46 protein-coding genes and 1 pseudogene (1 of these 47 only partly in view) are annotated in these 57,671 nt (G+C 66.3%); 34 read left to right on the top strand and 13 right to left on the bottom strand.

What is annotated here, in order from left to right; all coding sequences use genetic code 11:
- Window positions 1–449 precede the first annotated feature (449 nt).
- Together BM397_RS12255 and BM397_RS12250 are read right to left on the bottom strand one after the other, a co-directional pair.
- Window positions 450–1,568: a porin gene (locus tag BM397_RS12255; RefSeq protein WP_176806623.1), complete on the bottom strand. Its 1,119-nt coding sequence runs from the start codon at window positions 1,566–1,568 to the stop codon at window positions 450–452.
- A 996-nt stretch (window positions 1,569–2,564) separates the two neighbouring features.
- The gene (locus BM397_RS12250) at window positions 2,565–2,879 is read right to left on the bottom strand and encodes a hypothetical protein (RefSeq protein ID WP_092424350.1); all 315 of its coding nucleotides are present in this window, start codon (window positions 2,877–2,879) and stop codon (window positions 2,565–2,567) included.
- 830 nt (window positions 2,880–3,709) lie between these two features.
- On the opposite strand from BM397_RS12250, the pseudogene BM397_RS29965 reads away from it, so the two are divergent.
- The 9 genes and pseudogenes from BM397_RS29965 to BM397_RS12210 all read left to right on the top strand — a co-directional run.
- Window positions 3,710–3,896: pseudogene (locus BM397_RS29965) on the top strand (hypothetical protein); the annotation flags it as partial.
- Window positions 3,897–3,928: 32 nt separating this feature from the next.
- Window positions 3,929–4,135, top strand: a complete 207-nt coding sequence (locus tag BM397_RS29960; protein ID WP_342707614.1) for a hypothetical protein — start codon at window positions 3,929–3,931, stop codon at window positions 4,133–4,135.
- A 217-nt stretch (window positions 4,136–4,352) separates the two neighbouring features.
- On the top strand, window positions 4,353–5,537 hold the full coding sequence (locus tag BM397_RS12240) for a sugar phosphate nucleotidyltransferase (RefSeq protein ID WP_176806620.1): 1,185 nt from the start codon (window positions 4,353–4,355) through the stop codon (window positions 5,535–5,537).
- A gap of 1 nt (window position 5,538) precedes the next feature.
- The gene (gene glgX / locus BM397_RS12235) at window positions 5,539–7,608 is read left to right on the top strand and encodes a glycogen debranching protein GlgX (protein ID WP_092424344.1); all 2,070 of its coding nucleotides are present in this window, start codon (window positions 5,539–5,541) and stop codon (window positions 7,606–7,608) included.
- Window positions 7,605–9,320, top strand: coding sequence for a malto-oligosyltrehalose trehalohydrolase (gene treZ, locus BM397_RS12230; RefSeq protein WP_092424342.1), 1,716 nt, complete (start codon window positions 7,605–7,607; stop codon window positions 9,318–9,320). The genes glgX and treZ overlap by 4 nt, the downstream gene beginning before the upstream one ends.
- Window positions 9,317–11,551, top strand: a complete 2,235-nt coding sequence (treY, locus tag BM397_RS12225) for a malto-oligosyltrehalose synthase (RefSeq protein WP_092424340.1) — start codon at window positions 9,317–9,319, stop codon at window positions 11,549–11,551. Before treZ ends, treY begins: the two co-directional genes overlap by 4 nt.
- Before the next feature lie 356 nt (window positions 11,552–11,907).
- On the top strand, window positions 11,908–12,897 hold the full coding sequence (locus BM397_RS12220) for an ABC transporter substrate-binding protein (RefSeq protein WP_092424338.1): 990 nt from the start codon (window positions 11,908–11,910) through the stop codon (window positions 12,895–12,897).
- 115 nt (window positions 12,898–13,012) lie between these two features.
- The gene (locus tag BM397_RS12215) at window positions 13,013–14,053 is read left to right on the top strand and encodes an ABC transporter permease (protein WP_092424336.1); all 1,041 of its coding nucleotides are present in this window, start codon (window positions 13,013–13,015) and stop codon (window positions 14,051–14,053) included.
- Between the two features lie 10 nt (window positions 14,054–14,063).
- The gene (locus BM397_RS12210; RefSeq protein WP_092424334.1) at window positions 14,064–15,113 is read left to right on the top strand and encodes a quaternary amine ABC transporter ATP-binding protein; all 1,050 of its coding nucleotides are present in this window, start codon (window positions 14,064–14,066) and stop codon (window positions 15,111–15,113) included.
- Between the two features lie 164 nt (window positions 15,114–15,277).
- On the opposite strand, the gene BM397_RS12205 is transcribed toward BM397_RS12210, so the two are convergent.
- Window positions 15,278–16,696 carry an NAD-dependent succinate-semialdehyde dehydrogenase gene (locus BM397_RS12205; protein ID WP_425425933.1) on the bottom strand — a complete coding sequence of 473 codons (1,419 nt, stop codon included), beginning with the start codon at window positions 16,694–16,696 and terminating at the stop codon, window positions 15,278–15,280.
- Between the two features lie 355 nt (window positions 16,697–17,051).
- On the opposite strand from BM397_RS12205, the gene coxB reads away from it, so the two are divergent.
- Genes coxB through BM397_RS12180 form a run of 5 tightly spaced genes read left to right on the top strand, consistent with a single transcriptional unit; the run spans window position 17,052 to window position 22,641 of the window.
- On the top strand, window positions 17,052–18,011 hold the full coding sequence (gene coxB, locus BM397_RS12200; RefSeq protein ID WP_092424332.1) for a cytochrome c oxidase subunit II: 960 nt from the start codon (window positions 17,052–17,054) through the stop codon (window positions 18,009–18,011).
- Window positions 18,012–18,018: 7 nt separating this feature from the next.
- On the top strand, window positions 18,019–20,574 hold the full coding sequence (gene ctaD / locus BM397_RS12195; RefSeq protein ID WP_092424330.1) for a cytochrome c oxidase subunit I: 2,556 nt from the start codon (window positions 18,019–18,021) through the stop codon (window positions 20,572–20,574).
- A complete protein-coding gene (locus BM397_RS12190; protein WP_092424328.1) occupies window positions 20,574–20,981 on the top strand; it encodes a hypothetical protein in 408 nt (135 codons plus the stop codon). Before ctaD ends, BM397_RS12190 begins: the two co-directional genes overlap by 1 nt.
- On the top strand, window positions 20,975–21,553 hold the full coding sequence (locus BM397_RS12185; protein WP_092424326.1) for a cytochrome c oxidase assembly protein: 579 nt from the start codon (window positions 20,975–20,977) through the stop codon (window positions 21,551–21,553). Before BM397_RS12190 ends, BM397_RS12185 begins: the two co-directional genes overlap by 7 nt.
- On the top strand, window positions 21,550–22,641 hold the full coding sequence (locus BM397_RS12180) for a c-type cytochrome (protein ID WP_245696062.1): 1,092 nt from the start codon (window positions 21,550–21,552) through the stop codon (window positions 22,639–22,641). The genes BM397_RS12185 and BM397_RS12180 overlap by 4 nt, the downstream gene beginning before the upstream one ends.
- Window positions 22,642–22,766: 125 nt before the next feature.
- Here the strand turns inward: BM397_RS12180 and BM397_RS12175 are convergent, their stop codons facing one another.
- Window positions 22,767–24,047, bottom strand: coding sequence for an NtaA/DmoA family FMN-dependent monooxygenase (locus BM397_RS12175; RefSeq protein WP_092424324.1), 1,281 nt, complete (start codon window positions 24,045–24,047; stop codon window positions 22,767–22,769).
- A 104-nt stretch (window positions 24,048–24,151) separates the two neighbouring features.
- Between BM397_RS12175 and BM397_RS12170 the strand changes: the two genes are divergently transcribed.
- Genes BM397_RS12170 through BM397_RS12155 form a run of 4 tightly spaced genes read left to right on the top strand, consistent with a single transcriptional unit; the run spans window position 24,152 to window position 27,999 of the window.
- The gene (locus BM397_RS12170) at window positions 24,152–24,970 is read left to right on the top strand and encodes an ABC transporter ATP-binding protein (protein WP_245696061.1); all 819 of its coding nucleotides are present in this window, start codon (window positions 24,152–24,154) and stop codon (window positions 24,968–24,970) included.
- A complete protein-coding gene (locus tag BM397_RS12165; protein ID WP_092424322.1) occupies window positions 24,967–25,971 on the top strand; it encodes a FecCD family ABC transporter permease in 1,005 nt (334 codons plus the stop codon). The genes BM397_RS12170 and BM397_RS12165 overlap by 4 nt, the downstream gene beginning before the upstream one ends.
- A complete protein-coding gene (locus BM397_RS12160; RefSeq protein WP_092424320.1) occupies window positions 25,968–27,011 on the top strand; it encodes an iron ABC transporter permease in 1,044 nt (347 codons plus the stop codon). The genes BM397_RS12165 and BM397_RS12160 overlap by 4 nt, the downstream gene beginning before the upstream one ends.
- A gap of 19 nt (window positions 27,012–27,030) precedes the next feature.
- Complete coding sequence (locus BM397_RS12155; RefSeq protein WP_092424319.1) at window positions 27,031–27,999, top strand: ABC transporter substrate-binding protein; 969 nt, start codon at window positions 27,031–27,033, stop codon at window positions 27,997–27,999.
- 76 nt (window positions 28,000–28,075) lie between these two features.
- Here BM397_RS12155 and BM397_RS12150 read toward each other — a convergent pair whose 3' ends face one another.
- Window positions 28,076–30,118, bottom strand: coding sequence for a TonB-dependent receptor (locus BM397_RS12150; RefSeq protein ID WP_176806618.1), 2,043 nt, complete (start codon window positions 30,116–30,118; stop codon window positions 28,076–28,078).
- A gap of 285 nt (window positions 30,119–30,403) precedes the next feature.
- On the opposite strand from BM397_RS12150, the gene BM397_RS12145 reads away from it, so the two are divergent.
- From BM397_RS12145 to BM397_RS12120, 6 genes are all read left to right on the top strand, one after another.
- Window positions 30,404–31,198, top strand: coding sequence for an IclR family transcriptional regulator (locus BM397_RS12145; protein WP_092424315.1), 795 nt, complete (start codon window positions 30,404–30,406; stop codon window positions 31,196–31,198).
- Between the two features lie 495 nt (window positions 31,199–31,693).
- Window positions 31,694–31,912: a hypothetical protein gene (locus tag BM397_RS12140; RefSeq protein WP_092424313.1), complete on the top strand. Its 219-nt coding sequence runs from the start codon at window positions 31,694–31,696 to the stop codon at window positions 31,910–31,912.
- 171 nt (window positions 31,913–32,083) lie between these two features.
- Complete coding sequence (locus BM397_RS12135; RefSeq protein ID WP_143015371.1) at window positions 32,084–32,485, top strand: hypothetical protein; 402 nt, start codon at window positions 32,084–32,086, stop codon at window positions 32,483–32,485.
- A gap of 183 nt (window positions 32,486–32,668) precedes the next feature.
- Window positions 32,669–33,910, top strand: a complete 1,242-nt coding sequence (gene pepT, locus BM397_RS12130) for a peptidase T (protein ID WP_092424731.1) — start codon at window positions 32,669–32,671, stop codon at window positions 33,908–33,910.
- A gap of 245 nt (window positions 33,911–34,155) precedes the next feature.
- On the top strand, window positions 34,156–34,644 hold the full coding sequence (locus BM397_RS12125) for a peptidase associated/transthyretin-like domain-containing protein (RefSeq protein ID WP_092424309.1): 489 nt from the start codon (window positions 34,156–34,158) through the stop codon (window positions 34,642–34,644).
- Between the two features lie 94 nt (window positions 34,645–34,738).
- Entirely contained in the window at window positions 34,739–35,260 is a 522-nt protein-coding gene (locus tag BM397_RS12120) for a ferric reductase-like transmembrane domain-containing protein (protein WP_245696060.1), read from the top strand.
- 380 nt (window positions 35,261–35,640) lie between these two features.
- Here BM397_RS12120 and BM397_RS12115 read toward each other — a convergent pair whose 3' ends face one another.
- The 4 genes from BM397_RS12115 to BM397_RS12100 form a co-directional block, all read right to left on the bottom strand.
- The gene (locus tag BM397_RS12115; protein WP_092424307.1) at window positions 35,641–37,149 is read right to left on the bottom strand and encodes a tripartite tricarboxylate transporter permease; all 1,509 of its coding nucleotides are present in this window, start codon (window positions 37,147–37,149) and stop codon (window positions 35,641–35,643) included.
- A gap of 1 nt (window position 37,150) precedes the next feature.
- On the bottom strand, window positions 37,151–37,660 hold the full coding sequence (locus tag BM397_RS12110; RefSeq protein ID WP_092424305.1) for a tripartite tricarboxylate transporter TctB family protein: 510 nt from the start codon (window positions 37,658–37,660) through the stop codon (window positions 37,151–37,153).
- Window positions 37,661–37,780: 120 nt separating this feature from the next.
- Window positions 37,781–38,767 carry a tripartite tricarboxylate transporter substrate binding protein gene (locus BM397_RS12105; RefSeq protein WP_092424304.1) on the bottom strand — a complete coding sequence of 329 codons (987 nt, stop codon included), beginning with the start codon at window positions 38,765–38,767 and terminating at the stop codon, window positions 37,781–37,783.
- Between the two features lie 62 nt (window positions 38,768–38,829).
- Complete coding sequence (locus BM397_RS12100) at window positions 38,830–40,551, bottom strand: thiamine pyrophosphate-binding protein (protein ID WP_176806616.1); 1,722 nt, start codon at window positions 40,549–40,551, stop codon at window positions 38,830–38,832.
- Between the two features lie 139 nt (window positions 40,552–40,690).
- Between BM397_RS12100 and BM397_RS12095 the strand changes: the two genes are divergently transcribed.
- The gene (locus BM397_RS12095) at window positions 40,691–41,383 is read left to right on the top strand and encodes a GntR family transcriptional regulator (protein ID WP_245696059.1); all 693 of its coding nucleotides are present in this window, start codon (window positions 40,691–40,693) and stop codon (window positions 41,381–41,383) included.
- Between the two features lie 18 nt (window positions 41,384–41,401).
- Here BM397_RS12095 and BM397_RS12090 read toward each other — a convergent pair whose 3' ends face one another.
- A complete protein-coding gene (locus BM397_RS12090; RefSeq protein ID WP_176806614.1) occupies window positions 41,402–42,274 on the bottom strand; it encodes a VOC family protein in 873 nt (290 codons plus the stop codon).
- 606 nt (window positions 42,275–42,880) lie between these two features.
- On the bottom strand, window positions 42,881–43,630 hold the full coding sequence (locus tag BM397_RS12085; protein ID WP_092424298.1) for an SDR family NAD(P)-dependent oxidoreductase: 750 nt from the start codon (window positions 43,628–43,630) through the stop codon (window positions 42,881–42,883).
- A gap of 286 nt (window positions 43,631–43,916) precedes the next feature.
- Between BM397_RS12085 and BM397_RS12080 the strand changes: the two genes are divergently transcribed.
- From BM397_RS12080 to BM397_RS12035, 9 genes are all read left to right on the top strand, one after another.
- A complete protein-coding gene (locus tag BM397_RS12080) occupies window positions 43,917–44,816 on the top strand; it encodes a helix-turn-helix domain-containing protein (protein ID WP_092424296.1) in 900 nt (299 codons plus the stop codon).
- Window positions 44,817–45,391: 575 nt separating this feature from the next.
- The gene (locus tag BM397_RS12075) at window positions 45,392–46,540 is read left to right on the top strand and encodes an ROK family transcriptional regulator (RefSeq protein WP_143015369.1); all 1,149 of its coding nucleotides are present in this window, start codon (window positions 45,392–45,394) and stop codon (window positions 46,538–46,540) included.
- 23 nt (window positions 46,541–46,563) lie between these two features.
- On the top strand, window positions 46,564–47,358 hold the full coding sequence (locus tag BM397_RS12070) for an ABC transporter permease (protein WP_092424292.1): 795 nt from the start codon (window positions 46,564–46,566) through the stop codon (window positions 47,356–47,358).
- 2 nt (window positions 47,359–47,360) lie between these two features.
- A complete protein-coding gene (locus BM397_RS12065) occupies window positions 47,361–48,146 on the top strand; it encodes an ABC transporter ATP-binding protein (RefSeq protein WP_092424290.1) in 786 nt (261 codons plus the stop codon).
- A gap of 41 nt (window positions 48,147–48,187) precedes the next feature.
- Window positions 48,188–49,144, top strand: a complete 957-nt coding sequence (locus tag BM397_RS12060; protein ID WP_092424288.1) for an aliphatic sulfonate ABC transporter substrate-binding protein — start codon at window positions 48,188–48,190, stop codon at window positions 49,142–49,144.
- Between the two features lie 71 nt (window positions 49,145–49,215).
- Complete coding sequence (locus BM397_RS12055) at window positions 49,216–50,766, top strand: sulfatase family protein (protein ID WP_092424286.1); 1,551 nt, start codon at window positions 49,216–49,218, stop codon at window positions 50,764–50,766.
- A 1-nt stretch (window position 50,767) separates the two neighbouring features.
- Window positions 50,768–51,715 (top strand): formylglycine-generating enzyme family protein, encoded by a 948-nt coding sequence (locus tag BM397_RS12050; RefSeq protein ID WP_092424284.1) that lies wholly within the window; start codon window positions 50,768–50,770, stop codon window positions 51,713–51,715.
- Window positions 51,716–52,079: 364 nt separating this feature from the next.
- Complete coding sequence (locus tag BM397_RS12045) at window positions 52,080–53,924, top strand: SulP family inorganic anion transporter (RefSeq protein ID WP_092424282.1); 1,845 nt, start codon at window positions 52,080–52,082, stop codon at window positions 53,922–53,924.
- A 950-nt stretch (window positions 53,925–54,874) separates the two neighbouring features.
- On the top strand, window positions 54,875–55,855 hold the full coding sequence (locus BM397_RS12035; RefSeq protein WP_092424278.1) for a LysR family transcriptional regulator: 981 nt from the start codon (window positions 54,875–54,877) through the stop codon (window positions 55,853–55,855).
- Here BM397_RS12035 and BM397_RS12030 read toward each other — a convergent pair.
- Window positions 55,852–57,108, bottom strand: coding sequence for a TRAP transporter large permease (locus tag BM397_RS12030; protein WP_092424276.1), 1,257 nt, complete (start codon window positions 57,106–57,108; stop codon window positions 55,852–55,854). The genes BM397_RS12035 and BM397_RS12030 overlap by 4 nt on opposite strands.
- 24 nt (window positions 57,109–57,132) lie before the next feature.
- Window positions 57,133–57,671 carry the 3' portion of a TRAP transporter small permease gene (locus BM397_RS12025; RefSeq protein ID WP_092424274.1) on the bottom strand. 13 nt of this gene lie beyond the right edge of the window, so the window shows 539 of its 552 coding nt (coding positions 14–552); its start codon lies off the right edge, out of view; its stop codon occupies window positions 57,133–57,135.

The raw sequence follows: 57,671 nt of genomic DNA, 5'->3' as shown, positions 1-57,671 counted from the left end.
CCGGCCTTCGATCGTCCGACGGTCGCAGTCGAACAGCCCTGGATCAACCAGTCGGGCGAGGGGCCGAACGCGGTCCGGGTCCTCGGCTGCACTTTGGCGCGCCTGCGTTTCACTCTCGCCCACCATGACCTGATCAACATGGCCGCGCACCGAAACACCCCGATGCCAACGGCAAACGGCACCGAGTGGTCGTTGCTGCCATCGCGCAGGAGAGTTGGGGTTTTGATCCGGGCCCTGCGCGCAGGCTCAAGCTCCCTGCCCGGGGTGCGCCACGAGAGCGGCACCCGAGCCATCCCACGTCTGCGAGACGCGCCGTGCAGCAGGTACTGGCAAATTTCGCGCGCCAAAGGCCGCCCCTAAAGCACCCCGAGAGGCGGATCGGATCGCCCCACCTTTTCCTCCGGCGAGACGTGCGGGAGGCCCGATGAAACGCAGACCCGCAGGCGGCCCTAGAACTTCCAACGCACGCCGAGCAGGGTGGAGGCGGCGTCCTTGTAGCTCGCGCCATCCTCGTCAAAGCTGTACTCGGAATAGGCGAGATAGGCTTCGAGCCCGATATCGTCGAAATGCTGCACCGCCTGCAGGCCCCAGGAGTCCGAGTTCGAGCCGTCGCTGTTGAAGTCCGAGCCCGAATAGTAGTCGGCCGAAAAGGCGGTGTCGCCCACGGCAAGCAGATCACCGATCCAGCCCAGCTTCACATAGCCATAGGACCCGCCCCCGTCCTCGGCTCCGCCGGTGATCGTTCCGTTGAATCCGGTCGGCGTATGCAGGATCGAGAAGGACGCAACATATTGCTCGTCGGTCTGGCTGCCGTCGTCCTTCCAGGCGTAGCCGGCACCGGCCGCCATCTCGAAATCGCCGAGCCTGTTCCCGAAGTAGGCCCCGAGGTCATAATACTCGGCGTCGTCACCCTTCGTGAGGATCTCCTCGCCGTAGGAGATGGCGAAGCTGAACCCGCTGTAACTTGGCGAGTCATAGCGTATGCGGTTGCGACGGCTGCCGTTGAAATCGTTGTAGACGTCGCTCCAGCTGATATCCGAGAGGCTGCCGTCCCCGTTGCGCAACGCGTAGCTGCCGACAAGGTCGGGCCGGTAGACATAGCCGGCGATCGTGGTCTTGCTGAGATCCGCTCCGGCCGCTCCGTCCGAGGCCATGGACCCCTGGCCCAGCGATACAGCGCCGAACTCGCCCGAGAGGACGATCTCGAACTTGCGCAGGTCCGTGCGCTCCCAGTCCCACTCCTGGCTGCCATTCTGGTCGAGCTCACCGGTGGAAGGCACGGCCAGGGCGGTTTCGACCGTGAAGCGCAGGTTGAGCCCGTTCGAGAGTTCCTGGTCGAGGTTGAAGCCGAGCCGGGTGTTCGCATTATTGTTGTCGGCCAGTTCGTCGAATGTCTTCGAGCCATCCTCGAAGTGCAGGTAGGCCGGGCTGAACTGGCCGTAGAACTGCACCGCGCCGCCTGCACCATTGCTGTAGGTGAAGAGATCCTGAGCGGAGGCGGTCCCGGCGCAGAATATCGGGGCAAAGGCGACGGCGCGGGCAGTCATGGAGAGATAGGAGAGAGCCATGGAGCAGAGCCTCGGGAGATAGGCTGGCATAGAGCGAGCGTGTTTTGCGGGAGGGCAAAGAGAGACACGCGATACCGCACGGCCGTCGAGCCGGAGAAAGGCTGCTTGCCGCAGGGTAACAGAAAGCGGATCCGCGAACCATTGCCGGTCGGGGAATCCGGCGATTGCGCGAAAACACACCGAACGGCCTTGCGCTGCTGCGTGAACAGCGTCGATTTCCGGTACCCGCTCCCGCCCGAGACATTCTTGCCGAGCCATGCCCTCTCTGAGAACGCCTCATCTTCCGTTGCGCGCTCGACCCCGGTGAAAACGAAGTTCTGATGCAGCCCATGGAATTCCTCGTCGTTCCAGACTTGTGCCATTTGGGAACAGAATGCCGGTCTTACTTGGCACATCGCCATCGCATAAGATCAGCGGCGCGGTCAGGTCGAGGCAGCTGTTCCAGCCAGGGGCGAGGCTGGATTCACCCCCTCGCAATGGTGGCAGCCGGAGGCGTTTCCCTCCGGCGCGTGGCAGCGCTTTTCCGAGTTGGCATCGGTCAGCGGCATGCGGATCAGCGGCTTTGGATCAACTGGGGGTCGTCCGGTGTAGCCCCGGAACGGTGCCAAGTACTGCCGGATGCGGGCCGCGGGTGTTGACGCCTGCGGCACGAGCCGCGCGAGGTCATCATGCACACGATACGATCGCAAAGGCCGGATGGGCTACGTATCGCCGGTGCCTCCGCCGGTGTCGCGCCCTATAAGCTCCTGTCCTGATGTTCGATCGGGCGGCCTGCCAATGCCGGCAGAAGGGGCTTGCGCCGTTTGCCCCAGTGCCTCGTTCGCGCAGGAGGTCGAGCCTCTTCTCTGGAGAGCGGCTGCCGAGTTCAGCGGTGCCTACGCCGAGCGCCTTTGTCTCTCCGAATTTCAAGGCAGCCATCTGCTGCGTTGAGCCCGGAATGGTCACCAAAGGCAGCGCATCAGAACAGGCCGACAATTGGTTGATCCGTGGACGCAGTCAGCCGGTACGACCGGATAGTTCTTCGACGACGATCAGGTGGCGCTGCAGGAAGGCGCGCCAATGGGCCTGCAGACGCTCGGCGTCGGTGTCGTGCAGCGGAAGGCTGTGCTCTCCGCCTTCATAGCTTTGCATCACGAAGCACTGCCTGCGCGCGTCGCTCAGCAATGAGGCGCCGAGCCAGTGCACGATGCCGCCGGTTCTGACGAAGTGATGCGTCGCATCGTCAATCCTGTCGGTATGCATATGCAGAGGCGCGCCGATGGGCTCGAGGGCGTCGGCCTCTTCGGGGGACTGGGACGGGGTCTTGCTCATTCGGTCATTCTCGTACCCGGACACGCGCACATGTGCGCCATATCGAATTTCTACACTTCTCGTCGCCAGACACCGGATGTCCGGGGCGGGCCTTGGCAAGACCCGTGTCTCTGCCTTCGGATGTCGTGATGTGACCTGCGGGCGCGCGGCGCTGGTCATCCCGCGCGGCACGCGGTCCCGGAAGCAGGTCAGGCCTGACTCACATGGGCAGCACGACCGCATCCATGTCTTCCAGCCCTACACACACAAGAACCAACCGAGCACTTCTTAAGCGTATTTTCATCAATGAGTACACCCCGTTCAACCGGAAACGAAGGATAGGGCGGGAGATTTTTCCGAGATGTTGTGAGCGCGAAACCCTGTTTCCGAAGCCTTCGATGTGATGCGAGAAAACGCCGCCGTTTCGGCCTGGAGCTTGCCGACTGCGATGCCGGACCGCGAGATGAGCGTGAACGCTTGCCAATATCGGAGTTGACGGAGCCGCAAAGGCGCTTCGGACCGGCGTGGGATTGGTGAAGGCTGACTGCCGGAGGTGACGCGGCCATCTCTCCTTTTTCCAGCGCCGCATAGGGGGTGGCCTCGAAGTGGAGGCTCTTCGTGTTGAAGGGGCTCTTGATGGCTTCGGCCAAGGGGTTTGACAGATCTCGCCAAAGGCCGCTCAGGACAGCCATGGGTCCGAATGCCGATGCTGGCGACAGCAGGGTCGATCCCCAGAATATGCCGGGTCGCAGGGCGACATCGCGGCTGGCGCGGTCCTGCAAACGTGCCGGATCGGCCCGCTTTGCCTGCTTCGGGTGACGCGCAAGTCGCCCGACACGCCGCGGTTCGGGCTGTGCGACGGGCGGCTCCCTACGGCGGGGATCGTCGCTTTCGCGCTACCGGTCTACGTGATCCTGGACGGTTTCGATCTCGGTCCCGGCGATCGACGTGCCGATGATCCTGATGGTGCCGGTGCTTTTCTTCTGCGGCGTCGCTTTCGAGGCCCGCTGGCGGACGAAACGCCGGAAGCGGCTGTGGGCTAAGCGCTGCTTGGAGTCACAAGGCTGCTGATGAAGTTGCTGATGAAGTTGGAGGGCGGGGTGCATGACCGGATGCACTGCTCGGCGCAGCCATCGGGACTGGTTGCGCTGGTCTTCCTCGGGCCGGTGTCGCTCCTTGCCCCGTTTCGGGACAAGGCCTGTTTGCCGCGCTTGCGCCGATGCGACGGGCTGTCGTTCTTCTCTGTGCTGCCGATCCGCGCAGCGCTGTTCTGCTGAGCCGGCGCATCGGGCGCAGACATTCGCGGTGCCGAACATCTCGGGCATGGAATTCGACAGAGCACGGGCGGTTTTCACGGAACAATTTCCGCCCCTGCCGGGTTCCACGTGCGACCAGACCGGCCGGTCAGAACACTCCAGACAAAGTATCCACGGTGAGGCATCATCCGGTGCCGCGCGAGGGGCTGCTTTTCGAGCTGACAGGGCCCAGACCATCATGCGCATAGAGCTTGCCGAGACCTGCCGCGATCCCGAGACCGACCGGTGCCTGCCGTTCCTGCTGGCGGGTGGGCGCGGCGCGCGGCTCTTCGAACTGACCGACCGGCAATGCAAGCCCGCTTTGGCTTTCGGCGCGGGCGAAGGTCGGATCGTCGATTTCATCCTCGCCGCGCTGGCGCGGGCCGGTTTCGCCAGCCTCTTCGTCGCCTCCCAGTACCGGCCGAAGGAGCTGTCGCGGCACCTGCAGGAATGTTGGGCACACCATTTCCCGAAAGGCATCATTCAGCGCGACGGCGGCACGCTCGGCGCCTGCGGCTACCGCGGCACCGCGGATGCGGTGCGGATGAACGCGACGTTGCTCGATGCCCATGCCCCGCGCGAGGTGATGATCCTGTCGGGGGACCATGTGCTCGATCTCGACCTGAAGGCGCTTCTGGCCCACCACCGCGGCCACGGGCGCGCTGCGACGGTCGTGGCCACCGCCGTGCCGCGGCACGAGGCGCGCGGCTTCGGCGTGTTCGAGGAGGGGCCGGACGGGCGGGTCACCGGCTTTGCCGAAAAGCCGGCGCGCCCGATGCCCATGCGCGGGGATCCCGAGCGCTCGCTCGCCTCGGCGGGCATCTATGTCTTTGACTGGATCTGGCTCAAGAGAGCCCTGCGCGCGGATGCGGCGCGGGCCGAGACCAGCCATGATTTCGGCCATGACATCCTGCCGCTGGCCATGTCGTCGGGCGAGCTGGCGATCTATCGGATGCCGGGGACCGTGCCGGGGCAGGGGGCTTACTGGCGCGACGTGGTCACGCTCGACGCCTACCGCCGCACCCAGCTCGAATTCGCGGCGGCGGATTTGCCGGTGCCGCTGCCGCAGACCATGCGCCGCCCGGTGACCTCGGTGCGCGACAGTTTCGTCGAGGGCAGCATTCTCATGCCCGGCTGCTCGGTCGGACGGCGCTGCCACCTCCGGGACACCGTCGTCGGACCGGGCGTGCGCCTGCCAGACGGATTTCAGGCGGGTCTCGATCCCGAGGAGGATGCCCGCTGGTTCCGTCGCAGCGCGGGTGGCACACTCCTGATCACCGCCGAGATGATGAGCCGGCGCGAAGCGGCGTTGCGGCGCCCCGTCGCGCGCAGCTCGTTCCGGCATCCGCGGCAGCGGACCGCTGTCCCGGCCCTGGAGAGCTGACATGATCGACCCCCGCGACGTGACCATCGACCCCGCCCGCTCGCGCCCCGACCAGCTCGGCGCCCGCTACGACGACGCGGGCACCAACTTCGCGCTGTTCTCGGACCACGCCGAGGCGGTGGAGCTGTGCCTCTTCGACGAAAATGGCGAGGAGGAGCTGGCCCGGCTGGAGCTGCCGCGCGCCGAGGGCGGCATTTTCTTCGGCTACTGTCCCGACCTCGGACCGGGGCAGGCCTATGGCTACAGGGTGCACGGGCCGTTCGATCCCGGGAACGGCCACCGCTTCAATCCGAACAAGCTGCTGCTCGATCCCTATGCCATGGCCATGCGCGGTCAGCTGACGTGGGACGACACGCTCTTTGGCTACCCGGTGGGCGGCTCGGACCTCGACGTCGACACCCGCGACAGTGCGCCCTTCATGCCGAAGGCGGTGGTCGCCGACCCGGTATTCGACTGGGAGGCCGACGCGGCGCCGCGCCTGCGCTGGCAGGACACGGTGATCTACGAGGCACATGTGAAGGGTCTGACCATGCGCCACCCCGGCGTGGTGCAGGCCGACCGTGGCACCTTCCGCGCCCTGGCTTCGGATCCGATCATCGAGCACCTGCAGAAACTTGGGGTTACCACCATCGAGCTGCTGCCGATCCACGCCATGGTGCAGGACCGCCACCTGATGGAGCAGGGGCTGCGCAACTACTGGGGCTACAACACGCTCGGCTTCTTCGCGCCCAATCGCACCTATCTGGCCACCGAGGACGTGCGCGAGGTGCGCGCCGCGGTCAAACGCTTCCACGCCGCCGGGATCGAGGTCATCCTCGACGTGGTCTACAACCACACCGCCGAGGGCAACGAGCTGGGCCCGACCCTGTCGTTCAAGGGCATCGACAACGCCAGCTACTACCTGCTCTCGCCCGAGAACCGTCGCCACGGTTTTGACACCACCGGCACCGGCAACACGCTCAACGTCGCGCATCCGATGGTGCTGCGCATGGTGATGGACAGCCTGCGCTACTGGGTCGAGGCGTTTCACATCGACGGTTTCCGCTTCGATCTTGCCTCGACGCTGGCGCGCGAGCCCGACGGGTTCGAACGCGAGGGGGCCTTCTTCAACGCCATCCGGCAGGACCCGGTGCTGAGCCAGATCAAGCTGATCGCCGAGCCCTGGGACGTCGGCGAGGGGGGTTACCAGGTCGGCGGTTTCCCCTGGCCCTTCCGCGAGTGGAACGACAAGTTCCGCGATGATGTGCGGAGTTTCTGGCGGCGCGATCCGGGCAAGCTGTCGGGCCTGTCGGAGCGCCTGATGGGCAGTCCGGTGCAGTTCGACCATTCGCACCGCCCGGCGACCTCCTCGGTGAATTTCGTCGCGGCGCACGACGGCTTCACCCTGTGGGACACGGTCTCCTACAATGACAAGCACAACGAGGCCAACGGCGAGGGCAACCGCGACGGCCACGGCCACAACATCTCGGACAATATGGGCCACGAGGGAGCCACGGACGACCCGGGGATCGACGCCGCGCGTGAGCGGCGGGTGAAGGGGATGCTGGCGACGCTCTTCCTGTCGCATGGCGTGCCGATGCTGCTGGCCGGCGACGAGATGGGCCAGACCCAGTACGGCAACAACAACGCCTATTGTCAGGACAATGAGACCACCTGGATCGACTGGGACGCCGCGCGGCCCGGGCTGGTCGAGGCGGTGTCGGCGCTGACCGCGCTGCGCCGCGAATGGCGTGGGCATCTCGCACCCTACGGCTTCTGGCCGCGCCCCGAGGCCACCGAGAGCCTCTGGCTGCACCCCGAGGGGCGGCAGATGTCGGCGCAGGACTGGCAGGATGGCGGGCTCTTCGCGGTAGGCCTGCGCCACCATCAGGAAGACTGCCCGGACCTGCTGATCCTGATCAACGGCGGCGAGGCCTGCACCTTCACGCTGCCCGAGGGCGACTGGGAGCTGATCCTCGACACCGTGCGCGACCAGGTGGCCTGCCTCGAGGCAACTGGCGAGAGCCTGATCGTCGGGCCACAGGCGATCGCAGTGTTGCGCGATCGCGGCGCGGTCGGAGACACGGCATGACCGCGTCGCCGACCTGGGGTGCGCAGCCGCTCGGCGACGGGTTGTGGCGGTTCGCGATCTGGGCACCGGCGGCACGGCGGGTCGCGCTGCTGCTCGACGGGCGCGAGATCGCGATGGAGGCCGCGCCCGGCGGCAGCTGGCAGTGCCGCGTTCCGGCGCGGGCGGGCATGAGCTACCTCTTCCGGATCGACGGCAGGGATCTGCCCGACCCGGCGGCGCGCGCACAGCTCGGCGGGGTTGAGGGGCCATCGGTGACCGTGGATCCGGGCGGCTTCGACTGGGGAGCGGGCTGGCCGGGGCGACCGTTGGAGGAGGCGGTGATCCTCGAGCTGCACGTCGGCACCTTCACCCCCGAGGGTACCTTTGCCGCCGCCGCCGGCAGGCTGCCCGATCTGGCGGCGCTGGGGATCACTGCGGTCGAGCTGATGCCGGTCTCGCAATTCGCCGGGCGGCGCGGCTGGGGTTACGACGGCGTTCTGATCCGCGCGCCGCATCCGGCCTATGGCACGCCGGACGAGATGCGCGCCTTTGTCGCCGAGGCGCAGCGCCAGGGCATCATGGTGCTGCTCGATCTGGTGATGAACCACTTCGGCCCCTTCGGGAATTTCCTGCCGGGCTACGCGCCGCAATTCTTCACCGATCGGCCAACGCCTTGGGGCGACGGGATAGACTTTAACCGTCCAGAGGTGCAGGCCTTCTTCCGCGAGGCTGCGCTCGGCTGGCTGCGCGAGTACCGGCTCGACGGCTTCCGCTTCGATGCGGTGCACGAGATCCGCGACGGGCAAGATCAGCGTTTCATGCGCGAGCTGGCCGCGGCGATCCATGCGCTGGACCTCGGGCACCCGGTCCACCTCATCTGCGAGGACGAGCGCAACCTGCCGCACCTGCGCGAGGCCGGCTTCGATGCCGAGTGGAACGACGACTGGCACAATGCGATGCACGTGGCCCTCACCGGAGAGACACAGGGCTACTACAGCCGTTTCGCGCGCGACCCGTTCGGCGATCTGGCGCGCGCCCTGGCGCGGGGCCAGGTGGACGAGGGGCAGCCGCATCCCGAGGAGGCGCGCGGGGCCGAGGCCGCACATCTGCCCTGGACCGCCTTTGTCAACGCCAACCAAACCCACGACCAGATTGGCAACCGCGCGCTTGGCGAGCGGTTGATCACCTTGATCGGCGACGCACCGGCGCGGGTGCTGCACGCGGCGCTGCTCTGCATGCCCTTCCTGCCGATGCTCTTCATGGGCGAGGAGGAGGGCAGCGAGGCCCCGTTCCTCTTTTTCTGCGACCCGCCGGACGAGGCAGGGCGGGCGGCGGTGCGCAAGGGGCGCGGTGCCGAGCTGACGCGCATCGGCTACGACCTGGCGGGCATGCCCGATCCCACCGGGGTCGAGGCGATGGAGGTCTCGCGTCCCGATCCGCCGCGGGATCCGGAGCGCGCCGGGGCCTGGCGCGACCTGACCCGCGAGTTGCTGGACCTTCGCGCGCGCCGCATCGTGCCGCTGCTCAAGTCGGGCAAGACCGGGATCGGCGAGGTCACCCGCCACGGTGCCCGCGCCTTTGCCGTGCGCTGGCCTTTCGAGACAGGCGAGATCCGCATGCTGCTGTCGCTGGGCGCGCCCGCCACCGGGGCGGCGGCGCTGGCGGAGCCGGATTTCCGTCTCGGCGATCCCATGCGCGATGCCTTCGGACTCGAAGTGGAAATCACCGGATGACGCCGCGCGTTGCCACCTACCGCCTGCAGCTCCGTCAGGGGATCGATTTCGACCGCGCCGCAGAATTGCTCCCGCATATCGCGGAGCTCGGCGCGAGCCACCTTTACCTGTCGCCGATCTTCACCGCCGAGAGCGGTTCGACCCATGGCTACGACGTGGCCGACCCGGCCGAGATCGACCCGGTTCTGGGCGGCCGTGCGGGCTACGAGCGGCTCGCCGTCGCGGCACGGGCGCAGGGGCTGGGGATCGTGCTCGATCTCGTACCGAACCACACCGTGCTCAGCCCCGAGAACCCCTGGCTGCACGATGCACTGACCCATGGGGCGGACAGCCCCTACGCGAAGTTCTTTGACGTCGACTGGCGCTCCGGGCTGATCCTGCCGATCCTGCCCGAGACGCCGGAGCAGATGATCCGCGACGGCGCTTTCGAGATCGACCGCGACGCGCAGCGGCTGACGTGGGAAGGGGGCTGGCTGCCTCTGGCACCGGGCAGCGTCGGGGAAGGCGTGATCGAGGAGGTGCTCGCGCGCCAGCACTGGCGGCTACGGCACTGGGAGCGCGAGCGCAAGCAGCTGACCCACAGGCGCTTTTTCAACGTCACCACGCTGATCGGCATGCGCATCGAGGAGCGCGAGGTCTTCGACGCGATGATGGCGCTACCACTGGCGCTGGTCCGCGACGGGCTGGCCGAGGGGCTGCGGATCGACCATGTGGACGGCCTCGCCGACCCCGGGCAGTACCTGCGTCGGATGCGCGCGGCGCTGGGGCCGGAGGTGCCGATCTGGATCGAGAAGATCCTCACCGGCGAGGAGGCGCTGCCGGACTGGCCGGTGACCGGCACCACGGGCTACGAGGCGAACGACCGGATCACCCGGCTGCTGCTGGACGGCGCCGGGCTGGACCGGCTCGATGCCATCTGGCGCGGAGCGACCGGGGCGCGGGGCGATTACGCCGCCACCTGCCGGGCGGCGCGCGCGCAGATCCTGTCGCACGAGTTGGCCGCGGAACTGGGCGAGATGACCCGGCGGGCCATGGCCGCTCTGGCCGAGACGGGCGTCGCGGCGGAGGAAGGCCCTGTGCGTGATAGTCTGCGGGCCTTGCTCATCGCCTTCCCGCGCTATCGCAGCTACATCGATGCCTACGGCCCATCGCCGGAGGACGAGGCGCTGCTGGCGCAGAGCGTGGCGGAGGCAGCGGCGCAACTCGGCGACCGCCGGATCCTGAGCGCTATTCAGCGGGTCCTGCTGTCGCCCGCGGGCGCGGCGGGCAGGGGCTTTCTGCGCCGCTTCCAGCAGGTCACCGGCGCGGTGGTGGCCAAGGCGCAGGAGGACACCGCCTTCTACCGCCACACGCGCTGCCTTGCCGAGGCCGAGGTCGGCTCGGAACCGGACGCGCCACCGCTTTCGCCGCAGGACTTCGAAATGTGGTGCAGCGAGCGCCTGCAGCGCTGGCCGGGCGCGCTCACGCTGGGCTCGAGCCATGACACCAAGCGGGCCGAGGATGCCCGCGCGCGGCTCATCGCTCTGACCCACATGCCGGAGAACGCTGCGGTGCTCTGGCGCCAATCCGAGGCGCTCGACGTGCCGCATCCGCCCGAGGCGGCGACCCGATGGTACATCCTGCAATCCGCGCTGGCGCTCTGGGAGCCGGAGCGCGACGATCTGGAAGAGCGGCTTGCGGCACATCTGGAAAAGGCCCTGCGCGAGGCCAAGGAATTGACCCAATGGCACGACCCCGACGAGGCCGCAGAGGCCCAGGCCGCGGCCTTCGCGCGGGCACTGCTCGCGGCCTGGCGTCTGGAGGAATCTGAGCCGCTGCGCGCGGTGATCGCGCGCGGAGAGCGGCTCTCGCTGACGCAACTGGCGCTGCGCTGCATGATCCCAGGGGTGCCGGACATCTACCAGGGCAGTGAGACCGGCCTGTTTGCGCTCACGGATCCGGACAATCGCGCGCCGCTCGATCCGAAGGCGCGGATCACCGCGTTCGGGGCCCGCAAGCGCGCGTTGCTCTGCGAACTGCTCGACTTGCGCCGACGGTATCCCGAGGTCTTCGCACGCGGGAGTTGCCGGATTAAACAGGTGGGTGACTCGCTGCGCTTGGTTCGTGACCTCGGCGAGGTGGCGGTCACGCTACGCTTTTCCCATAGCGGCGCAACCGAGCCGGCCGTCGCGGCATCCTCGGCCGTCAAAGCCCGGGGGGCGCCCGGTCCCCGGTCCTCGGGCGCGCTTTAGAACGCTGATCCAGCGCGCGGCCTGTGCGGCCGGATTTCTTTCCCGCAAACTCCGTTCCTTCCCCTGGGGCCTTGCTTCGGCATCCCGGTGCTCGCCAATGGCGTGGGTACCACCGGTTTTGCCGGTCGTCGGGTGGAACGACCTGAATGGGGGCTGCAGGACGCTATGGGCGTCCCGTGGCGCGGGGTTTCCGGGAGCATCGGTTTGCGTTCCGTTGCGAGAGCTGTTAGCCGACGCTTCGATGATGAAAGTGAAGCGCACATTGAAGCCACCTGTAGTGGCTTGAAAATGCTGGACCTCATAAAGAGAGCCGCCACTTTCACGCAAATCTACTTTACAAAACTAAGGAGAACCTCATGCGTTCGTCGAAGCTTTTCTCGACCGCACTGGCCGCCACGCTTGCGATGCCGATGGCGGCATCGGCCCAGGAAGACGGGGCCAGGCAGTGCGGCGAGGTGTCGATCGCCCAGATGGGCTGGGCGGCGGCCGAGGTCACGACCAATATCGCCAAGTTCCTGCTCGAGCAGGGCTATGACTGCGACGTGAGCCTCGTGCAGTCGGACACCATCCCGGCGATCACCTCGGTGGCCGAGAACGGCGAGCCGGACGTGGTGACCAACCTGTGGCTGAACTCGGCCGGCGAGGCCTACACCAAGCTCGAGGAAGGCGGCAGCATCAAGCGTCTGGCCTCTGTGCTCGAACCGGGCGGAGTCGAGGGCTGGTGGATCCCGACCTCTCTGGCCGAGGAACACCCGGAGCTGACCACCATCGAGGGCATCCTCGAGAACCCCGAACTGGTGGGCGGCCGTTTCAACAACTGCCCCGACGGCTGGGGCTGCCGCGTGGTGTCGGACAACCTGTCGCGCGCCTTCGACCTGGAAGGCAACGGCATCGAGGTGTTCAACCACGGCTCCGGCGAGACCCTGGCGACCTCGATGGGCGCCGCGGTCACCGGCGGCGAGCCCTGGTTCGGCTACTACTGGGGGCCGACCGTGCCGCTCGGCAAGTACGACATGACCCGCGTCAAGCTCGGGGAATACGACGAGGCCAAATTCGCACCGCTGCAGAACCCGAACACCCCCGATCCGCAGGTCTCGGACTTCCCGGCCGCGCCGATCCTAACGGCGGTCACCACGGATTTCGCGGATGAAAACCCGGAGGTCACCGAGTTCTTCAGCAACATGACCTTCAGCACCGACCAGATGTCCGGTCTGCTGGCCTGGAAGGACGAGAACAACGCCTCCAACGAGGAGGTCGCGGTGCACTTCCTCAGTACCTCCGGCGAGACCTGGTCCGGCTGGGTGAACGATGCCGCGCGCGAGAAGCTCTCGGCGCTGCTGCAGTAAGACAGATGCCCCCCGTGGCACACAGCCGGGGGCAGCCCATTCCGACGGGGCCGGATCACCGGCCCCGTCTTCCGTTTTTCACAACAAGGGCGGGCCATCTCGGTCCGACAGACACATGGCAACCTATGACGGCCTTTTCGACACTTTGGGGCTGAGAGACTGGTGCGACGGAGGGGCCTCGGATGGCCCGATGTCGATGGCCGACCTCATGGCCAAGGCCCAAGGTGGCGACAAGGCCGGCGATACCTCGCTCCGCGACCTTCCTTTTCCCTCGCTTGACGCGCTGCATGACGCCTGCGCCGCCATCCCCCAGTCCCGCGACCTGACCAAGGGGCTGGAGACGGGCTTCCTGGGCATCCGCGACGCGCTGCGCATCGTGGTGGACCCGCTGACCCAGCCGCTGAGCTGGGCGCTGGAGAGCATGCTTCACCTGATGACCGACACGCCTTGGTGGATCATGGTGCCGGTCCTGATGCTGATCACCTGGGCGGTGAGCCGGTCGTGGAAGATCGTCGGCTTCGTGGCGTTGGTCATCGCCGGGCTGGCCTTTGTCGACCACTACGAGGTGGCGATGCAGACGCTGGCGATCATCTTCGTCTGCGCCTTCATCTGCGTGCTGATCGGGGTGCCCATCGGCATCGCCATGTCGCGCAGCGACCGGCTGCAGAACATCGTCACGCCGATCCTCGACATGCTTCAGACGCTACCGCCCTTCGTCTACCTGATCCCGCTCATCTTCCTGTTCTCGGTGACCGAGCCGAAGCTCTACGGCATCGCGGTGATCCTCTATGCCATCGTGCCGGTGGTGCGGCTGACCAACCTCGGGATCCGCCTGGTGGACCCGGACGTGATCGAGGCCGCCGACGCCTTCGGCATGACCAGGCGGCAAAAGCTCTTCGGGGTGCAGATCCCGCTGGCCCTGCCCAATATCATGGCCGGGGTGAACCAGACGATCATGATGTCGCTCGCCATGGTGGTCATCGCCTCGATGGTCTCGGCGCCCGGTCTCGGTATTCTCGTACTGCGCGGCATCCGCAACCTTGAGCTGGGCACCGGCCTCGTCGCCGGCCTCGGCATCGTGGTGCTGGCCATTGCGCTCGACCGGGTGACCAAGGCCTCGCTTGCACGTATCGACGCCAGCCAGGCGCAACGCTGAGGAGATGACGATGACCGACAAGACCGTGAAAGTCTCGATCCGCAACCTCTACAAGATCTTCGGCGAGGACCCTGCAGCGGCGCTCGCCGAGGTGAAGAGTGGCACCTCCAAGCCCGAGCTGCTCGACCGCACGAACCATGTGCTCGGGCTCAACGACATCAACGTCGACATGAACGAGGGCGAGATCACCGTGATCATGGGCCTTTCGGGCTCGGGCAAGTCGACGCTGATCCGTCATCTCAACCGGCTGATCGAGCCGACCGCCGGCGAGGTCCTTGTGAACGACGAGGACATCCTGTCGTGGAAGGACACCCGGCTGCGCCAGCTGCGCCGGGAAACCATGTCGATGGTGTTCCAGAAATTCGCCCTGCTACCGCACCGCACCGTGCTGGAGAACGCTGCCATGCCTCTGGCGACGCGCGGCGTGGCGCAGGAGGCCCGCGCGGCCGAGGCGCGCAAGTGGCTCGAGCGGGTCGGCCTCTCGGGGCAGGACGATCAGTATCCGCACCAGCTTTCGGGCGGCATGCAGCAGCGCGTTGGCATCGCCCGGGCGCTGGCGTCTAATTCGGACATCATGCTGATGGACGAGGCCTTCTCGGCGCTCGATCCGCTGATCCGCACCGACATGCAGGACCTGCTGTTGGAGCTGCAGTCGGAGCTGCACAAGACCATCATCTTCATCACCCACGACCTCGACGAGGCGCTGAAGCTCGCAGATCACCTGGTGATCCTCAAGGATGGCGCCGTGGTGCAACAGGGCGAGCCGCAGGCGATCCTGCTGAACCCCACCGATCCCTACATCGAGGAGTTCGTCGCGGACATCAACCGCGCCCGCGTCCTTCGGGTGCGCTCGATCATGACCCCGGCGGTCCCGGCGGGCGAGATCGCCGGCGAGGTGGCCCCGGGCGACAACCTCGAGAGCGTGATCGCCCGCGCCGGTGGCGACGTCGCGCAAACTTTCCGTGTCGTGCGCGACGGTAAGACCCTCGGCTATCTCGGGATGCCGGACATCATGCGCGCGCTGGTCCCCCGCCGGTCGAGCGGGGCTTCTGCGGCGTGAATGTCGATGGCGGCGTGCCCCGGCTGACGCGCGCGGCGCCACCTTCGGCGGACGGGACAGCATAGAAAAGAAGGTTGGGCGACAGCGCGCGCTGCCGCCCAACCAAACCCAGGGTGCCGCGATCGCAGACCCCCTATATCGCCGGGCCCTGGGTTCCCCAGCCGTCAGGCCGCGACCGCGATGGCCTTTGCATTGACGAACTCGTGCACCCCGAAGCCACCGTGCTCGCGCCCGTAGCCGGAATTCTTGACGCCGCCGAAGGGCATCTCCGGCGTCGCGAGGTTGAAGTGGTTGATGAAGACCATGCCGGTGTCGAAATGCTTTCGGGCAAGCTCCGTGGCGTAACCGACATCCTTCGAGAAGATGCCGCCGCCGAGGCCGAAGCGGCTGTCGTTGGCGATGCGCATGGCGTCTTCGTCGTCCTTCGCCCTGATCACCGAGGCGACGGGGCCGAAGAGCTCATCGTCGTAGGCCGGCTGGCCCGGCGCGACATCGACGAGCACGGTGGCCGGGTAGTAGTAGCCCCGCCCCTCGGGCAGCGTGCCGCCGCAGGCGATGCGGGCACCTTTCTCGACGCTGTCCTGCACCTGCTTGTGCAGCGTGTCGCGCAGGTCATCCCGTGCCATCGGCCCGAGTCCGGTCCCGTCCTTGTTCGGGTCGCCGGAGATCACCTGCGACATCGCCTCGACGTAGCGCGCGACGAATTCGTCGTAGACCGCGTCGGTCACCACGAAGCGCTTGGCGTTCACGCAGGTCTCGCCGTTGTTGTAGATGCGCCCCGCGACGCAGGTTTTGACCGCGAGATCGAGATCGGCGTCCTCGAGCACGAGATAGGCATCGTTAGATCCGAGCTCGAGAACGGTCTTCTTGAGGTGCTCGCCCGCCTTCTTGGCGATGACGCTGCCGCCGGCGGCGTTGCCGGTCATCGTGACGCCGCGCACCAATTCGTGGGCGATCAGCTTGTCCGACTGGTCGTGATCGATGGTCATCACGGTGAACAGGTTCTCGGGCAGGCCGGCCGCCGCGTAGATCTCGCGCAGCAACAGGCCGCTGCCGGTGCAGTTGGCCGCGTGCTTGAGCAGCACGCCGTTGCCGGCCATCAGGTTGGCGATGGAGTGGCGCACGGCCTGATAGGCGGGGAAGTTCCACGGCTGGATGCCGTAGATCACACCCACCGGCGAATAGGCGATGATGTCCTTGCGCCCGTCCGTCAAAGCGCGGGTTTCATCCGCCAGCACGTCCGGGCCCTGTTTCGCGGTCCATGCGCAGATGCCGGCGCAGAGGTCGATCTCGTCGCGGCTGTCGCCGATCAGCTTGCCGACCTCATCGGTCATCAGCTGCGCCAGTTCTTCCTTGCGTGCGGTGAGTTCCTCTCCGATGCGGGCGATGATCCCGGCGCGCTCTTGCGCCGGTCTCTGCCGCCAGTCATCGAAGGCGCGGTGGCAGGCGGTCAAGGCGTCGAACATCTGCTCATCGCTCATCAGCTCGTACTGCGCGAGTTCTGCCTCTGTGGCCGGGTTGATCGTGGTGATCTTGTGGTCGGTTATGTTCCGTCCTTTCGCGTTTGGCCGTTGCTTGCCCAACGCTGCGTACCCAACGCTGCGTACCGCCGCGCTTGTTCCCTCGGCCTCCTACACCTGCGCGTGAAAGGACAGGGAGGTATATCGTTCAGGTTGCGGGAGCGTGGCTTGGTAAGCCTGATGTGTGAGCTTTGAATTAGGTCGCGTCGAAGCGAGCGACCAAGGGTTTTCCGTTTGGCGCTACGTGAGGGAGCGGTCGGGGTCCTCCCGGCAGCAACTCCCTCGGCGAGTGGCAGGCATCAATCGTGGGGCAGAGCCGGTCTCCGCGCGGGAAACAGACAGTCGAGCTTCATTATGGACAAGTTCGAAGTTCGCAATACCTCAGAGCTTCCAGACAATTCGTCCTTGAGGACCCTTTGTGAAAAGTCTCGCCTCGCTTGCTCTCGTCTTATTCCTCGCAGGCTGCGAAGGGCGGCATAACTGGCTCGCCGGCGCTGGCGAGGAGGCCCGTTCGGTCGAGACGCTGTTCTGGGTCTTGCTGGCCGGGGCGGCAGTGATCTGGACGCTGGTGATCGGCGCCGCGACCTACGCCCACCGCGCCGAGGCCAAGCCCGAGCGCGAGCAGGAAGCCCGCCGGTTCATCATCTGGGGCGGCGTCGCGCTGCCGGTGCTGGTGGTTGGCGGGCTGCTGATCTGGGGCTTGCTGATCCTGCGCGACATCACCGCCGATGACGGCGCGCTGACCGTGCGCGTGGATGGCGAGCGCTGGTGGTGGCGGGTGATCTACGACACCCCGGAGGGCCCGGTGACCACCGCCAACGAGATCCGCCTGCCGCTCGGCGAACGGGCCCTGTTCCGCCTCACCGCCGACGACGTGATCCATTCGTTCTGGGTCCCTGCGCTGGGGGGCAAGATGGACATGATCCCCGGACGCGAAACGACGCTGGCGCTGACCCCGCGCGAGCTGGGCAACTGGGGCGGGCTCTGCGCCGAGTTCTGCGGCGGTGCCCATGCGCTGATGCGCTTCGATGCGATCGTCATGGAGCCCGAGGCGTTTGACGCGTGGCTCGCGCACGAGGCGCAGCCGGCACAGGTGGCCGAGGGCGATGCGGGCTTTGCGGTGTTCGACGAAGAGGGCTGCGGCGCTTGCCATACCATTCGCGGCACCGAGGCGCAGGGGCCGGTCGGGCCGGATCTGACGCATCTGGCGTCGCGCGACAAGCTCGGGGCGGGCATCTACGACATGACAGCCGACAACATGGCGCGCTGGATCACCGATACCCATGAGATGAAGCCCGATATCGACATGCCCGCCTATCCGGGCCTGCAAGGCGAGCGGCTCGACGCGCTCGTGACTTTTCTCATGAGTTTGGAATGAGCCGCGCATGACCGAAGAGATCGACCTCTCCAAGCTCCCTCCCGCCGAGCCCTACGACAAGGCACGCGACGAGGCGCAGCGCGCGCGGCTGATGAAGGTCTGGGAGACGCCGACCGGCTGGCGGCGCATCTCGGCGGTGAACAACTCGTCCGTGGGCAAATGGTACCTGCTGACGTCCTTCGCCTTTTTCACCTTTGCCGGGTTCCTCGCGCTGCTGATCCGCGCGCAGCTGGCGGTGCCGAACAACGATTTGCTGTCGCAGAGCCTCTACAACCAACTGTTCACCCTGCACGGCACGGCAATGATGTTCCTCTTCGCGGTGCCGATCTTCGAGGCGGTGGCGATCCTGATCCTGCCCGAGATCCTCGGCGCGCGCGACCTGCCTTTCCCGCGCCTATCGGCTTTCGGCTACTGGTGCTTTCTGATCGGCGGCATCTTCGTCTGCGGCTCGGTGTTCTTCGGCGTCGCGCCGGACGGCGGCTGGTTCATGTACGCGCCGCTGTCGTCCAATCCTGATTACAGCGGCCTCGGGGCTGACATCTGGCTGCTGGGGTTGTCGTTCATCGAGGTCAGCTCCATCGCCGCCGCGGTCGAGCTGATCGTCGGCGTGCTGAAGTCGCGTCCGCCGGGTATGCGGCTGAACCTCATCCCGCTCTACTGCTGGTACGTGCTGGTGGTGGCGGGGATGATCCTCTTTGCCTTCCCGCCGCTGATCGCCGGGGATCTGCTGCTGGAGATGGAGCGCGCCTTTGACTGGGCCTTCTTCGATCCCGACCGGGGCGGAGACCCGCTGCTCTGGCAGCACCTCTTCTGGATCTTCGGCCATCCCGAGGTCTACATCATCTTCCTGCCCTCGATCGCGCTCATCGCGACCATCCTGCCGACCTTCGCCGGGCGGCCCATGGTCGGCCATTCGTGGATCGTGCTCTCGGCGGTGGGTGTCGCCTTCCTGTCGTTCGGCCTGTGGGTGCACCACATGTTCACCACCGGCCTGCCCGAGATCTCGCTCTCGTTTTTCTCGGCGGCTTCCGAGGCGGTGGCGGTGCCGACGGGCATCCAGATCTTCTGCTTCATCGCGACCATGCTGGTCAGCAAGGTCCGCCGCTCGGTGCCGATGCTCTTTGCCGGCGGCGCGCTGGCCATTTTCGTCTTCGGCGGGCTCACGGGGGTGATGGTGGCGCTGGTGCCTTTCGACTGGCAGGCGCATGACAGCTACTTCGTCGTCGCGCATCTGCATTACACGCTGATCGGCGGCATGCTCTTCCCGCTCTTCGCGGGCGTGCACTACTGGTACCCCTTCGTGACGCAAAAGCGCATGTCGGACCGGCTCGGGCGCTGGAGCTTCTGGCTGATGTTCGGCGGCTTCAACCTTGCCTTCCTGCCGATGCACTGGACCGGGGTGATGGGCATGCCACGCCGGGTCTGGACCTATGATGTCACGGATGGCTGGGCGGTGCTCAACATGGTCTCGACCATCGGCGCCTTCATTTTCGCGGCGGGCTTCGTCGTGCTGGCGGTCAACGTGCTCTGGCCGCGCGGCAAGGCGCCGCTGGTCGAGCGCAACCTCTGGAACGCCGGCACGATGGAGTGGAGCGCCGAAGTGCCCGACAAGCCCTGGGGCGTGCGCTCTATCCCCTATATTCACACCCGCTACCCGCTCTGGGAGCAGAAGGAGCTGCTCGGCGAGATGGACCGCGGCGAATGGTTCCTGCCCGACGCCGAGGAGGGCAAGCGCGAGCTGATCATCACCGACATCCTCGATGCGCGCCCGCTCTACGTCCAGCGGGTCGGCGGGCCGAGCTACCTGACCATCGGCGCGGCCTTCTGCCTCGGCGCGGTGTTCATCCTTGCCACCTTCCACCTATGGACGTTGACGCTCCTCTTCGGTGCGGGCTTCGTCGGCTTCACGCTCTGGTGGCTCTGGACGGGCACCTCGGAGATCCCGGAAAAGCCCGAGAAGCCGGCAGGGCGTGGGCTGGTCCTGCCGACCTATGCGCAGGGCAACAGCTCGCCCGGCTGGTGGGCGGTGTTCATCACCATGACCGGCGACATGACCGCGTTCATGGGGCTGGTGTTCAGCTATTTCTTCTACTGGACCGCGCTGCCGGATTTCCTGCCGGGGGCCGCCAAGTTGCCGGGCTTCGGCTGGCTGCTGCTGGGTCTGGCACTGCTGCTGGCAGGCTGGGTCACGGCGCTCGCAGCGCGCGAGCGGCTGGCAGGCGGCAGCACCGGACAGGCGATGGGCTTGCTGGTGGGAGGCGTGCCGCTTGCCGCGCTGGGGATCGGGGCTTGGTGCTGGGCGGCCTGGAGCGCCGGGCTCGACCCCACCGAGACTTCCTTCGATGCCACCGTCTGGGTGTTGATCCTCTGGTTGGGGCTGCACCTGCTGCTCGACGCGGTGATGCGGCTCTACGTGGCGGCGCGCATCTGGCGCGGGCGCTGCACGCCGCGCTACCGGGCCGATTGCGTGAACCTGACGCTCTTCACCCATTTTCTCGCGCTGACTGCGGTGGTGACCTTCGCGCTGCTGGCGCTGTTTCCGATGCTGATGGGAGGGATGTGATGGCGGGTCGCAAGAAGATCGTCCCCCCCGGCGAGGCGCCGCGCGTTATCGATCAGGGTTCGGTCTGGATCCTCGTCGCCGCGCCTTCGATCTGGGCCGCGCATTTCCTGCTCAGCTACTGGGTCGCGGCGATCTGGTGCGCCAAGCTCGGGCGCGGCACCCCGCTCGCCGAGCCGCGCTGGATCATTGCCGGGCTCGGAGTGCTCTGCATCGCCGCGATCGTGGGGCTGGCGGCGCTGGCAATCCGCCGCTACGGCGGGGTCTTTGTCATCTTCGAGGAAATCACCGAAAGCTCGGAGCGGGCGCGCGACAGGTTCGTCGGCCACGTGGCGCTGCTGCTCTGCGTGCTCTCGGCGGCGGCCATCGTCTTCACGGTGATCCCCGGCATGGTCCTGGGCCAATGCTGAGTCCGCGCCGCCTCCTGGCACTGGCGCTGCTGGCGGCGTTCTGGCTGGGGCCGCTGCCCGGGCTGGCGGCGGGCTCGATGGTGCTGCACATGGTGTTGCATCTGGGCGTGACCGCCGCGGTGCCCGCGCTCTGGGCTCCGACCCTGCGGCTGCCCTCGGGCGCAATGGCGCTGGTGCTGGGCGCGGTGGCAGAGATGCTGGTGGTCTGGGTCTGGCACCTGCCGGCGATGCACCTCTGGGCGCGGCTGAGCCTGACCGGTCTTGTTCTGGAGCAGGGAAGTTTTCTCATTGCCGGGATGATGCTCTGGGCCACGGTGCGCGCGGCGGGCGGCTTCGGAGGCGCGGTGGTGCTGCTGGCGACAACCATGCACATGACCCTGCTCGGCGCGCTGATCGGTCTCGCGCCGCGCACACTCTACGGGGACATTTGCGCCGGTCACCTCGGCCTGTCGGCACTGCAGGAACAGCAGGTGGCCGGCGCGCTGATGGCCGGGGCCGGCGGGGCGATCTACCTCGTCGCGGCGCTGCGTCGGCTGGGTCAGGCGCTGGAACTCAAGGAGGCGCAGGCATGAGGCTGAAACGCTGGATCATCGCGGCGATGGGAGGCGCGGGGGTCGCCGGCGCGGCCTTCTTCTGGTTCGCGCCCTACAATATCGCCGCTTCGGTGCCGCATCTCCCCGGCGTGGGGGAGGTGCTGCACCAGTATCTGCGCAACGCGGTGCGTGTGCGGGCGGATCGGGTGGAAGTGCCGCGGCACGTTGACCTTGACGACCCGGCGCTGATCCGCCTCGGCGCCGGACATTTCGCCACCGGCTGCCAGACCTGCCATGGCGCGCCGGGCATCCCGCGCAACCCGGTGGTGGAGGGGATGCGCCCCGAGCCTCCGATGCTGACCTCCGAGGACTTCGAGCCCGAGGAGTTCTGGTGGGTCGCCCGCCACGGCTTCAAGTATACCGGCATGCCGAGTTGGCCGGGCGAAGGGCGCGACGACGAGCCCTGGGCGCTGGCGGCCTTCCTGCCACGCTACGACAGCTTTGACCGCGCGGGCTACGAGGACGTCGCCTTCGGCCGTGCCGGGGGCTATGAGAGCGACGGCGTCCGCTTCGGCGGCCTGCCCGGGGCCATCCCGCAGGAGCTGGCCTGCGCGCGCTGCCATGGCGAGGACGGTCTGGGCCGCGATGGCACAGCGCCGAAGTTGGCAGGCCAGTCGGAAGAATGGCTGGCGCAGGTGCTCGAGGCCTATGCCAAGGGGCATCGGGAGAGCGGCTTCATGGAACCTATCGCCATGCCCCTGAGCGCGGAGAGCCGTGCCGGGATCGCCGCGCGCTACGCCGCGATGAGCGGTGCATGGCAGGGCAGGGCGCTGCCCTTCGGCGATGCGGAGCGGGGCCGCGCGCTGGCGCAGCGCGGAGACGAGCACGAGGACATTGCGAGCTGCGCCTCCTGTCACGAGAATGGCGACGATGGCCTCACGCCCAAACGCGCGGACACGCCGCGGATCGCCGGGCAGGATGGCTACTGGCTCGTCAACTGGCTGCAACTCTACCGCGACGGGCCGGTGCCGGACACTCCGCGCGCCCATCTCATGCAGGCAGCAGCGCGGAATCTCACGGAGCAGGACATCGACGATCTCGCGGCCTACTACGCGCAAAGGCAGTGAGGCCACCCTAATTCGGCCTGAAAGACGCCTTCCGATGTGCTGAGGTCAAGGCGCGGCGAGGAAGGGGTGATCGTCCCTAGCCCAGCCGAACTCCCGGCAGCCGAAAGTCCCGGGGGCGCGGCGGATCACTGTCCTGCGACGCCGAGGTGAGTGGCAAAATCCCTGCCTTCATAGCCCTTGCGGAACCGCCCGTCCTCGGCCAGTGCGGCCGGAACGGTGGCAAGGGTGAGATCGAGGCAGGGGACCGAACCGCCGGGGAAGAGGATGATCCCGTCCATTGCGCCCTCATCCGCCCAGTCCCGGATGGCGTCGATGGCCTGCCCGGGCGTGCCGATCACCTGCCAATGCGCCGAGCCGAGTACCTCGGGCGCCGCGAGCAACTCATCGAGGGTCGGCTGGGACCGGGCAATCTTGCGGTGCAGCAGTTCGGCGTGCGTGCGGCTGCGAAGGCCTTTTGCCAAGGGCGGCAGATCGGCCGCGGTGATATTTCGGGTGCCCTCCCAGTCCGAGAGATCGAGACCGATCATCGCTGTCAGCTTGGCGAGTTTCTGTGCCCTGCTCGTCCCTGCATGCGTGTCGCGGTAGAGCTCCTGCGCTTCTGCCTCGGAGTCGGCGAGAAACAGGCTCAGCCCCGGCATGACGCGGACGGCATCGGCGGGTCGGCCTTGTGCCTCGGCGCGGCGGCGCAGGTCGGCGCGCAATTCGATGGCCGCCGCCTTGTCGGGGCAGGCAGCAAACGTTCCGTCGGCGATGCCCGCGGCAAAACCACGTCCGACGTCAGAGGCGCCGGCCTGAAAGAGCGGCAGCGGTGCGGAATGGCCCATGGCGCCAAGCGGACCTTCGATTTGATAATAGGCTCCCTCGAACTTGATCGGCTCGGGAACGGTGGCGCTGTCATAGAGGCCCGCACCGCGGTCGATGGTCTCGCCGCCTCTCGGACAGGTCTGCCAGAGCGCTCGGATGGCCTGCACCGCTTCGGCGGCACGGGCGTAGCGGTCTTCGGCGCTCGGCATCTCGTCGAGTCCGAAATTGCGCTGCCCGTCGAGGCTGGTGACGATGTTCCAGCCGGCGCGGCCGCCCGAAAGCCAATGCAAGGTCATCAGCGCGCGGGCGAGGATATAGGGCGGAAAGAAGGTGGTCGAAGCGGTGGTCAGCAGCCCGATGTGCGAAGTGTGCCCGGCCAGAAGCGTCATCAGCAGGGTCGGGTCCGAGCCGCTGCCGCCGGGCCGCTTCGCCATGCCCGGTGGCGGCGCGCCGAGGCTGTCGGGGCGGAAGACAAAGTCGAGATGCGCCGCCTCGGCGCGCTGCGCCAGTTCGATGAAGAAGCGCGGGTCCGACAGACGTTCGACCTGACTGTCCTCGCGCCGCCACGCATCTCCCGACAGCCAGGTGGGCGCGAGGGTCATGCCGATATGGAGCTTCTTTCGGATTGGGGCCACCGGGGGTCGCCTTTCTGCGGGGAACTTGCGAGGATTTTGGTTGTTGACGGTTTTACTATGGAATATGAGTTTTGCAATCCGAAACGCATTTTGTGGTGCGATACGTGCTCAAAGCCATATGCCTCAACGTTTCGATCGGACGGCGTCCGATCCTGAAGGATGTCTCGGTGGACTTCCGGGCGGGCCGCTTTACGGCGCTCATCGGGGCGAACGGCAGCGGAAAGTCGACACTGTTGCGCAGTCTGATGGGGCTTGCGCCGGTGCAGTCCGGTCAGGTGCTTGTGGAGGAGACGCCGCTCTCCGGGATGAGACCTCGGCAGATCGCGCGCCGAATGGCCTATCTGCCACAGACGAATGTCTGCCCGGATCACCTGACCGTTGGCGAACTGGTGGAACTGGCCGGCTTCGCGCGCACCGGATTGTTCGGCACGGTCGGCGATGCCACGCGCGCGCAGTTCCGCGAGGCGCTGCGCACGGTGGGGTTGGACGGGGCGGAGGCGACGCAGGTCAGCAGACTGTCGGGTGGCCAGCGGCAGCGGGCGTTCATCGCCATGGTGCTGGCTCAGGACACGCCGCTGCTGATGATGGACGAGCCGGTGAACCATCTCGACCTCAAGTACCAATATGCCGTTCTCGATCTTGTGCGCGGGCTCGTGACGGAGCAGGGAAAGACGCTGATCATGGTCCTGCACGACCTCAACCTGGCGCTGTCCTACGCTGACGACGTGGTTGTCCTGGAGGACGGCCGCGTGCTGACGCAGGGCCCGGCCCGGGAGGTGCTGGATTCGGCCACCGTCGCGCGGGCCTTCGGCGTCGAGGCGGAGATGAGTCGGCTTGGCGAGCGCCTCGTCTGCCTGCCGAAGGGCGCGCGCATGGTTGGCCGCACGTGAGATTTGCCGTCACGCTTCTCGGAGGGCTGGCGCTGCTTCTGGCTGCCGCTGCGGCGAGCCTGGGCCTTGGTGCCACCGCCATTGCGCCGGGTGAGGTTGTGGGTGCCTTCCTGGCTTTCGACCCCGACAACCTGGACCACTACCTGGTGCTCACGCAGAGGCTGCCGCGGACCCTGATCGCGGCTTATGTCGGTGCTGTCATGGCCGTGGGCGGCGCGGCGATGCAGGGTGTCACCGGCAATCCGCTGGCCTCCCCCTCGACGCTCGGGGTGAGCGCCGGCGCCATGCTGGGGATGTTGCTTTCGGTCTATGGCTTCGGCGCGGGGCTTGGCGTTCAGGGGCTGTCGGCGCTGGCGGGCGGTTTTGCCGGTTTCGCGATGACCCTGGCGGTGGCGCGGATGACAGGGCTCGGGCCCGATCCGCGCGGGTTGCCGCTGATCCTGTCGGGGGCGCTGACCGGCATGCTGCTTGCCGGGCTGTCCGGGGCACTGCTGTTGACCGATCCGGCGCGGCGGGCCGAGTATCTGAGCTGGCTTGCGGGCAATATCAACCATTTCTACGCCGATCGGCTGGTCGCCTTCTGGCCGCTGGGGCTTGTGGCCACGCTCACTCTGCTGGCCCTGGCGCGCCCGCTCACGCTGATCGGTCTCGGCACCGAGCGGGCGGCGGCGATGGGCGTTCGGGTGCGGCCGGTGACGCAGGCGGCGCTGGCGGCGGTGGTGCTGGGGGCAAGTTCAGCCACGGCAATCTGCGGACCGATCGCCTTTGTCGGCCTCGTGGTGCCGCATCTGGTCCGCCCCTTCACGGGGGCGCATCTGGCCCGGCTGCTTCCGGCTTCGGCGCAGGTCGGCGCGGCGCTCTGCCTGCTGTCGGACGTTCTGGCGCGGCGTGCCTTTGCGCCCTTCACCCTGCATACCGGCGTGCTGCTGGAGCTGGTCGGAGGGGTCTGCTTCGGCGTGCTGATCTACAGGCTCTACCTTCGCCCGGGCGCGGCGCGATGACCCGGCGGCTCGACGGATACCGAGTCTGGCGCGTGGCGGGGGTCGAGACGCGCCGCATCGATCTTGGTGTTGCGCTGGCGTTGCTGGGAGTGGCCGCGGTGCTCATCGTCGCATCGCTCACCGTGGGCACGACGCCGGTCGCGCTCAGCGATCTTCTGCCCGGTCAAGGTATGGACGACGCGCAGCGCTACGCCGCGCTCACCCTGCGCCTGCCGAGGGCGATGACCGGGTTCCTGGCGGGGGCCGCCATCGCCGCGTCGGGGGCGATGCTGCAATCGCTGACCCGAAACCCGATCGCCGATCCCGGGCTTCTGGGGCTGGCACAGGGATCGCTTCTGGCGATCCTGCTGGCCCTGATCCTCTTGACGAACCTGCCGCAGGGCTGGGTGCCGTTGATCGGCTGCGCCGGTGGGCTGGGCGTCGCGCTTTTCCTCGCGCGGGTCACTGCGCAGAGCCGGACGGGCGATGCGCTCGCGCTTCTGCTGCTGGGGCTGGCGGTGGAGACGACACTTTCGGCGATCACCTCGATCGTCATTCTCTACGCGCCGACGGACCTCTCTTTCAACGTCTCGGTCTGGCTCGCGGGGTCGCTCTTTCAGGCGGGGTGGGGGTCGCTCGGGGCGATGCTGCCATGGCTCGCTTTGTCCTTGCCGCTGCTCTTCGCGGCGGGGCCAATGCTGCGGCTGCTGGAGCTGGGCGAAGAGCATGCCCATGCGCTGGGGCTCAGTCTGCGCGCGGCGCGGCTGACCGTTCTGCTGACAACCGTGCTGCTGACCTCGGCCGCGGTGACCGTGACAGGCCCCTTGGTCTTTCTCGGTGTCATGGCACCGCATATCGCCGGGGCCCTGCTGCCCAGCTCGGGCCGGGCGCGGCTGCTCCTGAGTGGCCTCGTCGGAGGCATCTTCGTGGTCGGTGCCGATTGCCTGTCACGGAGCCTTGGCACCGAGATCGGATTGCCCATCGGTCTTTGCCTGACGTTGCTCGGCGTGCCCCTGTTCATTGTCACCCTGCGACTGCGGATGCTGCGTCGCGCCATGTGAGACCTGTGAGGATTTCTTGATGCAACGACACCTGCTGCTTCCGCTTTTCCTGAGCGTCCAGCTCGCCGCTCCGTTCGCCCATGCCGAAGGCCGGGCGCTGACCGACGACACCGGGCGCTCCGTCGTGGTGCCGGACAGCCCGGAGCGCATCGTCGTCACGCATGATCCCTTGCTCGGGGTCCCGATCCTCGATATCGGCGGTCGGATTGTCGGCAGCTACGGCCGGACCGATGACGGCGGCTCGCTCGCGGCGGTCGATTTCATCGACACCGTGCTGGGCGAGGATGCCGTGCCGCTGCGGCCCAAGGGGGTCGGCCCTTCGGGACAGATGGATTTCGAGAAGCTGCGTGCGCTGGATCCGGATCTGATCATCGGGTCGGAGTACAACGCCGGTATCGTCGAGCAGCTGGCGCAGATCGCACCGACTTACCTGCAGAACACCGGCACAGGGCGGGTGCGCGGCTTCGAGGTGGAGCAGAGCCTTGCAGGGGTGCTGGGCTTGGAAGACGCCTTAGCCGCGCGGTTTTCGGCATATCAAGAGGCGCTTGCCGGAACGCGTGATGCACTGCCCGGGAGTCCCGAGGGAAAAAGCTACCTGGTGGTCATCGCCCATGACGATCTGCGTCTTGTTGGCGAGACCTCGGGCGTGATCCAGGCGCTGGAAGACCTCGGCTATGCCCGTGCCGAGGTCGAGGGGCTTGGCGAGGGCAACGGGCTGGGCTCGAACTTTGCGGTTCCGCTGAGCCCCGAATTGTTCATGCGGCTCAATCCCGATGTGCTGGTGCTGATGAACTCCTACACCGGCAGCGAGCGGGATGAGGCCTCGACCCGCGCCAAGCTGGACCGTATCGCTCCCGGATGGGCGCGCTTCCTGCGGCCCGAGAAGGAGGCGCGCACGATCTATATCGATAGCGCCAAGGTCTCGACACCCTCGATCGCGAGCGCCGAGCACGCGCTGGCGGCGGTGCGGAACTGGGCGGCGGACTGACGTCGCGCACCACAGGATCTGACAAACGAAAACGGGCCCGCAATTGCGGGCCCGTTTCTGCTTCGACCTGATGCGCTCAGAACTGCATCCGCACACCGATGCCGATCATCCTCGGATCGGTGACCCGAGCCGAGGCGCTGCCCGTGGCGCTGCGCACCCAGGTGACCTCGTTCTCGTCGAAGACGTTGTTCACATAGCCATAGAGCTCGAAACGGTCGTTGAGATCATAGCTCGCCGAGAGGTTGGCCACGGTGTAGGGATCGACCTCGTATTCGCTCGTGTTGTCGGCGTCCGAGAAGTAGCCGGTGACGTGGCGCAGGTCCCCGCCAAGCGTGAGCCGGTCGGTCACGTCCCAGCTGGCGCCGAGGCTGAAGGTCCCATGCGGGGCGCGGCTCAGCTCGTTGCCCTCGAGGCTCGGCACATCGTCGAATTCGAGGATCTCGGTGCGCAGCAGCCCCATTCCTGCGGTCAGCCGCAGCGTCTCGGTGGCCTGATAGTCGGCCGCAACCTCAATCCCGTAGGTTTCGGCACGCTCGGCGTTATAGGTGGTGCGGCTGGAGTAGATTTGCTGATCGCGGTAGTCGCTGTAGAACAGGTTCGCGGTCAGGAACAGCCGATCGTTCAGCAGCGACGAGCGGGCGTAGGCCTCGTAGGTCCAGACCGTCTCTTCGTCGTACTCGTAGTAGTCGCTGGTGACGAAGTTGATGCCGCTGCCGCCGGGGTTGTAGCCCTTCGAGACCGAGACACCGACCGTCGTGTCGTCGGTTACCGAATAGGCGAGGCCAAGGTTGGGCAGGATGGCGTCGAAGTCCTCGTCGTAGTCGACCGGGTTGGTGGTTCCGAAGAGGTAGCTCTCGTAGGTGCCGCTGCGCGCGATCTCGTCGTGCTGGAATCGCAGCCCGCCGGTCACCGCAAGCCGCTCCGTCGGGCGCCACGTCAGCTCGCCGTAGAGCCCGGTGCTGGTCTTGTCGTTGTCAAAGACGCTCTGTCCGCCATTGCCGCCATAGACCAGGTAGATGTCGTCGTCCTGATCGGTCTGCGAATAGAACAGGCCGACGATGCCGCTGACCGGATCTAGTGCGTCGCCGTAATTCGCGCGCAGCTCGTTGCTCCAGCCGTCCGATTCCACATGTGCGGTGCCGTCCTCATACTCCTCGAGGGTCCGGTCATAGACAGACTGGCTGTAGCTGAGCTGGTTCGCCAAGGTGATCCCATTGCCGAAGTCATGGCTGACGTCGGCGATCACGCTGTCGGAAATCACGTGCAGCGTCGGGCCGTAGTCGCTGCTCTCCAGATCGCCATCATAGGGAAAGGGAACGCTCTCGCTCGTGGGCTCGTTGCTGTCCACATGCGCGTAGGTCAGTTTGGCCTCGAAGCCGGGAATGTCCGCCGGAGCCCAGAGCAGCTTTGCCCGGTAGGTCTGGCTCTCGAAATCGCGGTTTGTGTCTCCGCCGTCGCCCTCGGCGTCCTTCAATTCGACGTAGTTGTCGCGCGAGAAATAGTCGGCCGAGAAGCGCATCGCGATATCGGGAGCAACCGGTCCGCTCAGCGCGACCGAGGCACGGCGGGTGTTGTAGCTGCCGCCCAGAAGCTGCGCGGCGGCCTCGGGCTCGAAGGTCGGATCCTTGGTATTGACGATCGTCGCGCCGGCGACCGAGTTGGCCCCCTGCTTGGTGGTCTGCGGGCCGCGGTAGACCTCGATCGTGTCGATGTCCCAGAGGCTGGTGCCGCCGTTCACGTATTCGTAGTAGTTCTGGTAGTGCCCATCGACATTGATCGTGGCACGGGGCGTGGTCCCGGCAAAGAAGGCCACTGCACCCTCCTGCGCGCCCTGGCTCTCGATGCCGCGGATCGTCGGCGCGACACCCGTGCCGACGTCGAGAAGGTTCGGCACGGTCTTCAGGACCTCGCTGATGTCGCCGCTCTGCGGCTTGACCTCGTCGCCGGTGACCACCTGCACCGAGGTCGCGGTGCTCTCGATGGTCTTTGCATTCTTTTCACCGGTGAGCAGGATCATCCCGAGGGCGTAGCCGCTCTCCTGCGCAAGCGCCGGTTGGGTCATTCCAAGAAGGAGCGCCCCATGCGCGATGCCGCCAAGCAATCTGCTTTTCGTTTTCATGTCTGTCCCCATCGTTGGTCGGTGCGGTGGCTTGGCTTGGGAAGGCCCGGGTCTGGATGGACTGGACAGGCTGCGCTTGGGCGCTTGGCTCGGACGACCGCATGTGTTTCTCATTGCATGATGCATAATGCAGATCAATATGCGACATACTAATTTACTCGGGAAATATCACGCGGTCGCGCCGTGGCGACGTGGATTGATCCGCCCTGCCGCCGCGTCTAGCTTCCGCATGATCTCAGGGCGGGCCGAGATACCGGGCACTGCCGCCAGTACGAAGGAAACGTGATGCAGAACGAGACGCCGGACGGGATCGATACAGCGCCGAGTGAACACCGCAAGGCGGGCACGATCCAATCGGTCTCGACTGCCGCCGGGTTCCTGCGGGTGCTGGCCAATGCCTCTGGGCCCCTCGCGCTGGGTGTCATTGCGAAGCGGGCGGGAACCTCCGGCTCGATGGCTCATCGCTACCTGCAGAGCCTCGTGCGGGAAGAGCTTGCCGTGCAGGACCCAGCCAGCGGACATTATGATCTGGGGCCCCTGGCTCTGGGCGTCGGGATGGCGGCGTTGCGGCGTCTGGACCCCGTGGAACTGGCGGCTCGCGAGATGAAGCAGTTCGCCGAGCGCACGGCGGCCAGCGCCGGGGTCGCGATCTGGACCGAGCGGGGCCCGACGCTGGTGCGCTGGTATCGCAGCGCTGTGTTCTCGATCAACTCGCTGGCGCTGGGTGATGTGTTGCCGCTCGACAATTCCGCCTGCGGCCTGATGTTCCAGGCCTTCCTGCCCGAAGACCGCATCGCCCGCGCGCGCGTATCGCAGCCCGAGGGGTTTCGCGGATCTCGGCCCGATCCCGGCGTGCTGGCCGAAGTGCGCGCCACGAGCTGGTGCGAGCTCAAGGGCCACCTGCTGCCGCATGTCGCGGGACAGGCGGTGCCGGTGTTCGACCCGCAGGGCGAGATCGCCTGTGTGATGACCACGGTTGCCAATCTCGGGGATGAGGTGACAGATGCCATTGGTCGCGATCTGCGAGAGGTTGCACTTACCCTGAGCAAGGCGACGGCGGGGCGGATCGAAGTGCGCTGAGCGCCCGCGTCGCGCGGTCCGGTGTCGCGGTGCCGCGTTTGGGCCGTGTCAGAGAGGATGCCTAGGCGTATTCGTCCCCTGACGGCCCCGGTGCGCACTGCCAGTCCCGTGCAGCGACTTGACCTATGACGACTTCACCACCTCTCGACCCAATGCCACGCGGCTCGGCCTGCGCTATGCCGGCGGCATTTGGGAGGCGAGTGGCGCGATCTTCTATTCTGAGGTGAACGACATCGCGGCGTTGCTGCCTTCGGGCGGGGATCGCGGTGCCCTGAACGATCTGGTCTCCAGCGGCTTCGAGGAATCGGTCGGCTATACCCTTGAGAAGGGCTTCGCACGGATCACCTACACCTATGCCGATGTGGACAAGGACGTGGTCGAGGCGACGGGGGCCCGACATCCTACGATCTTGGTCGCCCGGTCGGTCATATCTTCGCGCTTGAGGCCGGCTGCTCCGCGACCGACGAGCGGCGCTTCGGCGGCATCGCGGAGGTTGTGCTCGACAATGACGAGGCCGTGGTGGACCTGCCCGGCGACGATGTGGTCAGCCTCTACGCCGGCTACACGCCGCGCAGTGTCGAGGGGTTCGAGGTCGACAACTTCTTCGACGAGACCTGTTCGAGCCGCAGCTCGGACGGGATCGATGTCCCGAACGTCGTCCCGCTGACCGAACCTGGTCGTGCCGTCAAGCTCACGCCGCGGTACCGTTTCTGAGGTCTGGACAGGATCATGTGTTGGCGCGAGGGTTTGCATCCTCGCGCCGGATTCGTGCAAAGCGCATCCGGGACGCCGCCGATCCCCTGGACGGAGGGGGCCTGACCGGATGTTAATGAAATGCTGCCGAGCGCTACCTTGACGTGAATGAACGCAGGTGAGGAGGTCCCGATGCTCGAACGTGTAACGACTATGCTGCCGTTTCTGGTGCCGCTCGTCCTGATGGGCTGCGCGAGCCTTCAGGAGAAATGTGTCGATCGCGCAGGGGCCCGCGTCCGCAATCTCGAGGAGCGGATCGAGGTTGCGCAAGGCAATATCGACCGCGGCTATGCGGTGCATGTCTCGCGTTCGCAGGCGACAGTGGGGTTCTGTTCGGGGTCCTACGGCGGCTACTCTCGCTACGGAGGTATCTCGACCTGCATCGCCTCCGATCCCGGGCCGCGCGAACAGGCGGTGCCGATCAATGTCGTCGAGGAACGCGCGAAGCTGGATGCGCTGCGGGCGGCGCTGGTGCAGGAGCAAGCGGTTTACCGCAATCAGGTTGCCAGCTGCAGGGTGGCGTTCCCGGAATGAACCGACGCACTCGCTCTGAGCGAGACGCCATGCACCCTTTCCCGCCGCTCCTGCCTCGTTTCGACGCCCTCACTGGGACCGCAACCACCTGTGAGTGACAGCCGGCGCCCGTCGCGGAAGTCTTGACTCTCTTGCCGCTGCGCGCCCCTTTCGGCTGAAAGATCTTCGCAAGGCAGGATGCACATGCAAAACGACTTCGACAGTGAACTCGAGGCGCGGCTGGTCCGTTACGCCGCGATCGATACGCAGAGCAACGAGGCATCGCCGAGCGCGCCGAGCACCGCGATCCAGTTCGACCTGCTGCGAGTGCTCGAAACCGAGCTTCGGGAGGTCGGCGCACAGGACGTTCAGCTGACCGACTACGGTGTCGTGCTGGCCACCATCCCCGGCACAGCCCCCGGGCCGACCATCGGCTTTCTCGCGCATGTGGACACCGCCCCGCAGTTCAACGCGAGCGGCGTGAAGCCTCGTGTGATCCATGGCTACAACGGCGGCGAGATCACCTTTCCGGATGACCCCGAGCTCAGGCTCTCGCCCGAGGTCTTCCCCTACCTCTCGGAAAAGCAGGGTCACGACATCATCACGGCCTCGGGCACCACGCTGCTTGGCGCCGATGACAAGGCCGGGGTCGCGATCATCATGACCGCCGCACGACACCTGCTGGCGCATCCGGAGATACCGCATGGCCCGGTCCGTATCGCCTTCACACCTGACGAGGAGATCGGGCGCGGGGTGTCCGAAGCGCTGCCCGCGGCTCTCGGGGTGGATTTCGCCTACACCTTCGACGGCGGCCGGGTCGGTGAGATCGAAGACGAAACCTTTTCCGCCGACGCCGCCGAGATCACTGTCACCGGCGTGTCGATCCACCCCGGCTTTGCCAAGGGAAAGATGGTCAATGCCACGCATCTGGCGGCGAAGATCGTCCAGACGCTGCCTCAGGCCACGATGACCCCCGAAACAACCGGCGGGCGCGATGGTTTCCTGCATGTCACCGACATGACCGGAGGGTCGTCAGAGATGAAGATCCGGCTGATCCTGCGCGACTTCGAACGCGAGGGGCTGGCGGCCAAAGGCGCACTGCTGCGGCAGGTCTGCGAGGCAGTGCAGGCGAGCGAGCCGCGCGCCAGCATCACTTGCGAAATCCGTCCGCAATACCGCAACATGCGTTACTGGCTCGAAGACGATATGACACCGGTCGACCTTGCACGAGACGCCTGTCGCAAGCTCGGCATCGAGCCCGTGTCGATCCCGATCCGCGGCGGCACTGACGGCTCCCGGCTGACCGAGTTGGGCGTGCCGACACCGAACCTTTTCACCGGCATGCAGAACATCCACGGCCCGCTGGAATGGATCTCGGTGCAGGACATGACGGTGGCGACGAACCTGTGTCTGACACTCACGGCGCTGGCTGCCGAAGCGCGCTAGGCAAAAGCGCGACCTCGGTACACTGGGCGGCCCGTTCTCGAATTCGGCGGGCTGCGCATGGCGGGCGGCCGTGCCCGACTGGTCAGGGGCCCTGCGGGCTGCCAGCTCACGTATTTGTGGTGGCGACGTGTGTCAAACAGGTGCGGGTTTGCTTTGGGGACCGCGGCTTTCGCGGTAACCTTGCGCGATGGTTGATCCCGGCCGCTCGGCGCCGGACCACAGAGTGCCTGTCAGGAGGACCTCGCATGACCAACGTCTTGCACGACCGCCGCACGCTTCTTCTGTCCGGAGCTGCCCTGATCCTAAGCGGAGCCTCCGGCCTGCTACGACCCGCGTCGGCGCAGGCCCTCGCGGCGACGCCCTCCATGCGTGGCGGTGCCAACAATTACCGTCCCGGCGCGCCTGTTGTCGCGCGGATCGGGGGCGGCGGATTCTGGATGTCCGGCACGGTGAGACGCGCCGGAGACGGGATGCCGCTGGCTGGCCAGCGCATCCAGATCTGGGCGCACACCACCGAGGGGCACGAGCGCGATCCGCAGAGCCATGGCGCGACGCTTACCGATGCGAACGGGGTGTTCCGTCTCGAGATGCCGCAGATCGTTCCGGCCTTCGGCCAGCCGCATGGGCATCTGGCCTACGACAGCGGCGAGTTCGAGACCGTCTTTCTGCGCCCGGTGATGAAGAGCGCCCGTGATACCGCGCTCGAGGCGCATTTCGTGCTGAGTCCGGTCTGAGGGCTTGGGGTCTCCGGCATGGCGACGATGGCGCCCGGCGCTTGCCTGGGTCTGCCTCACGCTGATCATCGCCGTGCCCGTCGCGGCGGCGGCGATGAGTCCGCTGCTTGCCTGGCGACGGCCCGTCTACATCGCCGCGGGATTTGCAGGGATTCTTGCCATGACGCTGTTGCTGATGCAGCCCTTGCTCGCAGCAGGGGCCCTGCCTCACCTGCCCCGGGGTGTCTCTCGCCGGGTCCACCGGGCGAGCGGAGCACTGCTGACACTGCTTGTCGTCGGTCATGTCGGTGGTCTCTGGATCACCAGCCCACCCGACGTGCTGGACGCGCTCGCATTCGCCTCTCCGACGCCCTTCTCGGTCTGGGGCGTGATCGCCATGTGGGCGGTCTTCCTCACCGCGGCGCTCGCGGCGCTCCGCAGGCGGAGGCGGAGTTGGCATCTGGCGCACAGAACGCTCGCGGTGCTGATCGTTGTCTGCAGCGTGATCCACGCCGTCTTGATCGAAGGGACGATGGAGCCGGTTTCGAAGGCGGTGCTCTGCACAGCCGCTCTGTTGGCGACCCTAGCCACTGTCTTGTTCACGCGGGTCCAGGGAGCCGGGACGGGATCGCGCTAGGCATGGGATCGTCATCTGTGATCGGATCGCGGGCGGCGCGATCTTCACGGCACGGCGGGATTTGCTCCGTCGGACCCGACGCCCGGCGCAGGCTGAACAAGGGCGCAAAGTGCCTCCAGCTCCGGAGCTTCGTGCCATCGCCGACGGCGGTAAGAATAGTCGCAGCGCGCTTGGGGCCCACGCCTTCGATCGCACAAACCCCGACACGCAGGGCGGCCCCCGAAGCCGGCCGTGATCCTCTTTTCGAATATGGCGATCCGGCGTTCGAGACAACAAAGGTGGTCCCGGAGCTTGGCTATCTTGGCGCGGACCACTGTTGATCCGGCCCTTCAGCCTCTCCGGGAACAAACTCTGCCTTGTGACTTTGGAGAGGGGCGAGCTCAGCGCGTGGAGGCTGCCTTCCGCGCCGGACCTATCCGCAGCATCCAGATGAAGCCGAGCGTCAGCAGCAGGAGCGCGAGGCTGATCGGACTGGTCACGAAGATGCTGGGATCGCCCTTGGATACGATCAGCGACCGGCGCAGGAACTCCTCGAAGTACGGGCCGAGGATGATCCCCATCAGCGCCGGGACCACCGGATATCCGCAGACCCTCAGCAGCATGGCGAGCACGCCGATGGCCAGCGCCACCCACATCTGGAAAATCGAGAAGGTCGAGGCATAGACGCCGACCATCGAGATCATCCCGATGAAGGCATAGAGCACGCCTCGGTTGATCCGGGAGAGCCGGAGGTAAAGCGGGCCGAACAGCAGCACCGACACGAAGATCAGGATCGAGGAGACGAAGAGCGCCGCGAACATCGGCGAGACGACCATGAAGTTGTCCGACAGAAGCGTCGGCCCGGGCACCAGGCCGTGCAGCAGCAGCACGCCGAAGATGATCGCGGTCACCGCGTCGCCCGGGATACCCATGGTCAGCAGCGGGATGATCGCGCCGCCGCAGACGCCGTTGTTCGCCGCCTCGGAAGCGGACAGCCCCTCGTAGGAGCCCTTGCCGAACTCATCGGGCTTCTGAGCGCTGCGCTTTGCCTCGGCATAGGCGATGAACGAAGCCATGGAGGCACCGCCACCCGGCAGCATGCCGATGAGCACGCCGAGAACAGAGCTCCGCAGCATGGCGAAGAGCCCGACCTCGCGGATGCGTGCCCGGCTCGGCAGGAAGTCGCGGCGGCGCGGCGCGGGCAGGTCGGCCACGGCCTGCGCCTGGCTCAGGCGGGCAGGCATCCCGGCTTGCGCGATCAGCTCGCAGACCGCGAAGAGCCCGATCACCGCCGGCAGCAGGTTGACGCCTTCGATCAGGTTGTAGCTGTCGAAATCGAACCGCCCCTCGGGCAGCATCGGGTCGATGCCGACCGTTGCGATCATCAGCCCGAGCGCCATGGCGGTGGTGGATTTCAGCAGCGAGCCCTGCGACACGATGGTGACGGTGACGATGGCCAGCAGCACCAGAGAGAACTTGTCCGGCGTCTGGAACAGCAGCGCAAGGCTGCTCACCGGTTTGGCGAGGGCGATCAGGATGATTACCCCGGTCAGCCCGCCGATGGCCGAGGCAAAGGCGCTCATTCCCAGCGCCTGCGCGCCTTCGCCGCGCTTCATGAGTGCATGGCCGTCGACCGTGGTGATCGCGCCCGACGGCGCGCCGGGGATGTTCAGCGTGATGCCGGTGATCGAGCCCGCGTACAGCCCGGCCATGTAGATCCCGGCCACCATGACCAGCGCGTCGGCGACATCCATGCTGAAGGTGAAGGGCAGCAGCAGCGCGATAGCCAGAGTCGCGGTCAGGCCGGGAATGGCCCCGAACAGCAGCCCGAGAAGAAAGCCGCCGATGAGGTAGAGGAAGGTCACCGGATGCAGGAGCATGAGGAAACCGTCGATGATTTGTGCGGTCATCTCAGAACTCCCAGAGCGGCAAGTAGAGGTCGAAGAGCTGGACGAAGAAGAGCCAGCCGAAGAGGGTGACGCAGAGCCCGGTCACGACGCCGATCAGCGCCGCGCGGCGACAATTGCCGCTCTCCTCGTAATTGAAGTACCCGGCGATCAGCGCGGTGTAGACAAAGGCCGCCGGCAGGTAGCCGACGTAGAGAAAGCCGATGATGAAGCTCGCGGTCAGGGCGATGGCGAGCACCGGACCCAGAAGGCCGATACGCGGGACGTGCTCCGAACCTTCGGCCGCGGCCAGCGCAGCGGCGGAGGGTTTGCGCAGCTCGCCGCTGAGAATGCACAGCACCGCGACATAGACGAAGCCGCACAGCAGCGCAGGCAGGAAGGACGGGCCCGGCTCGCCCGTGGCGAAGGGGCGGCTCATCTGCAGGATCTGGCTGGCGTAGACGGTATTCCCGGCGAGCAACAGCAGAGCAAAGAGGATCTGCCGGGCGGACCTCGGAGAGGCTGGAGTAGACATCGAGGAGTTCCTTTGTCCCGCGCTGCGGCGCAGGGCGCAAGCCGCGCGGGACCGGAGCCGCGCAGCGTCGCGCCGAAACGGAAAAGCGGGGCCCGCGATCACGGGCCCCGAGTGGGGGATTTACTCGCTCAGCAGGCCGGCTTCGACCAGCTCGTCGGTCAGGGCAAAGGCCTTTTCCTGCGATGCCTTGACGTAGGCGGCGGTCTCTTCGGCGTCCATCCAGCCGGCACCCATGCCGGTGTCCGCGGCGACCTTCTGGAATTCGGGGTTGTCGAAGACCTGCGCGAAGGCGGCCTCGAGCGTGGCGCGCTGCTCGGCGTCCACCTCTGCCTGGGTGGCCAGCAGGCGGAAGCCGCCCCAGACGACGTCGTAGCCGCTTTCCTTGAAGGTCGGCACGTCCGGGAAGTCGTCCGAGCGTTCATCGGCCATCACCGCCAGAACGCGGGCCTGACCGGACTGGATCGCCGAGTAGGCGGCCGAGATGCTGGTCGAGGCGGCGTCGGTCTCGCCCGACAGGAGACCCTCGACCTGCGGGCCGGAGCCCTTGGGGTAGGGGATGTGCTGCACGTCGATCTCGGCTTGCTTGGCGAAATCCAGCGCCGGAAGATGCCAGACACCGCCGAGGCCGACATTGGAGATCTTCAGTGTTCCGGGGGCCGCCTTGGCCGCTTCTACGAACTCGTCCACCGTTGTGAAGGGCGCGTCGGCGCGCACGATGATCGCCGTCGGGTGCACAGTCACCGCGCCCAGATAGGCGAGCTGCTCGGTGTCATAGCCCGGCACCAGATCGTTGTAGGGCACGGTGATCACGCTGTCCCAGGTGAGCGAACCGATGGTGTAGCCATCGGGGCGCGACTTCATCAGCCGCAACGTGCCGACGCCGCTCTGTGCGCCGGTGATGTTCTGGGTGTTGATGCCGACGCCGAGCGGCTCCTCGGCGAAGCTGAGGAAGCTACGCATGACCGTGTCGGTGCCGCCACCCGCGCTCCAGGGCATGATGTGCATGATATCCTTGCTCGGGTAGTCGGCCGCCTGCGCAGGGCCTTGCAGCGCGGCCGTCAGGGTCGCGGCTGCGGCGATGATCTTCGTCACATGCATTAGTTTCATGGGAGTCTCCTGTTGGGTTTTTGGAACAGTCCGGTCTTTTGGCTTCAGGGCTCGGTGCCGGATCAGTAGAAGTAGGGAAGCTTCCTTTCCTTGGCGGCCTCGATCCAGGGCGGAACGAAGGGCACGATCTTGTCCTGCGAGGGCACGCGCATCTCGATGAAGCTGGCACCGGGATGGGCAATCGCCTCGGCCAGCGTGGCCTCGATCTGGTCCTCGGAGGTGATGCGGGCGGTCCGGAAGCCGAAGCCCTCGGCGACCTTCGCGTAGTCCACCGCGCCGAAATCGGTGGTCCAGGGCGCGTCCACGTCGTCGAGCAGGATCGCCTCGCCGCGAATCCAGCCGTAGTTGTCGTTGCGGGTCAGGATCACGGTGATGTTCTTGCCGCTGCGCTTGATGGTCTCGAAATCGCCGAGCACGAAGGCCAGCGAGCCGTCACCGGTGAAGGAGATCACCGGCCCGTCGTTGGCAAAGGCCGCGCCGATGCCGGCAGGAACGGAGTAGCCAAGCGCGCCCATCGAGTAATTGGTGATGTAGCGCCGTCCGGCCTCGCGCACCGACAGCAGCGCCGAGGGGTAGATCGCGGCGACGCCGGGCTCGGCGGTGACGATGGCGTTCGGCGGCAGCAGCTTGTCCAGCGCCTGCGTCAGCTTGACCGGCGAGACGGTGCCCTCGGGCATCTCGATGTTGGAGTTGAACACCGCGTCGAGCGCGGTGCGCTTCATCTCGGTCAGATCCAGCGCCGGACGCGAGAGGTCCGGGTGCTCGGCTCGGATGATCTCGGCCATGTAGTCGAGCGTCGCGCGGGCGTCACCGACCATGCCGACCTTCAGCGGGTAGTTGTTGCCGACATGCGCCTCGGCCATGTCGAGCTGCAGGAAGGTCGTCTCGGCCGGGTCGCCGTAGAGTTTCCAGTGGTTGGTGCCGCTCGAGTCGGTGTTGGAGCCCACGAAGAAGACGCAGTCGGCGTCCTTCACGTAGGCATTCGAATATTCCATGCCGCCGCGCGCGCCGATGACGCGCAGCGCCAGCGGATGGGTCTCGGGGATGGTGCCCTTGCCGGGAGTGGTGGTGCCGACGGGGATCTGCAGCAGCTCGGCGAGCGCCAGAACCGCCTCGCCCGCCCGCGAGATGAGCGCGCCCTGACCGCAGATGATCGCCGGCTTCTTCGCCGCGAGCAGCGCGTCGATGGCCTGGCGGATCTTGCCATGGTCAGCCACCGGCCGATGCGCCGGGTAACGGCTGTAGTCGCCGTCGGCATAGAGATCGGCGATCTCGGCCTGGTCGTGAAAGACGTTGATCGGCACACGGATATGCACCGGCGCCGGACGGCCCGAGGTGGCGACGCGGAAGGCGCGGCGCATCAGGAAGGGGATGTCCTTCACGTTGGTGAGGTAGAAGGATTCCTTGCAGATGCTCTCGTACATCGCGGTCTGATCGACCCCGGTCAGCCCGTGCTTCTTGTCCTGATTCACCGGGATGTCGGAGCTGAAGAAGATCACCGGCACCGAGGACAGGAAGGCCTCGGTGATGCCGGGGGTGCAATGGGTGACGCCGGGGCTCGGGGCCTCGAGCACGGCGGGGCGGCCGGTGATCTTGGCATAGGCCTCGGCCGCGTAGGAGGCGGTGCGCTCGTCGCGGGTCAGCACATATTCGATATCAGAGGAGCCCTGCCATTCCTTGTACCAGCCGATTGTCGTCTCGCCCGGAAGCCCGAAGACATGGCTCACCCCATGCAGTTCCAGCATCTTCAGGATGACCTGCGCCCCGTTCATCACTTCGCCCACAACACTCTCCAAGTTTAGCATTCACGCTGGTGTTCTTGTCTGTATACAGCTTAGCACGCAGATCAGAGTGCAAATCAATTGGTTTTTTTCATGCCCGCTGCTAAGATTGCATTGAAGCTCAAGGTTCAGGAATAACCACTTGGAAAACCAACAGAAAAACAGTGGATCAGTTGAACGTGCCTACGCGCTTCTCAAGGAGATGGCGGCCAGTTACGAGTTCAAGCCCGATTCGAGGTTGAACGAGACCGAACTGGCGAAACGTCTCGAAACCAGCCGCACGCCGCTGCGCGAGGCACTGAACAGACTGGTTGCCGAGGGTTTCCTGACCTTTCGCAGCGGGCAGGGTTTCTTCTGCCGCTCGCTGACCTCGGCAGAGATCATGGACCTCTACGAGGCGCGCGCGGCGATCGAGTGCGAGGCGACCCGGCTGGCGGCGCTGCGCGCTGACCCCAAGGATGTCGAAAGCCTCGAGCGCTACCTATCCGGTGCGGACGCCGAGTATCAGCCCGGCAGGTCCCCGGTGGAACTGGTGCAACTCGACGAGGACTTCCACATCCGGCTCGCCGCGCTCTCGGGAAACTCCGAGATGGTGCGGATGCTCGAGAATATCTATGGGCGGATCCGCTACATCCGCCTGATCGACCTCAAGACGCTCTCCGAGAAGACAGGGCCCGAGTTTGTCACTACGGAACCGCACAAGCGCATCCTGCAGGCGGTGAAGCGCCGTGATCCGGATGCGGCCCAGGCCGAGATGCGGCGCCATATCGAACGCCGGCTGGAAGCTGTCACCGAGAACGTCCGCAACGCCTTCGCGCAGCTCTACACCGTGTGATCGCGCCGTCTGCGGCGGTCAGAGCGGGTCTAATACCCAGGTCCCCGCCCCCAGCGCGGGACCGAAGGGCAGTGCAAGCGACGCGCCGATCCAGCGCGCGCCGGGCCGGTCCGACAGCTTGGCGGGATCCGACATGGAAAGGCGCAGGCCGACAAAGGCCGAGCGCCCGGGCTCGACTGCCGCGCCCACGAGCGCCTCGGCCTCCGCCTCGGGCAGGATCTCCAGCGCGCCGCGGTCGAGCGCAATGCGCAACCCGTTGCCGAAGGGCTGCGCGGGACGGCCAAGACAGCGCGCAAAGCGGGCGGCAGTCTCGGCGGGATCCGGCGCCGACGCGATGATTGCCGTCAGCGCATGGGCGCCGTTTGCGTGCCCGGTCCAGCGCGGCTGCCAGAGTGCCGCGGCATTGTGGTGAACGAGAAACTGCACCCGCCCCTCGGGCATCGTGCCCGCGGCGAGCCGCGCGACCGAGAACGCCGCGGTTTCCATCCCGGTTTCGGTGGCCAGCTCGCGCTCGAAATGTGCGACCGGGCGCATCTCGATTCCCGCCGCTCGCAGCGCCGCGTGCTGGGCATCGGCATCAACAACGGCAAAGGCTGAAAGGTGCAGGCCGGCACGGCGCTCGAGCGCGGCCAGGAACTCCAGCCCGATGGGCGTGTCGGCCGTATGCACGAGAAACTCCAGGTACCCTTTGTCCAGCATGACGCAGATGTTGCCAGTTCCCGTCAACCTCGGCTCGCCCGTCACGGGATCGGGCTGCACCTGCGCCGAATAGGGTGTCACCGTGAACCCGAGCGCCTCCAGCTCGGCGCGCGCCGCCTCCGCATCGGCCACGAAGTGCCCGGAATGATCAAGGCGGATCGGGTTGCCGGCTGCTTGCAGGTCCTGGGGCATGAGGTGTCTCCGGTGCTTGGATCGGGCCGCGCGCGGCATCCTTCCCACAGGCTCATGCACGCTGCTGCACCGGAGCGCAATTTCCCGATCCGCAGAAGGCGATGTCGTGCTGCGAAGCGAGGTGTTTTGTGTCCCTGCCGCCGCGGCGACACCGTTTTCAGTCAACCCGGCCGGCTCCACCCATGTAAGGTGCTTGGCAAAGGGTGCGTGGTCGAAGCAAACGCCGGCGTCTCCGCCGCCATCCCGGAGCGCGCTAGGCAATCGCGGGCTGTTGGAATTTGGCCAGGACCGCGGCGCCGACCTGTGTCGCGGCAATGCAGTCAGCCTTTTCCGGGTCCGTGCCGCGAGGTTGCGGAGGACCTGCTCGAAATTGCCCTCCGCGAAAAGTGCGACACCATCGTGGGCTGCACAGACGGACCTGGTGCCGCACCATCGTGCGCCGAGCCCGAGAACCCTCCGTGGACTATCACCACGCGAGGGCGTTCGGGGACGGTGGCAGGTGCGGTGAGGGGCATGGAGGAGAGCTTTCCTAGGGGCTTGGCCTGGCGCTTGCGCTGCGTCTGGTGCTTGCAGGCACGCGCCGCGGCGCGTGCCCGTTGCGCGGGATCAGCGGGCGGTGTAACCGCCGTCGACCAGGTGGTAGCTGCCGGTAATGAAGCTGGCATGTTCGGATAGCAGGAAGAGCACCAGCGCCGCGACCTCTTCGGCCTTACCGAGACGCCCGACCGGATGCTGCGCGACGAGCGCCGCGCGGGCCTCCTCTTCGAGTTGCTCGAGCAGCGGTGTATCGATGAAGGCCGGCCCGACCGAGTTTACACGGATGCCCTTGTCGGCATATTCCAGCGCCGCGGTCTTGGTCATGCCGACCACGGCATGCTTGGCGGTCACATAGCCGACCGTGCCTTGCATCCCGACCGAGCCCATGACCGAGGCCATGTTGACGATGGCCCCGCCGCCGGCGTCCAGCATCGCGGGGATGCCGTGCCGCATGCCAAGGAAGACCGCGTTCAGGTTGATGTCGATGACCTTGCGCCAGCCGTCCTCGGGGTAATCACCCACCGGTGCGTTCGGCCCGCCGATTCCGGCATTGTTGACCAGAAGGTGCAGCCCGCCGAGCGATTTCGCGACCTCGACCATCGACTTGACCGAGCCCGCGTCCGAGGCATCGCCCACCGAGATTTCGGCGGTCCCGCCAGCGGCGGTGATTGCGTCGGCCACCGCGCGGGCCGCCGCCTCGTTCAGGTCCGCCACGACGATCTTGGCGCCGCTGTTTGCCAGCTGCATTGCGATTGCCTTGCCGATACCCGAGCCGGCGCCGGTCACCGCGGCGACCTTGCCTTCAAAGCGAATATCCATCTTGGAGCTCCTTTGCCTTCGTCCAGATCGCGATGCAGCTGGCAAACAGCGGCGCCCTTGATCGCAGAGCTCCCGCGTCGGCCCCGGACCTCGGCGACAACGCCTGCGGTCCGGTTCAGCAGGTCACCAAGGTCCCTGCGGCAATCGCCTCGAGAGCTATCTAAGTGCGGCGAATTGCCCGCTCCACGACGAAAGCGGTTCAAAATTGACCCTGAGCGACTCAGTTGATAACAATTTTGGACGTGAACTCGGGAGCGCTCATCGCGGTCGCGGGAGAGGCTTTCCAATGATCGCTGACCGGCATCTGCTTGATTACGAGGACCAGCTCAGCAGAAAGCTGTTTCCGGGACGCTGCCTGCCGCTCAACGATGCTCCCTTCGAGGGGCGCCTGACCGTGCGCCGCATCGGCGGGGTCCTTGCCACCGAGGTGCAGAGTTCGGCCCATGTGCTCGACATGCGCGAGAGCCCGCGAGAGCGGCGTGATGTCGTCTACGCGACCCTGGTCGTCGAAGGCCAGGCGATCCTCGGTCAGTGCGGTCGCTGGCTGCAACTGAGGGGCGGGGACGCCGCGATCAGTCTTGCCACGGAACCCTTCACCATCATCTGCACCGAGGCGATCCATCTCATGTCCCTGAAGCTCCCGATCGAGAGCTTCATCGGCAGCCACCTGCAGGCGCTGACCGAACCGGTGCTGATCCCTCGCAAGGCCGGTGCTGCGCGGTTCGACCAGCAGGGTCTCGCCCGCGACCTGCACCGCTGGCTGAATACCGCAGAGGCGACCGACGCGCAGGAGGCCCGGATCCTCTCCACCATCGAGGGGCTGCTGCAACTTGAGCGACAGCCAGGGCCGGGGCGGAGCCAGTATCTGGCCGCGCTCGCGCACATCTCCGCAAATGTCGAGGAACCGGACCTATCAGTCGCGAAGGTCGCCCAGGCGCTTGGCATCTCCGGGCGGCACCTGTCCCGGATCTTCTCGGATCATGAGACCACGGTCGCGTCGGAGATCGCGGAACGGCGTCTGAAGCGTGCGAATGCCGCGCTGCGCGACGTGAAGAACCATCACCTGAGTGTCGCCGAGATCGGTCGCAGGTCCGGCTTTGAGCATCCCGAGAGCTTCAGCCGTGCGTTTCGCCGCAAATTCGGGCTCTCGCCCCGCGCCGCGCGAAAACGGGGTTGGGAGCCGTGATCCGAGCCAATCGCTTGCTCTGCTAGGTCCAGGGACTGCTGGGCTGACCAACCAGCGGAACGCATTGACAAAGGCTTCGCTGGAGCGTCGACGTCACGTCGCCATCACCGAAGGCGTGCAGCTTGATGTTCCTGCGGATCCTTATTCCCCTGATCGGGCGTAGGCGCCCTTGCTTTTCGACCGGCAGGATCGCTTCCGAGGCCAAAAGTCATGGCCGGGACGATCTTGATCGCCAAGGTGGCTCTCCGCGTCGGCGTCCAGCGCTGGCTGCCGTCCTTCACCGACATACGCATCGCTAGGTTCTCTTTCGCAAAATGGGCAGGGTGTCACTTGGGGGATACGCGCCTCGTGCGCGAGGAGTCCGCTTGGACCACTGGCGGCGAAGGTTTTGGAATCCTCGCTTGGACGTTGGACGTAAGGCGGCGCGTCCGAGGTAGAAGCCAGAATCCTTGTTTTCAGACAAGGCCTTGCAGCGTGTGCCGCAATCGACCTGTGTGGCCGTGATCGTGACTCTGACAATATCGCTTGACGACGACCACTTAATTTACTTAGTAAGGTAAGTAAGGGAGAGAGACATGACACGCACAGCCGCCGGAGAGATTCTGACGCGTCTTCGTGACGCTGGACCGATGTCGCGCGCCGAGCTTTCGCGCATCACCGGCATTTCGTCGGCTGGTGTTACCAAGATCACCGCGCAGATGCGGCTCGAAGGAGTCATCCGGGAGCGCAGTGCTGCTGAGGCGGCACCCATCGGGCGGCCGCCGGTCACTGTCGAAATCTGCCCGGAGTCCCGATATGTCGTCGCCATTCACCTTGGGGCAGGGCAGGTCCATGTTGCGCTCTCGGATGTGTCGCTCGGACTCAGCCTGACAGAGAGCCTCGAGTATGATCTCTCGGAGCCGGCGGATGCGCTTGTGTCCCGTGCCGCAGAAGTCGCACGGTCGATGATCGTCCGCAGCGGGGTGCCGTCTGAACGGATTCTTGGCGTCGGCATCGGAGTGCCGGGGAGCGTCGATGCAACCGGGCGTGTGAACACCCATTCGATCCTGACAGGATGGCAGGACGTCCACTTTGCCGATGCATTCGAAGCCGAGCTCGGACTGCCTGCAGTCATCGAGCACAACGCCACCGCGCTGGCTCTGGCTGAATGTTGCTACGGAATCGGAAGCGAGGCGGAAAGCCTGCTCTACCTGCTGCTCGGCAAGGGCATCGGCGCGGGTTTCGCGCAGACCGGGCCCGATGGGCGGCGCAACGCCGTGGAAATCGGCCACGTGGTGGTGGAGCCGGGCGGACGCCCCTGCCGCTGCGGCGGGCGGGGATGTCTCGAGCGGTTCTTTTCGGAAGAGCCGCTGCGGGCGCTGGTCGGAGATCAGGACCTGTCGCGCAGCGACCTGCTTGCTGCGGCGATGCAGCGCCCGGAATGGGGCAAGGTCTACGAGGCGTTCCTGCAGGCTCTGGGCACCACCGTCACATTGCTGGGGCCGGAAATGATCGTGCTCGGCGGCGATCTTGGCGTCGCACCCGAGGCCTTCGTCTCGGAACTTCGCCGGGACCTCCCGGGCAGGGTGATGCCGCAGCAACGCGACGGTCTGCGGATAGAGCGTGCGCGCTTCACCGATCCGGCCGGAGCGTATGGCGCGGCCTGCATCGCTTTGGAAAGTTTCTTCTATGCGACCGGGCCGGTCGCCCCGCGCTGGCCCTTGCGCCGCGCCGGGCGCGCCTGACACCTCAAGGGGAGGAAGAGTAAATGAGCGTCATGAACGACATCGACATGGCCGCGCCGCGACGAGAAGCCTGGCGTCCGGGCAAGGTTTTCTGGGGCGTGCTGTCATTCGCCACCGGCATCGGGCTCTGGTGGCTGGCGACGGTGCTCGGGTTCTCGGAGCTTCCGGATCCCTTCACCGTGCTCGGGCGCATTGTCGAACTCGCCCTGTCCGGACAGCTGTGGGTCGACATGGGGGCCTCTCTGCGGCGGGTGCTCATCGGCTTCATCCTCGGCTCGGCGCTTGCTGTGCCGGTGGGCTTCCTAATGGGGTGGTATAAGGTCGCACGGGCTATCATCGATCCGTGGATCCAGTTCTTCCGCGTCATTCCGCCCCTCGCGATCATTCCGCTCGCCATCGTGACGCTCGGGATCGACGAGAAACCCAAGATCTTCGTCATCTTCCTCGCCGCGTTCCTGTCCTCGGTCGTCTCGACCTACCAGGGTGTCGTCAGTGTGGACCGCACCTATATCAACGCCGCCCGGGTGCTGGGGGCCAAAGACCGCACCATTTTCCTGCGCGTCGTCATCCCGGCATCGACTCCGTTCATCCTTGTGGGCTTTCGCATCGGGCTCGGTTCCGCCTGGGCAACGGTGGTCGCGGCGGAACTGATCGCGGCGCAGTCGGGGCTCGGCTTCAGGATGCAGCAGGCGCAGCTCTACTACGATCTGCCAACCATCTTCGTCAGCCTGATCGCGATCGGCATTCTCGGGCTGATCATGGACCGTATCGTCGTGCGCGCCGAAGAGCGCCTGACCCACTGGCAGGAAAGGATCTGATTATGACCGGCGATCCGCACAAAATTTCGTTCCGCAACGTGTCGAAAGTGTTCGGCGAAGGAGCCAACGCATTCACCGCTCTGAAAAACCTCAACCTCGACATCGCGGATGGTGAGATCGTCACCGTGGTCGGGCCCTCGGGCTGCGGCAAGTCCACGGCGATGAACATCGTCGCCGGGCTCACCGAAGTCAGCGCGGGCGAGTGCCTTGTCGACGGGCACCCGGTGTCGGGGCCGGGGCCGGACCGCGGCGTGATCTTTCAGCAATATGCGCTGTTTCCCTGGCTGACGGTCCGCGAGAACGTCGCCTTCGGGCTCATGCTGCAAGGCATGGACAAGCAGGAACGCAACGCGCGCGCCGATCACTACCTCGAGCTTGTCGGGCTCGGTGATTTCGGTGATGCCTATCCCAAGACCCTGTCCGGCGGGATGAAGCAGCGCTGCGCCATCGCGCGGGCCTATGCGGTCAATCCCAGCGTGCTGCTGATGGATGAACCCTTCGGCGCGCTCGACGCGTTGACCCGCGTCCGGCTGCAGGACCAGTTGCTCGACACCTGGTCGAAGGATCGACGCACGGTCATGTTCATCACCCACGACGTGGACGAGGCCGTCTACATCGCGCACCGGGTGATCGTGCTGGCGGCGCGGCCGGGCAGGCTGCAGCAGATCATCGACGTCGATCTGCCGTTCCCGCGCACCGAGGACATTCGCCTGTCACCGGAATTCACCGCAATCCGGAACCAAGTCTGGCGCGCGGTCTACCACCGCGACGAAACCGCCGCCGCCTGAGTTTACCAGTTTCTTGCATGATACGTAGAGGAGGACACTTCATGCTCAATCGCCGCACGCTTCTGGCCGCCGTTTCCATGGCCGCCCTGACCGGGCCCGCCCTGGCCGCTGATCTCGACAAGATCCGCATGGGCTACATCGCCGACTATTTCGGCACCAGCATGGCAGCCATCGCCACCGACCAAGGCCTGTGGGAGAAGCACGGGCTCGATGCCGACCTCAAGGTGTTCACCAACGGCCCGATCCAGGTGCAGGCGCTGAATGCGGGCTCGCTCGATTTCGCCTATATCGGCCCGGGCGCCCTGTGGCTTCCGGCCAGCGGCCAGGCCAAGGTGATCGCGGTCAACGCGCTCGGCTATACCGACCGGGTCATCGCGCAGCCCGGCATCAGCTCGATCGCCGAGCTGAAGGGCAAGACAGTGGGGGTTCCCGAAGGCACCTCCGGCGACATGCTGCTGCGGCTCGCGCTGAAAGAGGCCGGCATGACCCTGGACGACGTCAAGATCGTGCCCATGGACCCCTCGACCGTCGTCACGGCGTTCGGCTCCGGCCAGATCGACGCGGCGGGCATCTGGTACCCCTTCGTCGATGTTATCAAGAAGCGTATTCCCGACCTGGCCGAGCTGAGCTCGAACGAGGATTTCTTCCCCGAGATCGCCTTCCCCTCCAGCTTCATCGTCAGCGACGAGAAGGCCGGCGATGACGCCGTGATCGTGAAGGTCAACGCGGTGATCAAGGACGCGATCGACTTCCGCCGCGAGAACCCCGAGCAATCGGTGGAAATCACGGCGAAGTTCCTCGGGGTGCCGGCCGAGCCGCTGCTGGCGGAGTCGAAGCTCGCGCGCCTGCCGTCGAGCGAGGAGCTGGAACAGTTGACCGCCGAGGGCAACGTCACGAACTGGTTCGACACGCTCGCCGGCCTTTATGCCGAGTTCGGCAAGATCGAGAACCCGCTGCCTGCGTCGGACTTCTACCTGGGCGAGCTTTACACCAAGTAAGTTCGCCCATAGACGGGCGGGGCCGCCGTCACTCCGCGCGGCCCCGCCCCCATGAACACAAGGAGCGTGGAATGACCCGTCCGAACATCATCTTCATCATGTCCGACGACCACGCGTCGCGGGCGATCTCGGCCTACGGGGCGGGCATCAATGCCACGCCCAACCTCGATCGGCTGGCGGACGAGGGCGTGCGGCACGACGCGACCTATGTGACCAACTCGATCTGTACCCCGTCGCGCGCGGCGATCCTGTGCGGCACGCACAACCACGTCAACGGGGTGACCACGCTCGAGACGCACATCGACAACCGGCTGCCCAATGTCGCCAAGTCTCTGCAGGCGAACGGCTATGCGACCGCGATCTTCGGCAAGTGGCACCTCGGCGAGGGTCCGGCGCATGAGCCGACCGGCTTCGACGAATGGGCCGTCGTGCCGGGGCAGGGGGACTACTGGGATCCGGCCTTCTACTTCCCCGACGGCAAGCGTCGGGTGGCGGGCTATGCCACCGACGTGATCACCGACATGTCGGTGGATTTCATCGAGCGCCACAAGGACGCGCCCTTCTTCCTGATGTGCCACCACAAGGCGCCGCACCGGAACTGGCAGTACCACCCGCGCTACCGCGACATCCACGCACCGGGGACGATCCCGCTGCCGCCGACTTTCGAGGACGACTATGCCAACCGCGCCGCCGCCGCCGCCGTGGCCAAGATGCGGGTGAAGTCGGACATGCTCTACGAGGACCTCGGCCTGGTGCAGCCCGAGGGCGGCACCGAGCTGGCCGGCGAGCTGATGGTCGACTACTGGCCAATGCGCAAGATCCCCGAGATCGCCGAGGGCGAGAGCATTACGGTGATCTGTGCCGAGACCGGAGAGAATTTCACCTTCGACGATCCCAAGGCCTTCGCCGAGTTCAAGTACCAGCGCTACATGTCGCGCTACCTACGCACGGTTCAGGCGATCGACGACGGCGTTGGGGTTATGCTGGACAAGCTCGACGAGCTGGGGCTGACCGAGAACACCATCGTCATCTACACCTCTGACCAGGGCTTCTTTCTTGGCGAGCACGGCTGGTTCGACAAGCGCTTTATGTACGAGGAGAGCTACCAGATGCCCTTCCTCTGCCGCTACCCGGCCGAGATCCCGGCGGGCATCACCTCGAAGGACATCTGCTGCAACGTCGATTTCGCCGCGACCTTCCTCGACTGGGCGGGGGTTCCTGTGCCGAGCTACATGCAGGGCGTGTCGATGCGGCAGATGCTGACCGGAGAGACCCCGGCGGATTGGGAGCAGGTCGCCTATCACCGCTACTGGATGAACAACGACGAGATCCACAATGCCTACGCCCACTACGGCGTGCGCGATCAGCGCTACAAGCTGATCTACTGGTACAATGACGACCTGGGTCAGCTCGGCGCACGCCCCGGCGAGATCCCCCCGGAATGGGAGCTGTTCGACTGCGAGCAGGACCCGATGGAACTGATGAACGTGGCTGCCGATCCGGCTTACGCGGAGGTCTTTGCCGATCTCCTCGCCAAGCTCGATGCCAAGCAGGCGGCCATCGGCGACATACCCCAGCACGACAGCACGGCTGTCCTGGCCAGCCTTTCGAAGGCGGCCTGAGATGGGGTGCTGTGCCTCCCGCGGCGCGGCCGCGCCGGTCCTGCCGCAGTCAAGGCCTCAGGCCCCTTCTCCCGGGGTGCCCGAGGCCATTGCGACCGGGCCGGCCCCGCGCATCTCCTTCCGCGGGGGGCGCAGCCATATCGGCACCCGAACCCCGGCCATCCCGGAGGACGGGGAGGGGATCGTGCGCAGCGTTCGCCTGAAGCCTTTCGCGGTGGATGCTTACCCGGTCACGGTCGCCAGGTTCGCCGCCTTTGTCGGGGCAACCGGGTACCGCAGTCTCTCCGAGAGGCTCGGGCATGGGTTGGTGTTCCGCCCGTTGATGGATGATCCGGCCTCTGTGCCGCCCTCCGAGACGTCGACGCCTTGGTGGGTGGCAGTGCCGGGGGCCTGCTGGCACGCGCCCGAGGGTCCCGGCAGCTCGATCACGCAGCGCATGGATCACCCGGTGACGCATATGGCCTGGGAAGACGCCCGTGCCTTTGCCGTCTGGGCGGGGGGACGCCTGCCCAGCGAGGCGGAATGGGAGCACGCGGCCCGCGGCGGGCGCGAGGACCCGCGCTTTCCGTGGGGCGACCGCGAACCCGACGATCACCGGTTCATGCCCGCCAACATTTGGCAGGGGCCGTTTCCGCATGGCAATTCCTGCGCCGACGGCTGGGCCGGTACCTCGCCGGTGGGCAGCTTCCCGGCCAACGATGCGGGGCTCTACGACATGGCGGGGAACGTCTGGGAGTGGACGGTGGACCCGTTCCGGGTGCGCTCCGCCGGTCGCAACGCGGTGCTGCGCAATGCCCACGCCCAGCAGACCCGCCAGAAGGTGATGAAGGGAGGCAGCTTCCTTTGCCACATAGATCACTGTTATCGCTACAGAATAGCGGCCAGATCGGCGACCGAGCCCGACAGCGGCGCGGCCAATTGCGGCTTTCGCCTGTTCTATGATGCCTGATCGCTGATGCGATCCAGCCCGACACCGAGGAGGCCCGCATGAGGCTCATTTTCGTGCTCTTCGATGCCCTGAACCGCCTCGCGCTGCAAGGCTACGGCGGCGACATCGAGACCCGGGGGGCGAAGAGAGATTCCATGGCGGCCTCCAGCGCGACATGATGCGGCACGACGCGTCGGAAGTGGTCGCGGCTTGCTGACCCCTGAACGGCGCGTCGGCCAGCCACGAGACCGCCGGTAGCGCGGATCGCCGGCGGGCAAGCTGAGGCACACACGCCGTGTCACCGGCACCCGCTTGCCCCGCTCGGCGGGGTGGACTGCGTTGCCGCGGCGCGAGAAAGACTGACCGCGACTGAGGAGCGCTCTGCATGGAACCTTGGGTCGCCACCGGCGCAAGAACCACCACCCCAGACGGCAAGGCGCCGTCGCTCAGAGCCCGGCTCAGGGGCGGGCTCCGCATGGCCGGCCGCGACCTCTCGCGCACGCCGGACTGGTTTGCGCAGGTTACCCCCAAGACGATCTGGGCCGATGCCATCGCGGGGCTCACCGGGGCGACCCTGAGCCTGCCGCAGAGTGTCGCCTTTGCCGCCATCGCGGGACTGCCGCCGCAATATGGCTTCTACACCGCGATGGTCCCGCCGATCATCACCGCCTTCTTCGGCTCGAGCTGGCACGCCGCGGCGGGCCCTGCCACGGCAATCTCGGCGCTGGTCTTCGGAGCGCTTGCCGGCAACTTCGTGCCCGGCTCGCCCGAGTTCATCTCAGCGGCGATTTTCCTCGCCCTGCTGGTCGGGGTCTTCCAGCTCGCGATGGGGCTCATGCGGCTCGGCGGCGTGGTCGATTTCGTCTCCCACTCGGTGATGATCGGTTTCGTGTCGGGCGCCGCGCTGCTCATCGCACTCAGCCAGCTCGGCGACGCGCTGGCGGTTGAGCTGCCGCGGCCTGAAGATCTGTTTACGTTTTTCGGGGCATTGTTACAGCACCTGCCCGAAGCAGACTTCAGGGCCGTTTCGATCGCGCTTCTGGCACTGGCCGTCGGCGTGCTGGTCCGGCGCTTCCTGCCGCGCTGGCCGAACTACCTGCTCGCGCTGCTCGCGGCGACGGGGCTGAGTGTGCTTTACGGGGGATCGGCAGCGGGACTGTCGACGGTCGGGGCCATCGACGGTGTCCTGCCAAGTTTTGCCCTGCCGCATTTCGACGGCGACAAGCTGCGCGACATCGCGTCGGGGGCGCTGGCGATCGGCGTGGTGGGGCTGCTGGAGGCAATGTCCGTCGCCCGTGCGTTGGCGTCCAAGAGCGGCCAGATGCTCGACGGCAACCGCGAGTTCGTCGGGCAGGGGCTGTCCAACATCGGCGGCGCCTTCTTCCAGTGCTATCCCTCGACCTTTTCCTTCACCCGATCGGGGGTGAACTACGAGGCCGGGGCAAGGACCCCTCTGGCCATGCTGTTCTGCGTGGCCTTCCTCGCGGCGATCCTGCTGCTGGTCGCGCCCTATTTCGCCGAGGTGCCGATCGCCGGCATGTCCGGGGTCATCATGCTCGTCGCCTGGCGGCTCATCAACCTGCGGGAAATCGCGCATCTGGTGCGGCATTCGACCTCCGAGACCGCCATCGCTCTGGTCACCTTCGCGACCACGGTGCTCGTCGATCTCGAGTTCTCGATCTACGTCGGCGTTATGATGTCGCTGTTCCTCTTCTTGCGCCGCACGGCGCGTCCGATCATCGCCATCTCCGCGCCCGATCCCTCGACGGAAGGGCGGGTGATCCGGTCGGCGCGCCTCTACCATCTCGACGAATGCCCGCAGCTGATGATCGCCATGCTCGAGGGGCCGTTCTACTTTGGCACGGTCGAGGCGATCCGCCGCGAATTCCGCCGTTTCGAACTTGAGCGCCCGAGCCAGAAGCACGTGCTCTTCAGCATTGCCGGCAGCGGCGAGATCGATCTTCCGGCGGCGGAGCTCCTTGTCGAGCAGGCGCAGCGGCGCAAGGCGCTTGGCGGGGCGCTGCACATCAAGCTGCTCACCCTCACCTCCTTCGAGAAGCTGGCGCGCTTCGAGGTCTTCAAGTCGCTGGGGCGCGACCATATCCACCTGTCCAAGCGCGACGCGCTCGCGAGCGTGGTGCCTGAGCTGGACCTCGACATCTGCCGGAGCTGCAAGGCGCGGATTTTCAAGGAATGTCCCAAGTTCCCGGAGACCGACAGCAAAGGCTAGACGAGGGCCGTCCCTGCGCGGCGGCGTGAGAGCCCGCCTGCAGGGTTGTGGACATCACCGGGCCCTATGACGCGCGCAGCCAATTTCGGGAGCGCTCAGAGATGATCGAACCTGCCCGCCGCCAGCCAGCCGACCCACCCGGGCCCGCTCACCTGCCGAGCGTCTGCGATGAGGGCCTTGCAGCTCGTGTTCGAATTCTGTGTCGCTGACAAAGGCCGCTCCGGGAGCGCCATACGCCCATGGGAATGGCGGTAAGAACTTGGCCCCGGTGGCGGCGGAACAGTCCTGCTGCGGACGGCGTGAAGACCGACCTCTTTGCCTATCTTGCGGCGGGAGGGGATGCGTGGAGATATGTCGGAAGCTTAACCCGACCTGCGCCGAGCGCAGCAGCACGCGCGCTGCGGTCGCCCAATGCAACCCTCGCGATCCGGTGGACGAGGCATTGGGCTTCCCGGTGGAAGGCTTCGGTGTTCCGCGCTTGTGTCTCATCTCCACACATTGGTGGTTACGATGAGCCAGAACCCCTCCTTTCGGAAATCAGTTCAGATGTCCGATGGGCGCTGACGCCGGACATCATCTTCAGCGTTGGCAAAGGGGAATTGACCCGTGATCCGCGAGTAGAGAAGTCTCCCGGAGCAGCCTCCGCCAAGATCATCCTCTCGAGCGTCAGGTCGGACACCGTCCGACGCTGCCTCAGGGCCTCCATCTCGAGCTCTTTAAGCCGCGACAGCTGTGCCCGGTTCATCCTGCTAAGCTGCACCTCGGCTGTCGAAGCTAGGCGTCGAAATCTTTGGGGTTCTCCAGATTATCAGCCACTTCGTAGTCTTCCTGTTCGCTGGAATCCTGCAGGATTTCGCGCTTCACGGATGGACCGCCGCAAAGGGGACAGATCAGACCAACCGACATGATACTCAATGGCGGTGGCCGAAATTTGCCGCTAGGGTCTCGAGATGCGGGACATCAATCTCAAAGCCACTGAGTATTTTGAAGCCGTTGCGCGGCTCGGCACGGTCACAAAGGCCGCGGAGGAGCTCGGTGTGTCCCCCTCGGCGGTCAGCCAGCAGATCCGGCTTTTGGAGGAGCAGTTCGGGGTCCGGCTCTTTCGCCGCGAGAAGCGGCGGCTGAGCCTTACGCTGGATGGCGACAGGCTGTTCCAAACCACGACCCAGGCGTTCAGCGCGCTGAGAAATGCGCGCGGTGCCATCGGGCGGCAGCGCGATCTCCGCAGCCTGACGGTGCGCGTCAGCCCCAGCTTCGGCGTGCGCTGGCTGGGGCCGAGGATCGCCAGCTTTGCCGCCGATCATCCCGACTGGGCCATCCGGGTCGACGCGACGCCGGATTTCTCGGCCTTCGAGACCGAGGCCATAGATTGCGATCTTCGCTACGGTCTCGGAGGCTGGGCCGGACTTGCTGTGGACTGCGTGATGCACGATCTGGTGCTGCCGCTGTGCAGCCCGTCCTATCTCGAAGACCTGACACGCAAGGCCGAGGGCACCAGCGGTCGGCTGGCCGGCGCGCGGCTGATCGACAGCGTCAAGGCGCTCTACCGGTGGGATATCTGGTTGGCGGCTCAGCGCATCGAACTGCCGGAGCTCACCTATCCCTTCCGTTTTGACCGCTCGTCGATGTCGATCGAAATGGCCAAGAGGGGCGGGGGCTTGGCGCTCGATAGCGCGCTTTTGTGTCTCGACGATATTCGCAGAGGGGACCTCGTGCCCTTTGCCCCGGAGCTGCCGGTGATCGAGTTCCCGGCCTATTGGTTCGTCTGTCCGCGACAGCATCTCAACAGGCGGATCGTCAAGCGTTTCGCGCAATGGGTGGCCGAGGAGGCCGCCGCCCATGCCGAAGACGGGCGCCGGGTACTCGAGGCCGCCGGGTGCCGGATCCGCCACGAACCGGGTCCCGGGTTGATCGCCGCCCTGCCGGCCTAGTGGATCGTCAGCGCCGGGATGAAGGAGACCAGCAGCAGGACGACAACCGCCACCGCGTAGAACGGCAGCAGCGCCCGGATCACCGCGCCGATGCCGACCTGTGCGATTGCCGCCGAGATAAAGAGCGTCGTGCCGACCGGTGGCGTATAGAGCCCGATGGACAGGTTCAGCACCATCACCAGGCCCAGTTGCACCGGGTCCATACCGATCGCCTGGGCTATGGTCACGAAGATGGGCCCGAGCAGCAGCACCGCCGCCGGCAGGTCGAGGAAGGCGCCGACGACGAGCATCACCAGGTTCAGCGCAAGGATGATGAGCCAGGGCTGGCGGATCGTCTCGGCCACCCAGGCGGCCAACTCCTGCGGGACCCGCTCGGCTGTCAGCACCCATTGGATCGTCGAGGATGCCATGATGATGATCATCACCGCGCCTGTCATCACCGCCGCGTCGACGCAGGCTTGCCAGATGCCGCCCCAGGTGAGATCGCGGTAGAGCAGCCCGCTGACCAGCAGCGCATAGGCCACCGCCAGGACGCTGACCTCGGTCGGCGTGGCGATGCCGAAGCGCAATGTGCCGATGACGAAGATCGGCATCAGGAGCGCCGGGGTGGCCATCAGGAGCTGCCCGCGGAAGGCCGTGAAGCCTCCGGCGAGCGGTGAGCGGGGCAGGTCGCGGCGGTTGGCGACGATCCAGACCATGGCGAACATGCCGACGCCGAGCATGATGCCGGGCAGGATGCCTGCAATGAACAGGTCGATGATCGAGGTGCTCGAGACCAGCCCGTAGAGGATCAGCGGGATCGACGGCGGGATCAGCACCGAGACGGTCGAAGAGGCCGAATTGATCGCCGCCGCGAAGCCGCCGGGATAGCCCTGCGCCTTTTGGACCGGGATCAGCGCGTTGCCGAGCGCCGAGGCATCCGCCACCGCCGAGCCCGAGACGCCGCCGAACATCACCGAGCCGATGATCGAAACCTGGCCCATCCCGCCCTTGAGGTTGCCGACCAGCAGCTGCGCGATGTTGACGAGGAAGACGCCGAACTTGCCCGACATCATCAGGTTGCCGGCGAGTATGAAAAACGGGATCGCGAGCATCGGGAAGCTCTGCGTCGGCGAGTAGAGCCTCTGGACCATGACGGCGAGCGGCTTGCCGTCGAGCCAGAGCGCCGCGGCGACCCCACCCAGCATGGCATGGGCCACCGGCACCGACAGCGCCAGAAGTGCGAAGAAGATCCAGATGAGCGGCGCGGTCATGACGCGGTTTTCCTTTCGCGGCGGTCAGCTGAAGCTGGAGATGTCGGCCGGATCGACCGACTTTCCCGCGAGCACAGAGAGCAGCTCCAGCGCGGCGATCACCGCCATGCCGGCAAAGGCGTAGATCAGGCTGGAGTAGCCCCAGACCTGCTTGATGCCGAGCGTGGCGAGGGTCTGGAAGGTCGAGGCCTTGAGGATCGGCTGACTGGAGGCGAGCACCGAGAGGCAGGTGACCAGCACAGCGGTGTGTACGGCCAGGATCAGCACGCGGCGGGCGCCGAGGCCCAGCACGTCGGGTAGGAGCGTGATGGCGATATTGACGCCCCGGGCCGCTGCGATCACCACCCCTCCGGCGACGAGCCAGGGCAGCAGCAGCGCGTGGATCTCGTAGGCCCAGGCGATGCCCTCGCCGAGCGTGTAGCGCAGCACGACGTTGACCAGCAGCAGCGCGAACATGAAGCCGAGACTGGCCACGGCGATCACCCGGCCGCTCCAGTCGAGGGCAAGGATGACCACTTGCGAGATGGCAAGGACGAGGCCCGAGGGCCTCTGTCCAGTTCGAG

It is taken from the genome of Alloyangia pacifica (genome assembly GCF_900116195.1).
In the GTDB taxonomy this organism is placed as follows: Bacteria; Pseudomonadota; Alphaproteobacteria; order Rhodobacterales; family Rhodobacteraceae; genus Salipiger; species Salipiger pacificus.
This window is presented reverse-complemented; position numbering and strand designations above follow the sequence as displayed.

Coding starts and splice junctions, on each gene's coding strand:
- BM397_RS12255 (WP_176806623.1), bottom strand. CDS start 1,568: ATGGCTCTCTCCTATCTCTCCATGACTGCCCGCGCCGTCGCCTTTGCC.
- BM397_RS12250 (WP_092424350.1), bottom strand. CDS start 2,879: ATGAGCAAGACCCCGTCCCAGTCCCCCGAAGAGGCCGACGCCCTCGAG.
- BM397_RS29960 (WP_342707614.1), top strand. CDS start 3,929: ATGAAGTTGCTGATGAAGTTGGAGGGCGGGGTGCATGACCGGATGCAC.
- BM397_RS12240 (WP_176806620.1), top strand. CDS start 4,353: ATGCGCATAGAGCTTGCCGAGACCTGCCGCGATCCCGAGACCGACCGG.
- glgX (WP_092424344.1), top strand. CDS start 5,539: ATGATCGACCCCCGCGACGTGACCATCGACCCCGCCCGCTCGCGCCCC.
- treZ (WP_092424342.1), top strand. CDS start 7,605: ATGACCGCGTCGCCGACCTGGGGTGCGCAGCCGCTCGGCGACGGGTTG.
- treY (WP_092424340.1), top strand. CDS start 9,317: ATGACGCCGCGCGTTGCCACCTACCGCCTGCAGCTCCGTCAGGGGATC.
- BM397_RS12220 (WP_092424338.1), top strand. CDS start 11,908: ATGCGTTCGTCGAAGCTTTTCTCGACCGCACTGGCCGCCACGCTTGCG.
- BM397_RS12215 (WP_092424336.1), top strand. CDS start 13,013: ATGGCAACCTATGACGGCCTTTTCGACACTTTGGGGCTGAGAGACTGG.
- BM397_RS12210 (WP_092424334.1), top strand. CDS start 14,064: ATGACCGACAAGACCGTGAAAGTCTCGATCCGCAACCTCTACAAGATC.
- ctaD (WP_092424330.1), top strand. CDS start 18,019: ATGACCGAAGAGATCGACCTCTCCAAGCTCCCTCCCGCCGAGCCCTAC.
- BM397_RS12190 (WP_092424328.1), top strand. CDS start 20,574: ATGGCGGGTCGCAAGAAGATCGTCCCCCCCGGCGAGGCGCCGCGCGTT.
- BM397_RS12185 (WP_092424326.1), top strand. CDS start 20,975: ATGCTGAGTCCGCGCCGCCTCCTGGCACTGGCGCTGCTGGCGGCGTTC.
- BM397_RS12180 (WP_245696062.1), top strand. CDS start 21,550: ATGAGGCTGAAACGCTGGATCATCGCGGCGATGGGAGGCGCGGGGGTC.
- BM397_RS12175 (WP_092424324.1), bottom strand. CDS start 24,047: ATGACCCTCGCGCCCACCTGGCTGTCGGGAGATGCGTGGCGGCGCGAG.
- BM397_RS12160 (WP_092424320.1), top strand. CDS start 25,968: ATGACCCGGCGGCTCGACGGATACCGAGTCTGGCGCGTGGCGGGGGTC.
- BM397_RS12155 (WP_092424319.1), top strand. CDS start 27,031: ATGCAACGACACCTGCTGCTTCCGCTTTTCCTGAGCGTCCAGCTCGCC.
- BM397_RS12150 (WP_176806618.1), bottom strand. CDS start 30,118: ATGAAAACGAAAAGCAGATTGCTTGGCGGCATCGCGCATGGGGCGCTC.
- BM397_RS12145 (WP_092424315.1), top strand. CDS start 30,404: ATGCAGAACGAGACGCCGGACGGGATCGATACAGCGCCGAGTGAACAC.
- BM397_RS12135 (WP_143015371.1), top strand. CDS start 32,084: ATGCTCGAACGTGTAACGACTATGCTGCCGTTTCTGGTGCCGCTCGTC.
- pepT (WP_092424731.1), top strand. CDS start 32,669: ATGCAAAACGACTTCGACAGTGAACTCGAGGCGCGGCTGGTCCGTTAC.
- BM397_RS12125 (WP_092424309.1), top strand. CDS start 34,156: ATGACCAACGTCTTGCACGACCGCCGCACGCTTCTTCTGTCCGGAGCT.
- BM397_RS12120 (WP_245696060.1), top strand. CDS start 34,739: ATGAGTCCGCTGCTTGCCTGGCGACGGCCCGTCTACATCGCCGCGGGA.
- BM397_RS12115 (WP_092424307.1), bottom strand. CDS start 37,149: ATGACCGCACAAATCATCGACGGTTTCCTCATGCTCCTGCATCCGGTG.
- BM397_RS12110 (WP_092424305.1), bottom strand. CDS start 37,660: ATGTCTACTCCAGCCTCTCCGAGGTCCGCCCGGCAGATCCTCTTTGCT.
- BM397_RS12105 (WP_092424304.1), bottom strand. CDS start 38,767: ATGAAACTAATGCATGTGACGAAGATCATCGCCGCAGCCGCGACCCTG.
- BM397_RS12090 (WP_176806614.1), bottom strand. CDS start 42,274: ATGCCCCAGGACCTGCAAGCAGCCGGCAACCCGATCCGCCTTGATCAT.
- BM397_RS12085 (WP_092424298.1), bottom strand. CDS start 43,630: ATGGATATTCGCTTTGAAGGCAAGGTCGCCGCGGTGACCGGCGCCGGC.
- BM397_RS12080 (WP_092424296.1), top strand. CDS start 43,917: ATGATCGCTGACCGGCATCTGCTTGATTACGAGGACCAGCTCAGCAGA.
- BM397_RS12075 (WP_143015369.1), top strand. CDS start 45,392: ATGACACGCACAGCCGCCGGAGAGATTCTGACGCGTCTTCGTGACGCT.
- BM397_RS12070 (WP_092424292.1), top strand. CDS start 46,564: ATGAGCGTCATGAACGACATCGACATGGCCGCGCCGCGACGAGAAGCC.
- BM397_RS12065 (WP_092424290.1), top strand. CDS start 47,361: ATGACCGGCGATCCGCACAAAATTTCGTTCCGCAACGTGTCGAAAGTG.
- BM397_RS12060 (WP_092424288.1), top strand. CDS start 48,188: ATGCTCAATCGCCGCACGCTTCTGGCCGCCGTTTCCATGGCCGCCCTG.
- BM397_RS12055 (WP_092424286.1), top strand. CDS start 49,216: ATGACCCGTCCGAACATCATCTTCATCATGTCCGACGACCACGCGTCG.
- BM397_RS12050 (WP_092424284.1), top strand. CDS start 50,768: ATGGGGTGCTGTGCCTCCCGCGGCGCGGCCGCGCCGGTCCTGCCGCAG.
- BM397_RS12045 (WP_092424282.1), top strand. CDS start 52,080: ATGGAACCTTGGGTCGCCACCGGCGCAAGAACCACCACCCCAGACGGC.
- BM397_RS12035 (WP_092424278.1), top strand. CDS start 54,875: ATGCGGGACATCAATCTCAAAGCCACTGAGTATTTTGAAGCCGTTGCG.
- BM397_RS12030 (WP_092424276.1), bottom strand. CDS start 57,108: ATGACCGCGCCGCTCATCTGGATCTTCTTCGCACTTCTGGCGCTGTCG.